General features: G+C 70.2%; 36 protein-coding genes (1 of these 36 running past the window's edge). 21 read left to right on the forward strand and 15 right to left on the reverse strand.

The window, feature by feature from the left end; all coding sequences use genetic code 11:
- The 5 genes in view from GPA03_RS21605 to GPA03_RS21625 are tightly spaced (each overlapping or abutting the next) and all read left to right on the forward strand, a layout consistent with a single transcriptional unit that may run on beyond the window.
- Positions 1–894, forward strand: the 3' portion of a protein-coding gene (locus GPA03_RS21605; RefSeq protein ID WP_156254136.1) for a metal-dependent hydrolase family protein. 351 nt of this gene lie to the left of the window's left edge; only the last 894 of its 1,245 coding nucleotides appear in the window; its start codon lies beyond the left edge, outside the window; its stop codon occupies positions 892–894.
- A complete protein-coding gene (locus tag GPA03_RS21610) occupies positions 891–1,208 on the forward strand; it encodes a TIGR04076 family protein (RefSeq protein ID WP_156254137.1) in 318 nt (105 codons plus the stop codon). Before GPA03_RS21605 ends, GPA03_RS21610 begins: the two co-directional genes overlap by 4 nt.
- Positions 1,205–2,245, forward strand: coding sequence for an LLM class flavin-dependent oxidoreductase (locus GPA03_RS21615; protein ID WP_156254138.1), 1,041 nt, complete (start codon positions 1,205–1,207; stop codon positions 2,243–2,245). Before GPA03_RS21610 ends, GPA03_RS21615 begins: the two co-directional genes overlap by 4 nt.
- Complete coding sequence (locus tag GPA03_RS21620; RefSeq protein WP_156254139.1) at positions 2,242–3,888, forward strand: DUF885 domain-containing protein; 1,647 nt, start codon at positions 2,242–2,244, stop codon at positions 3,886–3,888. The genes GPA03_RS21615 and GPA03_RS21620 overlap by 4 nt, the downstream gene beginning before the upstream one ends.
- Complete coding sequence (locus tag GPA03_RS21625; protein WP_156254140.1) at positions 3,885–4,292, forward strand: DUF4440 domain-containing protein; 408 nt, start codon at positions 3,885–3,887, stop codon at positions 4,290–4,292. Before GPA03_RS21620 ends, GPA03_RS21625 begins: the two co-directional genes overlap by 4 nt.
- A gap of 21 nt (positions 4,293–4,313) precedes the next feature.
- Here GPA03_RS21625 and GPA03_RS21630 read toward each other — a convergent pair whose 3' ends face one another.
- The 5 genes from GPA03_RS21630 to GPA03_RS21650 all read right to left on the reverse strand — a co-directional run bounded on the left by GPA03_RS21630 (position 4,314) and on the right by GPA03_RS21650 (position 9,471).
- Positions 4,314–4,481 carry a hypothetical protein gene (locus GPA03_RS21630; protein WP_156254141.1) on the reverse strand — a complete coding sequence of 56 codons (168 nt, stop codon included), beginning with the start codon at positions 4,479–4,481 and terminating at the stop codon, positions 4,314–4,316.
- A 12-nt stretch (positions 4,482–4,493) separates the two neighbouring features.
- The gene (locus tag GPA03_RS21635) at positions 4,494–4,658 is read right to left on the reverse strand and encodes a hypothetical protein (RefSeq protein WP_156254142.1); all 165 of its coding nucleotides are present in this window, start codon (positions 4,656–4,658) and stop codon (positions 4,494–4,496) included.
- A gap of 47 nt (positions 4,659–4,705) precedes the next feature.
- Positions 4,706–5,053, reverse strand: coding sequence for an ArsR/SmtB family transcription factor (locus GPA03_RS21640; protein WP_156254143.1), 348 nt, complete (start codon positions 5,051–5,053; stop codon positions 4,706–4,708).
- Positions 5,053–5,712 (reverse strand): SRPBCC family protein, encoded by a 660-nt coding sequence (locus tag GPA03_RS21645; RefSeq protein WP_241681440.1) that lies wholly within the window; start codon positions 5,710–5,712, stop codon positions 5,053–5,055. The genes GPA03_RS21640 and GPA03_RS21645 overlap by 1 nt, the downstream gene beginning before the upstream one ends.
- 102 nt (positions 5,713–5,814) lie before the next feature.
- Positions 5,815–9,471, reverse strand: coding sequence for an Ig-like domain repeat protein (locus GPA03_RS21650; protein ID WP_156254145.1), 3,657 nt, complete (start codon positions 9,469–9,471; stop codon positions 5,815–5,817).
- Positions 9,472–9,755: 284 nt separating this feature from the next.
- Here GPA03_RS21650 and GPA03_RS21655 point away from each other — a divergent pair, with 284 nt between their 5' ends.
- Both GPA03_RS21655 and GPA03_RS21660 read left to right on the forward strand, forming a co-directional pair.
- Positions 9,756–10,199 (forward strand): hypothetical protein, encoded by a 444-nt coding sequence (locus GPA03_RS21655; protein ID WP_156254146.1) that lies wholly within the window; start codon positions 9,756–9,758, stop codon positions 10,197–10,199.
- Positions 10,200–10,244: 45 nt separating this feature from the next.
- Entirely contained in the window at positions 10,245–10,754 is a 510-nt protein-coding gene (locus GPA03_RS21660) for a phage tail protein (RefSeq protein WP_156254147.1), read from the forward strand.
- A 19-nt stretch (positions 10,755–10,773) separates the two neighbouring features.
- On the opposite strand, the gene GPA03_RS21665 is transcribed toward GPA03_RS21660, so the two are convergent.
- The 5 genes from GPA03_RS21665 to GPA03_RS21685 all read right to left on the reverse strand — a co-directional run bounded on the left by GPA03_RS21665 (position 10,774) and on the right by GPA03_RS21685 (position 18,082).
- Positions 10,774–11,862: an inositol-3-phosphate synthase gene (locus GPA03_RS21665; protein WP_156254148.1), complete on the reverse strand. Its 1,089-nt coding sequence runs from the start codon at positions 11,860–11,862 to the stop codon at positions 10,774–10,776.
- Between the two features lie 7 nt (positions 11,863–11,869).
- Positions 11,870–12,505 (reverse strand): PadR family transcriptional regulator, encoded by a 636-nt coding sequence (locus tag GPA03_RS21670; RefSeq protein ID WP_156254149.1) that lies wholly within the window; start codon positions 12,503–12,505, stop codon positions 11,870–11,872.
- Between the two features lie 215 nt (positions 12,506–12,720).
- A complete protein-coding gene (locus GPA03_RS21675; protein WP_162458467.1) occupies positions 12,721–13,785 on the reverse strand; it encodes a substrate-binding domain-containing protein in 1,065 nt (354 codons plus the stop codon).
- Positions 13,786–13,845: 60 nt separating this feature from the next.
- Positions 13,846–17,319: an early set domain-containing protein gene (locus GPA03_RS21680; RefSeq protein WP_156254151.1), complete on the reverse strand. Its 3,474-nt coding sequence runs from the start codon at positions 17,317–17,319 to the stop codon at positions 13,846–13,848.
- A 193-nt stretch (positions 17,320–17,512) separates the two neighbouring features.
- Positions 17,513–18,082 carry an NADPH-dependent FMN reductase gene (locus GPA03_RS21685; protein WP_338325743.1) on the reverse strand — a complete coding sequence of 190 codons (570 nt, stop codon included), beginning with the start codon at positions 18,080–18,082 and terminating at the stop codon, positions 17,513–17,515.
- 198 nt (positions 18,083–18,280) lie between these two features.
- On the opposite strand from GPA03_RS21685, the gene GPA03_RS21690 reads away from it, so the two are divergent.
- The 5 genes from GPA03_RS21690 to rplI all read left to right on the forward strand — a co-directional run bounded on the left by GPA03_RS21690 (position 18,281) and on the right by rplI (position 22,567).
- Positions 18,281–20,614, forward strand: coding sequence for a transglycosylase domain-containing protein (locus GPA03_RS21690; RefSeq protein ID WP_156254152.1), 2,334 nt, complete (start codon positions 18,281–18,283; stop codon positions 20,612–20,614).
- 278 nt (positions 20,615–20,892) lie between these two features.
- Positions 20,893–21,222 (forward strand): 30S ribosomal protein S6, encoded by a 330-nt coding sequence (gene rpsF / locus GPA03_RS21695; RefSeq protein ID WP_156254153.1) that lies wholly within the window; start codon positions 20,893–20,895, stop codon positions 21,220–21,222.
- A 36-nt stretch (positions 21,223–21,258) separates the two neighbouring features.
- Positions 21,259–21,810 carry a single-stranded DNA-binding protein gene (locus GPA03_RS21700; protein ID WP_156254154.1) on the forward strand — a complete coding sequence of 184 codons (552 nt, stop codon included), beginning with the start codon at positions 21,259–21,261 and terminating at the stop codon, positions 21,808–21,810.
- Between the two features lie 45 nt (positions 21,811–21,855).
- Positions 21,856–22,095: a 30S ribosomal protein S18 gene (gene rpsR, locus GPA03_RS21705; protein ID WP_156254155.1), complete on the forward strand. Its 240-nt coding sequence runs from the start codon at positions 21,856–21,858 to the stop codon at positions 22,093–22,095.
- A 16-nt stretch (positions 22,096–22,111) separates the two neighbouring features.
- Positions 22,112–22,567 carry a 50S ribosomal protein L9 gene (rplI, locus tag GPA03_RS21710; protein ID WP_156254156.1) on the forward strand — a complete coding sequence of 152 codons (456 nt, stop codon included), beginning with the start codon at positions 22,112–22,114 and terminating at the stop codon, positions 22,565–22,567.
- Positions 22,568–22,666: 99 nt separating this feature from the next.
- Here the strand turns inward: rplI and GPA03_RS21715 are convergent, their stop codons facing one another.
- Together GPA03_RS21715 and GPA03_RS21720 are read right to left on the reverse strand one after the other, a co-directional pair.
- Positions 22,667–23,332, reverse strand: coding sequence for a hypothetical protein (locus GPA03_RS21715; RefSeq protein WP_156254157.1), 666 nt, complete (start codon positions 23,330–23,332; stop codon positions 22,667–22,669).
- 56 nt (positions 23,333–23,388) lie between these two features.
- Positions 23,389–24,780, reverse strand: a complete 1,392-nt coding sequence (locus tag GPA03_RS21720; protein ID WP_241681441.1) for an FAD-binding oxidoreductase — start codon at positions 24,778–24,780, stop codon at positions 23,389–23,391.
- 206 nt (positions 24,781–24,986) lie between these two features.
- On the opposite strand from GPA03_RS21720, the gene GPA03_RS21725 reads away from it, so the two are divergent.
- A complete protein-coding gene (locus GPA03_RS21725) occupies positions 24,987–25,553 on the forward strand; it encodes a dihydrofolate reductase family protein (RefSeq protein WP_156254158.1) in 567 nt (188 codons plus the stop codon).
- Between the two features lie 11 nt (positions 25,554–25,564).
- The gene (locus GPA03_RS21730) at positions 25,565–26,167 is read left to right on the forward strand and encodes a dihydrofolate reductase family protein (RefSeq protein WP_156254159.1); all 603 of its coding nucleotides are present in this window, start codon (positions 25,565–25,567) and stop codon (positions 26,165–26,167) included.
- 19 nt (positions 26,168–26,186) lie between these two features.
- On the opposite strand, the gene GPA03_RS21735 is transcribed toward GPA03_RS21730, so the two are convergent.
- Positions 26,187–26,756, reverse strand: coding sequence for a TetR/AcrR family transcriptional regulator (locus GPA03_RS21735; RefSeq protein WP_156254160.1), 570 nt, complete (start codon positions 26,754–26,756; stop codon positions 26,187–26,189).
- Between the two features lie 70 nt (positions 26,757–26,826).
- Between GPA03_RS21735 and GPA03_RS21740 the strand changes: the two genes are divergently transcribed.
- Positions 26,827–27,591, forward strand: a complete 765-nt coding sequence (locus GPA03_RS21740) for an SDR family NAD(P)-dependent oxidoreductase (RefSeq protein WP_156254161.1) — start codon at positions 26,827–26,829, stop codon at positions 27,589–27,591.
- A 9-nt stretch (positions 27,592–27,600) separates the two neighbouring features.
- On the opposite strand, the gene GPA03_RS21745 is transcribed toward GPA03_RS21740, so the two are convergent.
- Entirely contained in the window at positions 27,601–28,953 is a 1,353-nt protein-coding gene (locus GPA03_RS21745; RefSeq protein WP_156254162.1) for an MATE family efflux transporter, read from the reverse strand.
- A gap of 215 nt (positions 28,954–29,168) precedes the next feature.
- Complete coding sequence (locus GPA03_RS21750) at positions 29,169–30,668, reverse strand: HNH endonuclease signature motif containing protein (protein ID WP_156254163.1); 1,500 nt, start codon at positions 30,666–30,668, stop codon at positions 29,169–29,171.
- A gap of 100 nt (positions 30,669–30,768) precedes the next feature.
- Here GPA03_RS21750 and GPA03_RS21755 point away from each other — a divergent pair, with 100 nt between their 5' ends.
- The 6 genes from GPA03_RS21755 to GPA03_RS21780 all read left to right on the forward strand — a co-directional run bounded on the left by GPA03_RS21755 (position 30,769) and on the right by GPA03_RS21780 (position 40,350).
- Positions 30,769–31,284, forward strand: a complete 516-nt coding sequence (locus GPA03_RS21755) for a P-loop nucleotide/nucleoside kinase family protein (protein WP_156254164.1) — start codon at positions 30,769–30,771, stop codon at positions 31,282–31,284.
- Between the two features lie 385 nt (positions 31,285–31,669).
- The gene (locus GPA03_RS21760; protein WP_156254165.1) at positions 31,670–33,976 is read left to right on the forward strand and encodes a replicative DNA helicase; all 2,307 of its coding nucleotides are present in this window, start codon (positions 31,670–31,672) and stop codon (positions 33,974–33,976) included.
- A gap of 144 nt (positions 33,977–34,120) precedes the next feature.
- Positions 34,121–36,898: a type I restriction endonuclease subunit R gene (locus GPA03_RS21765; RefSeq protein ID WP_156254166.1), complete on the forward strand. Its 2,778-nt coding sequence runs from the start codon at positions 34,121–34,123 to the stop codon at positions 36,896–36,898.
- Positions 36,895–38,166, forward strand: a complete 1,272-nt coding sequence (locus tag GPA03_RS21770) for a restriction endonuclease subunit S (RefSeq protein ID WP_156254167.1) — start codon at positions 36,895–36,897, stop codon at positions 38,164–38,166. Before GPA03_RS21765 ends, GPA03_RS21770 begins: the two co-directional genes overlap by 4 nt.
- Positions 38,159–39,652 (forward strand): class I SAM-dependent DNA methyltransferase, encoded by a 1,494-nt coding sequence (locus tag GPA03_RS21775; RefSeq protein ID WP_156254168.1) that lies wholly within the window; start codon positions 38,159–38,161, stop codon positions 39,650–39,652. Before GPA03_RS21770 ends, GPA03_RS21775 begins: the two co-directional genes overlap by 8 nt.
- Positions 39,649–40,350 (forward strand): DUF4917 family protein, encoded by a 702-nt coding sequence (locus tag GPA03_RS21780; RefSeq protein ID WP_156254169.1) that lies wholly within the window; start codon positions 39,649–39,651, stop codon positions 40,348–40,350. The genes GPA03_RS21775 and GPA03_RS21780 overlap by 4 nt, the downstream gene beginning before the upstream one ends.
- Positions 40,351–40,433 lie beyond the last annotated feature (83 nt).

Genomic DNA, 40,433 nt, shown 5'->3' on the forward strand with positions numbered 1-40,433 from the left:
GAGGCGCGCGGCGCCGACATGGCGCTGCGCAAGGCGATCCGCAACGGCTTCGTGGACGGCCCGCGCATCTACACGGCCGGCCAGGCGCTGTGCTGCACGGGCGGCCACGGCCACGGCGCCGACGCCCAGGAGGCCGACGGCGCCGACGGCTTCCGCCGTGCCACCCGCGAGCAGCTGCGTGCTGGCGCCGACCTCATCAAGGTCTGCATCTCCGGCGGCATCGCGGGCGAGCACGAGGCGATCGACACCCCGCAGCTGACCGACGACGAGATGACCGCCGTCCTGGAGACCGCGCACGACTGGGGCCGCAAGGTCACCGCACACGCCGGCCCGACGCCGGTGATCCAACGCGCGATCGATCTCGGCCTGGACTGCGTGGAGCACGGGTACGAGCTCACCCGCGAGCTGACCGACACGATGGCCGCGCGCGGCGTCAGCTACGTGCCGACCATCACGGTGAGCCGCTGCGAGGACTTCTTCCGCGCCAACGGCATCCCCGAGTGGATGATCGAGCGCGCGCTGGGAGCCGGCCCCCGCCACTGGGAGTCGCTGCAGAACGCGATCGCCTCCGGCGTCGAGATCCTCATGGGCTCCGACATGCCGCCGCACGCGGACTACGACGAGACCACCGCCACGGTCCGCGAGATGGAGTTCATGGCCGAGGCGGGGATGTCGCCGCGCGAGGTCATGGTCTCGGCCACCTCGGCCGCGGCCGGGTGGCTGAAGGCCGGTGACCAGGTCGGCGCGCTCGCGCCCGGCGCGTTCGCGGACCTGCTGGTGCTCGACGGCGACCCGCTCGCCGACATCTCGGCGCTCCGTGGTCTTCATGCGGTCGTGCAGGGCGGCCGCGCCGTCCGTGACGACCGTGGTCTCGTGGCCGGGGCACGAGCATGAGCAGGGAGACCCGGCTGCACGACCTGAGGGTCGTCGTCGACCGCATCGAGGGTCGGTCGGTGTGCGGCATGGCGGTCGGCGACTCGTTCGACGTCACCTGCTCCAGCCGGATCAGCATCCCCGAGGGCAAGCACGTGTGCCTGTACGCGCTGTCGGCGGTGCTGCCGCTGCTGCCTGCGATGCAGCGCAGCCTCGACGACGGCGACTGGCTCGCCCACGAGAACGAGGTCGCCTGCCCCGACCCGCACGAGCGGCTGATCATGCGGATCGAGCGCACCGGGATGTCGACGATGCCGATGGAGGACCTCACATGAGCACCCGCGCGAGCCACCCGCACGTCAGCGTCGCGCTGCAATCGGTGTGGAGCCCCAGCGAGTACGGCGCGCTCGGCGCGCTCGTCGAGGGGCTCGGCTTCGACGGCCTCTCGGTCTATGGCGACCTCGGCTTCCAGCCGCCGATCCCGGCGCTGCTGGCCGCAGCCCGCACCACCGCCCGGATCACGCTCGGGCCGGCGTGCCTCAACCCCTACCTCACGCACCCGGTCGAGATCGCCGGGCAGGTCGCGGCGCTCGACGAGGCCTCCGGCGGCCGCGCCTACCTCGGGCTGGCCCGGGGGTCGTGGCTGCAGCAGGTCGGCGTGGAGCAGCCCCGGCCGCTCGCCCACCTGGAGGACACCATCGAGGTGGTGCGCCGGCTGCTGGCCGGTGACGTCAGCGGCTACCACGGGCGCGCGTTCACGCTCGAGCCGGGCATGAAGCTCCAGTACGAGCCGCTGCGCCCCGAGGTGGACGTGCTGCTCGGGGTGTGGGGGCCGCGCGGCGCCGAGCTGGCGGGCCGGCTCGCCCAGGAGGTCAAGCTGGGCGGCAGCGCGAACCCGGACATGGTGCGCCTGATGCGCCAGCGTCTCGACGACTCCTCGATCGCCGCCGGGCGCGGCGCCGGCACGGTGCGGGTGGCGGCCGGTGCGGTGACCGTGGTCGATCGCGACGGCGACCGCGCACGCCGGCTCGCGCGCCGCGAGGTCGCGATGTACGTGGACGTGGTGGGCCAGCTCGACGAGACCGTCACGGTCGACCCCGAGCTGCAGGCCCGGCTGGGTGAGCTGATCCGCGAGGGCCGGCTCGACGACGCGGGCGCGTTGCTGCCCGCCGACCTGCTGCGCCGGTTCTGCCTCGCCGGCACCCCGGCGGAGGTGGCCGAGCAGACGATCGAGCTGTTCCGCTCGGGCGCCGACCGAGTGGAGTACGGGACCCCGCACGGCGTGGCGTCGGGTGCCGAGGGCATCCGGCTGCTCGGGGAGCAGGTGCTGCCCGAGGTCCGCAGGGCGATGGAACGGGAGCGTGCGTCATGAGGCGGCTCGGCTCCGCCGGCATGCCGGCCACCGAGGTCGCGGACATCTACCTCCAGGCCCGCTCCGGGGTGGATCCCGAGGCCGCGGCCGCGATCGGCCTGGAGGTCGAGAGCCGGCTCCCCACCTTCTCGCCCGAGGCGTACGACCGCCGGCACTCGGCCGACAAGGCAGCGCTGTACGCGCTGCAGGGCTCGCCGGGGTTGCTTGCCGCGGTGATGCGCGAACGCCTCGAGTCCGAGGTCGAGCTCGACCGGGTCGGGTTCACGCGCCGGCTGCTCGCGCCGCTGGCCACTCCCGTGCACCAGATCCGGCAGATCTTCGACGACCTGCCCACCGGCACCGTCGCCGAGCGGATGCAGGTGCGAGCGCATCTGGCCGCCGTGCCGAACGCGCTCGCCGAGCTCCAGCGCACGCTCGCGGCCGAGACCGAGCGCGGCAACGTGGTCGCGCAGCGCCAGGTGCGCGTGGTGGCCGAGCAGGTCGAGCGCTGGCTCGCGGATGGCCTCTTCACCGGGTTGCTCGACGGCGAGGCGAGCCGCGAGACCGATGCCGCCCGCTCCGCCTTCGGGCGGTTCGCGACGTTCCTGCGCGCATGGGTGCTGCCGACCGCGCCGATCGTCGACGGCGTGGGCCGGGAGGTCTACCAGGTCACCGCGGGCGCGTTCCTGGGTGAGCAGGTGGACCTCGACGCGCTGTACTCCTACGGCTGGGACCTCATCGCCGAGCTGCAGCAGCAGGCGCGCGAGGTCGCGACCGAGATCGTCGGCAACCCCGACGTGGCCGCCGCGGTCGCGCACCTCGACGCCGAACCCGCCGGTCGGGTGGCCGTGGGCGAGCCGCTCCTGCGGTGGCTGCAGCAGCGCATCGACGCCGCTACCGAGATCGCGCACGAGCGCGTGGCGGCGATCCCCGACCGGACCCGCGCCGTCGAGGCCAAGCTCGTAACCGCGCTGTCCGGTGTCATGTACTACAACCCGCCCGACCCCGGGCTCACCCGACCCGGGCGGGTGTGGTGGACCGTGCCCGAGGGGACCACCGCCGTGGCCACCTGGCGGGAGGTCAGCACCGTTCACCACGAGGGCGTGCCGGGCCACCACCTGCAGCACGCGATCTCGCACGAGCTCGCGGGCCTGCACCCGTGGCAGCGGTACCTGTGCCACGTGCACGGCTACGCCGAGGGCTGGGCGCACTACTCGGAGGCACTCGCTGACGAGGTGGGGTTGATCCGCACGCCCGGGGAGCGGCTCGGCCTGGTGTTCGCGCGGTTGTGGCGGGCGTGCCGGATCGTCATCGATCTCGGCCTGCACCTCGACCTGCCGATCCCTGCGGGGGCGCCAGGCCCGTGCGGCGACGCCTCCCGCTGGAGCCCCGAGCTCGGGGCCCAGGTGCTGCACGAGATCGCTCAGGTCGACCCGCAGACGGCGCGGTTCGAGGTGGACCGCTACCTCGGCTGGCCCGGGCAGGCGCTCGCGTTCGCGGTCGGCGCCAAGCTGTGGCGCGACGCCCGCCTCGAGGCCGAGCAGCGGGAGGACTCCGCGTTCGACCTGCGCACCTTCCACACCCGCGCGCTCAGCCTCGGCCCCATGGGGCTCGGTCCGCTCCGGGATGCCCTGCGAACCACCCGCGAAGGAGTGCCCGCATGACCGACGACCCCACCGCCGTCCTGCCCGACCCCGCCCTCGACGAGGTGGCGGGCACGCTCCGCGCGCTCTACCGCGAGCTCGGCAACCGCCCGGCGTTCGATGCGTTCCTCCACCCCGACATCACGATCTGGGAGAGCGACGCCCCCGACCTGTTCACCCTCGCGGGGCTCGACGCGCTCCGCGACGAACGTGCCGCTGCGGGCTCGAGCGGGCCCACACCCGCGTGGGTGCGCCCCGAGCAGATCCGCGTGGACCGGTGGGAGGACTCGGCGGTCGCGCGGTTCGTGCTCCGCGCCCACCACGAGGGCGGCACCGACGAGACGTACCGGGTCACCGACGTGCTGCGACGCGACCAGAGCGGCTGGCGCATCGTCCACCACCACGCGGAGCGCTGGCCGAGCTAGGCGGGCGGTCGGGACCGGCTGTCAGGAGATGCCGCCCTGGAAGGTGCGGCCCTGCTGCTCCTGCCGGGGGTGCACCTTGCCCTGCTGGGTGTAGCGGTCGCTCTCGGCCTGGTCGGGCATCGCGAGCAGGTTGACGAGTTCGCGGATCTTGAGCCAGATCCGCTTGGCGAGCTTCGGCCTGTCGCTCATGGTGCCTCCCCTTCAGGTGGTGACGTCGCGGTGCATCCACAACGTCGGGTCCTTGCTCGTGACCCGGTCACGCGTGCCGCCACGCCAAGCGAGGAGGCGCGAGAGCCAGCGGCTCTCGGGTCCGGCCGGCGCGCTCGCCGCAACGGTGCTGCTGGGCTCGTCCTTGACCTTCTCCATACGTCAGTATGACCCGCCAGAGGGGATCTGTCAGCGGATCGATCAGGTCAGCCGGCACCCGAGGCGTCCGCACGCCGCTCCCGACGGCCTCGTGCGAGCTCGGTCCCCAGGGCGTCCAGACGCTGCGACCAGCCGGCGCGGAGCTGATCGAGATAGGTCTGCACCTCGGTGAGCCCGCCGGGGTCGAGGCTGTAGAGCCGCCGGGTGCCCTCGGGGCGCACGGTGGCGAACCCGTTCTCGCGCAGCACCCGCAGGTGCTGGCTCGCAGCCGGCTGGCTGATGCCGAACTCGGCGCCGACGACGTCGGCGACCTCCCCGGACGCCACCTCGCCCGAGGCGAGCAGCTCCAGGATCCGACGGCGAACCGGGTCGCCGAGGACGTCGAACGCGTGCATCAGCCTGACTGCTCGCCGGAACCGGCCTGAGCCGCCTCCTCGGGCACGACCGTGTAGAAGGTGACGCACGCATCCGCACGCAGCCGAGCCTCGCCGTCGTCAGCTCCTCCGGCCGTGTCGGCGACATACCAGGCCTGCCCGCACGAGCTCACGTACTCGATGCCCTCGGGGGACAGGCTCCACGCCTGTGCGGCCTCCGGGTCCACGCTCGCACCGCTGGCGAGGTGCAGGCCGAGGCCGTGGAGGCCGAGGTCCCAGCCGATCCCCACCGCGCCTGGTCCGAACTGGCGCCAGTGGTCGTTGTCGGTGGCGACGGTGTGGGCGAGGCGCACGGCGGTGGCATCGTCGCCGTCGGCATCCAGCGACACGGTGATCCAGCTCGTGAAGCCGCCGAACTCCCACGTGGAGGAGAACGAGCGCGGCGCGTCGCAGTCCGTGATCGTGCCGCCGGCGTTGCCCTCGAGCTGGTAGCGGCCGCCGAGCCTGAGGTCGCCGGAGACCGGCAGGAACCAGCGGGGCAGGCGTTCGGGGTTGGTGAGGGCGTCCCACACGTCGGCGATCTCGCCGGGGTAGGTGCGCAGGAGCTCGACGACGGCGATGTCCTCGCCCTCGCGGGCCCCGTAGGTGACAGCGTGCTCGGGGATCTCAGGTGTGCTCATGACCGCGATCATTGCGCTCCCGCTTATATAAGTCAAGAACGATTCTTGGCGACGGAGGTGCCGGGCGTGCGGGACGGTGACGCACCAGCCCGCGCGCCGAGGTCATCGTTCGAGCGTGCGCCTACGGCGGGCCAGCAGCAGTGCGCCGGCGGCGAGCAGCAGCGCAGCCAGCGCTGCGGCGGTCTGCGCACCGGCCATACCGGTCGCGGGCATCTCGTCCGCTCCACCGCCTGAGGGCGGAGCAGTACCGCTGCCGCCCGTACCCGGCCCGGTGGTCGGGGCCGGATCACCGCTCGGTGGGTCGGTCGGCTCGACCGGCGTCTCGGTCGTGGGCTCGGTCGGCGCAGGCGACACCGCGACTGCGATCACCAGGTCACCACCGCGGCTCCCGTCGCGGTCGACAACCCAGAAGGTGGCCTCGTACGAGCCGGCCGTCGCGTAGGTGTGGCTCACCGGCGGGTCGGCCGGGCCGACCACCTCGAGCACCGGCGAGCCGTCGCCCCAGTCCACCCGGTAGGTGAACAGCTCGGCCATATCGGCGCTCGACGGGTCGTCCGCGCTCACCTTGAGCGTCAGCTCCTCGCCGACGACGGCGGTGCGCGGCCCGTCGACGATCGCCTCGGGTCCGGTGTTGCTCACCTCGATCGCCGCCTCCGCGGTGGCGGTGAGGCCGTCGACCTCCGCGCGGGCGGCGACCGGGTAGGCGACCGGGCCGTCGTCGATGCCGAACGCCTCGAGCTCAGCCCAGGTCAGCATCGGCTCGAGACCCGTCGCGTCGGAGAAGTCGCCGTCGCCGTCGAGATCCCACGAGAGATTAGCGGCAGCGCTCGAGCCCGCCGCCGAGAGCGTGAGGCCATCGCCCTCGCTGATCGCGTAAGGGCCGCCGGCGGTGACCACCGGCAGCACGTCGATGCCGGTCGCGTCGTCGCTGCTGAGGAAGCCGGGGTCCGGGTTGTACGTCGCGGTGATCGTCCGAGCACCCGCGGGCAGCGGCGTGGTGAGCGTGGCCGTGCCGTCGACCAGGGCGACTGTGCCGAGCGAGTCGTCACCGTCGGAGAAGGTCACGGACCCGGTCGGGGTGGCGCCGGTGGCCGTGACCTCGGAGGTGAGCACCACGTCCTCGCCGTCGGTCGCGGTGGCGGGCGCGCTCAGCGTCGACGTCGTGAGGCGATTGACCAGGACGTCGACGGGCTCGGCCGAGCTGTCCGCCCACGGGTCGACGCCGGTGTAGGTGGCCTCGATCGTGTGGTTGCCGCCGGCGAGCCCGGTGACCGTGAACGTCACGGTGCCGTCCACCCCAGGCGTGCCTGCAGGCAATGCGGGACCGCCGTCGACCGAGTAGCTGACCGAGCCGTCGTCGACAGGATCGCCGCCGGCCGTGACCGTCGCGGTCACCTCGAGGTCGTCGCTCTCGGTGATCTCGGTGGGTGCGTCGAGCACGATCCCGGTCGTGGCGAGCACCACGACGGAGAAGGAGGTCCCCGACGGCATCCAGCCATCGCCGCTCCCGCCGTAGGCGATGGCCACCTCGTGCACGCCCGGTGCGAGCCCGGCGATCGAGAACGCCACCTCGCCGTCGGCGTCCACGTCGCCGGCGGAGATCGGGTCGCCGCCGTCGACGGTGTAGCCGACGGAGCCGGCGGCCACCGTCTCGGTGCCGGCGAGCGGGGAGACCGTGACGACCACGTCCACGTCCTCGCGCTCGGCGACCCTGTCCGGTGCCACGGCCTGCGTCTCGGTCTCCTGCTGGACCAGCACGGTCAGCGGTGCGGCCACGGAGTCGGTCCACCCGTCGGCACCGGTGTAGAACACCAGGATCGAGTGGCTGCCGCGCGGCAGGTCGGCGATGCGGATCTCGACCTCGCCATCGCTGTCCGGCGTGCCGGCCGGAACGGTCGATCCGCCGTCGACGGAGTAGCTCAGGGATCCGGCGTCCACAGGGCCGTCGGGGGCTGAGACCGTCGCCGAGACGACCGCGTCCTGGCCGAGCATGATCGTGGGGTCGGCGCTCGCGGTGAGCGAGGTCTCCGACTGCGCGAGCACCGTGACGGGCTCGGCGGTGCTGTCGGCGAAGCTGTCTGCGCCCGTGTAGGTGGCCTCGACGACGTGGCTGCCGCGCGGCAGGTCGGCGAGCGTGAAGGTGACCTCACCGTCGGAGTCCGGGGTGCCGGCGTCGACCGGGGTGGCGCCATCGAGGGAGTAGCTCACGGTGCCAACCCCGACAGGTTCGCTGTCGGAGGTGACGGTGGCCGTGACCGCGACGTCGTCACCGGCTGCGACAGTTGCCGGGGCATCCAGGACGATGTCGCTGGGGCTCGTGGTGGTCAGCTCCAGGCACCAGTCGCCGTTCTGCAGCGCACCGCCATCACCTGTGGCGTTGTCGACCACGAACAACGACCAGGCGCCGTTGGGCTCGGTGCCGCCGAACGCCTCGGCGAAGGTCGTGGCGTCGGACGGCTCCGGCGCGGGTGCGGGGAAGGTGTCGTGGACGTTGTCCAGGTCCGTGGGGAGGTAGGTCCCCGGCCCGGTCAGCTCGACCAGCTCGGCGCCGCTGTCGGCGAACGCCACCGCGGTCGCGGTCGCGAGGTTCCCGGGCACGTCGCTCATCAGCATCAGCGTGTCGCCGCTGGGTGAGCGCAGCATCACGTCCAGGTCGGCGGTGCTCGAGTGACTCAGCCCGGGCAGCCGGACCGCGACCTCAGCGACCGTCCCGGGCGCGCCGTCCACGAACACCTGGAGCGGGTAGGCCGGGGGCGTGCCCACATCCGGCAGCACGGTGGCGCCGGGGTTGCAGTAGAGGTTCCCGGACACCTCGGTCGGGTCGTCGGCCACCAGCTGGAACGACGTCGAGCTCGGTGCGTAACCCGCCGCGGGCTCGTAGGTGGCGACCCACTCGTTCCGGCCCTCGGAGGGCCACGGGTCCAGGACGAGGGTCGCCCGCCCGTCCTCGTCGAGGGGCTGCCCGGGGTAGCCGACGAGCCCGACGTTGTCGAAGCTCACCGTGCCCTCGGTGACGGGGATCCCGTCGGCGGTCACGAGGGCCGTCAGGGTGATCGGGCTCCCGGTGAGCGCGGGGTTCGGGCTGACGGACGCCGTGATCTGGGTGGCGACGGTGTCCTCAGCCGTGGTGACCGTGAGGGACCAGCCACCGGCGATCAGACCGTCGTCGCCGGTGGTGTCGTCGACGACGTACAGGGACCAGGTGCCGTTGGGGTCGATGCCGCCGAAGGCGTCCCCGAGGCTGGTCGAGGAGCTGGGGGTGCCGCCCGCGCCGGGGAAGGTGTCGGCCCCGGGGTCCGTGTCACGCGGTGCGTAGGTGCCGGTCGGCAGCACGCCCTCCGTGGGGAACGCCGCGCCGCCGTCGGCGATCGTGATGTCGCTCCCGCTGGCGCTGAGCGCGAAGGTCTCTTCACCGACGTCGGACATCACGACCATGCTCGTGCCGTTCGGGGCGAGCAGGAGCACGTCCACGTCGTTGACGAAGAGGTGGCTGACGCCGACGAGCTCCACGGAGACGTCGGACACCAAGCCGGACATCCCGGCCACCTCGACCTGCGAGGGGTACGGCGTCGCCGGAGCCACCGTGCCGGGATCGGTGGGGGAGACGATCGTGATCGGCGTCGAGCTGCCGAACGTCGTCGGGCCGTCGGCCTGCGCCGGTGGTGCCAGGGTGGCCGCGCCCACCCCGGTGAGAGCGAGCGCCGCCGCTGCTACCGCAGCAACACGCGCCCGCAACGACAAGCCAGTCTGCTCCCGCATCTACGGCCTTCCCCGACCCGCCCAGGACCGCCATCGACCCCAGGTGCACCACCCTGCGCGCACGCGCAGGCAGCGCACATCCTCGCGGTTCGCGAGCGCGGCGCGCCACGGTTGAGCGCCGGCAGCCAGGTATTGAGACCGCTTTGTGACATTTCAGCACTCGGACTCGCATCTCGACCCACGGACGTGGCGCGAAGGGCGTCGACGGCACTAGTGTGCGCCACGTCGGGGTCGTACGTGGCGATCCCTCGGGATGTCGCGCCGCCGCGACAGGAGCGAGAGTCATGGTCGGGGTCGGACGGCGTGTGGTGCTGCGAGGAGGGCTCGCTGCTGTGCTGCTGCCCCTGACCGCAGGTGCCTTGGTCACCGCGAGCGCGGCCTCGCCCGCTGCGATCGGCATCGGTGCCGTCCGCCGCGGCGTGCTCGAGGCGGCGGTCGGCGCTGCGATCCGCGTCCTCGGTGTCGAGGGGGTGGTCACCGGCACGCTCGACCGAGTCGACGACCTCCTGCAGGCTCCCGCCGGCCATCCGCACGCCTTCGCCGCGCGGTTCCTGCTGGACAGCGACGCCCGGGCGCTGCTCGAGAGCGGCTTGGTCGACGTGCTGCTGCCGGGAGCGCGGGTGACAGGCGTCGGGCTTCACCTCGTCGACGGCGACGACGGCGCCGTGGCCGTGATGCACGTCGACCGCCGTCCCGTCTCCGAGCACCGGGTTGCTCTGACCCCCTGACGCCCTACCCCCATCACACACGACTCAACGACAGGAGCTCAGGCCGTGGAGGTCTACCTCGGAACCATCCAGCTGTTCGGTTTCAGCTTCGCCCCGCGCGGCTGGGCGATCTGCAACGGTCAGCTGCTCTCGATTGCTCAGAACTCGGCGCTGTTCTCGCTGCTCGGCACCTACTACGGCGGTGACGGGCAGACCACGTTCGGCCTCCCGGACCTGCGCGGACGGGCGCCGCTCGGCCAGGGCCAGGGCCCGGGTCTGTCCCCCTACTCGATCGGACAGGTGGGAGGGCAGGAGCAGGTGACCCTGCTGTCCTCGCAGATGCCCCCGCACGGGCACGGCGTCGCAGCCGCCACCGCCGCCACCTCCAAGTCTCCGTCCGGAAACCTGCCGGCGGTCGCGACCGGTGGTGCTGCCTACGGCACGAGCGCGAGCCAGTCGATGTCGCCCGCCATGGTGCAGCCGAACGGCGGCGGCCAGCCGCACGAGAACCGACCGCCGTACCTGGTCGCGAACTGGTGCATCGCCCTTCAGGGGATCTTCCCCTCGCGCGACTGAGCCTGAGCCGGTCCTGGCGCTACTCCTCGCCGCGGATGAAGGCCTCGACCTTGGCGCGGGCGGTCTCGTCGTCGTACTGCTCGGGGGGCGACTTCATGAAGTAGCTCGACGCGCTCAGGATCGGGCCGCCGATGCCGCGGTCCTTCGCGATCTTGGCTGCGCGCAGCGCGTCGATGATGATGCCGGCGGAGTTGGGGGAGTCCCACACCTCGAGCTTGTACTCGAGGTTGAGCGGCACCTCTCCGAACGCACGGCCCTCGAGGCGCACGTACGCCCACTTGCGGTCGTCGAGCCACGCCACGTAGTCGCTCGGCCCGATGTGGACGTTGCGGTCCTCCTTCTTCCCCGCCAGCGGGCCGTCGTGGAGGTTCGAGGTGACGGCCTGGGTCTTGGAGAGCTTCTTGGACTCCAGCCGGTCGCGCTCGAGCATGTTCTTGAAGTCCATGTTGCCGCCGACGTTCAGCTGGTACGTGCGGTCCAGCACCACGCCGCGGTCCTCGAACAGCTTCGCCAGCACGCGGTGCGTGATCGTCGCGCCGACCTGGGACTTGATGTCGTCGCCGACGATCGGCACCCCGGCCGCGCGGAACTTCTCCGCCCACTCGGGCGTGCCCGCGATGAACACCGGGAGCGCGTTGACGAACGCGACGCCCGCGTCGATCGCTGCCTGCGCGTAGTGCTTCGCCGCGTCCTCGGACCCGACCGGCAGGTAGCAGATCAGCACGTCGGCCTTCGCGTCGCGCAGCGCCTGCGCCACGTCGACCGGCTCGGCGTCGGACTCGGTGATGGTCTCGCGGTAGTACTTGCCCAGACCGTCGAGCGTGTGGCCGCGCTGCACCGGCACGTTCAGCGGCGGCACGTCCGCGATCTTGATCGTGTTGTTCTCGCTCGAGGCGATCGCCTCCGACAGGTCGAACCCGACCTTCTTGGCGTCGACGTCGAACGCCGCCACGAACTCGATGTCACGCACGTGGTACTGGCCGAACTCCACGTGCATGAGGCCGGGGACCTTGGCACGCGGGTCGGCGTCGGCGTAGAAGTGCACGCCCTGGACGAGCGAGGCGGCGCAGTTGCCCACGCCCGCGATGGCGACTCGGATGGAACCCATTCTGCGTCTACTCCTTGGTGGTGTCCGACGGCGTAGCCGCCGGGTGGGTGGGTGAGGTCGGGTTGGCAGGTGATGTCGTTTGCTGTGAGTCGGTGGTGTTCCGGCGCTCGTGGGTGATGAGGTCCTCGAGCCAGTGCACCTCGCGATCGATCTGCTCGAGGCCGTGGCGCTGCAGCTCGAGTGTCCACGCGTCGCGGCGCTCGCGGCCCGCCTGCATGTGCTGCCGCATGCCCTCGCGGCGCTCGAGCATCCGCATCCGCCGGCCCTCGAGGATCCGTAGCCGGACCTCGGGCCCGACGGCGTCGAACAGCGAGAACCGCACGTCGAAGTGCTCGTCCTCCCAGGAGTCCGGGCCGGCGCTGCCGAGGGTGCTCGCCAGGCGTTCCTTGCCCTCGGCCGTGAGCTGGTAGACGATCCGCGTCCGCTTCCCGGCGAGCGCGTGCGGGAGATCGGCCGTGTCGATCGCCTCGATGTGGCCGGCCGCGGTCAGGTTCTTCAGAGCCGGGTACAGCGAGCCGTACGACAGTGCACGCACGAGCCCCAGCGTGGCGTTGAGCCGCTTGCGCAGCTCGTACCCGTGCAGGGGTGAGTCCTGCAGTTGGCCGAGGATGGCCAGCTCGAGGACGTCGGATCGTGCGCGCATCGTCACCAGATCGTTGGGCACGCTCGACCAGATGTCGAGCGGATATATCGAATTGATACATCCTCAAGCTGACAAAGTCAACATATGTCACGTCAGACGGGTTGCGCCAGGGCGAGGCGTGAGATCGCACCGGCACGGTGAGATCGACCTTTGCGACGTGCGATCTCACCGTGGATGTGCGATCTCACGGCGGAGGGTGCCGTGCGACCGGCTGATCAGGCGCGGGTGGGCGTGCGGACCCTGAGCTCAGGGGAGAGCTCGAGGCTCGACCAGGCGCGGGTGGCGCCGCCGCGCATCCGGGACAGCACGCGCTGCAGGCACAGCTGCGCGCCTGCCTCGCCGACCTCGTAGCGCGGTGGTGCGACCGCGGTCAGCGGTGTCGCGCACAGCGCGGCGACCTCGTCGTCGTAGGCCACGATCGCCAGGTCCTCCGGGATGCGCACACCGGCGTCCTCGGCGATGTCCACCAGGCCGATGGCCACCTCGTCCGGGAGCACCACGACGCCGTCGACCTCACGTGCGGTGCACCGCCGCACGAGCTCCTGCAGCACCCGCTGCTGCGCGGCCGGCGGGGCGTCGGCGTCGGGAAGTCCCAGCTCCTCGGCCCCGAGTCCCGCTCCGGTGAGCGCCCGGGCGACACCGGCGCGGACCAGCGGTGCGGTCGGGCCCGTGCGGGTGGCCACCACCACGCGCGAGCACCCGCTCGCCAGCAGATGCTCGGCGGCCAGCACGCCGCCGACCTCGTGATCGCACCGCACCGAGTCCAGCGCCCCGTGCCAGGGCGAGCCGTCGAGGCTGCGCTCGAGCACCACGACCGGCGGCGCGGCCGAGGCCAGCAGCTCGTACGTGGCTGCGTCGTCAGCCGCATGGGCCGACGGCGTGACCAGCAGGCCGTCGACGCCCCGCGCGAGCAGCCGCCCGATCTGCTCGCGCTCGCGGTCGGGCGCGTAGTCGGAGACCGCGAGGACCAGTCGCGCCCCGGCCTCGCCGAGAGCGGCGCGCGCGCCCCGGATCACGTCGGGGAAGTAGTACGTCGCCGACGGCACCACCATCCCGATCGTCGCGACCGGTGCGCTCGTGCGCGACAGGGCCACGCGCTCGCCGGCGGCCACGGCGCCGCCGTGCACGCGCCGCAGAAGCCCGGCTGCCTCGAGATCGGCGAGGTCGCGCCGGATGGTCATGCCCGATGCCGCGACACGGACCGCGAACTCCTCGGTGCGGACAGCGCCGTGCACCCGGAGCTCGCGCAGGAGCTGGGCACGCCGCTCGGCAGAGAGCATGCGCACATTGTGCGCAACCCGATCACCCATGCACGCAAGGGACGCGCGCCCCGACCCTTCTCAGCGCACCCGCACGGTGATCGGCGCCGACTCCGTGGTCCCCGCCTCGTTGATCCACTCGACGCGGTACACGTAGCTGCCCGCCGGTAGCGCATCGGCGCGGTAGGTCATGCGCTGGTGCGACGGGGTCGCGGCGACCAGATCGCCCTCGGCCACGAGGTCCTCGCCCTGGAACAGCCGGTAGCTGTCCGCGTTCGTGCCCCACCACAGGTCGGCTGTGACGGTGAACGTGCCGTCGCCGTCCCTGTTGTCGTGGCTGAGCACGGGTACCCCCGGGGCGGCGTCGGTGACCTTGACGGTGAGCGGCGCCGTCGTCGTCCGGCCTGCGCTGTTGATCAGCTCGGCCGCGTACACGTAGCTGCCGTCGATCCGTCCCGTGATCGGGAACCCGACCTGCTGCGCGTCCGGCGTGCCGGCCTGCACGTGCTCGGACGCGATCAGCGTGCCGTCCTCGTACAGGTGGACCCGGCTGGCGTTGCTGCCCCACCACAGGTTCATCGTGATCGTGTAGTCACCGTCGCGGAGCCCGGTGTCCCAGCCGTTGTCACTGCTCAGCACGCCGACGGCGGGGGGCTGCGTCGCGCCGTCGTCGTCGGCCGGGAAACCATCCTCGACCGCGCCGAGGTCCGCCAGGTCGATGACGCGGCCGTCGAGGTAGATGACCCCGTCGACGACCTCGGCGGTGAGCGGTCCGGCCTCGGACGTGGCGAGCACGATCCGGAACTCAGCAGACTGCCCGGTGCGGGTGAGCCGCAGGGTGTGGTCGATGACCTGCACCTGCAGCCCCTCGCGATCGGGGACGAACCCGGAGAGCGTGGCGCCGTCGGGATTCGTGAACGTGAACAGCGGCTCACCGGGCGCGCTGTCCGGGAACGTGGCGATCGCCACCGAGTCCTCAGGGCGCAGCTGCCAGTCCCAGTCGTGGGACTCGTCGTCGGCGAAGGTGTCGTGGATCGCGACGATCGCCTCAGCCGCCCCACCCGGGGCGAGGTCGACGACCTGCTCGCGCTCCGCCGCCCGGACCTCGAAGTTGGCCGAGCCGTCCAGGTGGACGTAGCCACCGCCCTGGTCCTCGAAGGATCGGGACGCGAGCGTGACCCCCTCGCCGCGCACGGTCTCGTACTGGTTCACGTACTGCTCGAGCTCGCCGTCGACGAGCGGCTTGCTCCACAGCAGCGGGTCGTGGACCTTGCCGCCCTGCAGCGCCCAGGACGTGTCGTGGCTCATCCACGACAGCGCGAACGTCTCGGCTGCCGACCAGCCCTTGTGCTGCACGTTGCGGTTCGACGTCGAGATCAGGGTGTCGTCGACGTCGGCGAGCTCAGAACGGAACGCGTAGAAGCCCGCCTCGTCATCGAGCAGCGCGGTGCGAGCAGCCGCCGCGCTGAGATCGGCCGGGTCGCCGCTGACGCCCTCCGGGTAGTAGAGGACCGCGAACATGCTGTGCACGTCGTCGAACGGTGCGGCGGCGGAGTCGACGCCCTGCAGCTGGTCGTACAGGTGCACGAGCCCAGGCAGGGCGTCCGCCGGCGCGGTGGGGAACAGCAGCGGGAAGGTGCCGCTGACCTGCTTGCTCGGCCCGGAGACGCCGAACTGGAGCACGTCGGCATCCGCTCGCGAGCTGACCACGTGCAGGGTCAGGTTCCAGAAGTCGACGGCGGCGAGCGGGGCGTCGAGCGCGAGCACGCCCGCGTCGTGGGCCATGAGCAGGGACGGGAACAGGTACAGCTGCGCGTAGTGGAAGTAGTCCCAGCCCTCCTGGGTCCAGCCGGTCTCCGTGTACCCCTCCTGCAGATGGCGCGTCACCTGGTTGATCAGGTAGGTGATCCGCTCGTCGTGGGTGCCGAAGTCGCCGTCACCGCGTGCGGCCAGCAGCAGCGCGAGCTCGGTGCCGTGCGTGACGGCCACCCAGTTGGAGGCGCGGTCGGCGCCGTCGAGCGTGTCATGGTGATAGGTCGAGAGCAGGTCGGTGGTCCGCGTCATGAGGTCACGCACGTCGGCGCGCTGCTGCTCGGTCCAGCCCGCGTGGGCCAGGTCGTAGGCGGGCGCGAGGTTGAGCGCCCCGCGGCCCAGCTCCAGACCCATGTTGGTCTCGCGGGCGACGATCCAGTCCGCGCCGGCCATGACGGCGTCATAGGCCGTCTGCGCGTACGCGGGATCGTGCGTGACCGCGTACGCGAACGCCGCGTCGCGGGCGCGGTAGAGCTCGGTCGCCGAACCCGGGTAGGCGGCGCCGGTGCCGTCGAGGCGTGCGATCAGCGCGTCCCACGCGCCGCCGACCGTCGGGGCGCCGCTGGCGAGGTCGGCCTGGATGCGGGCGACGACGTCGGCGTCGACGAGCGTGCGCGGGTGCTGCTCCGCGCCGACGACGGCTCGCGCCAGCTCGGTGCCGCCCGAGCGGAGCACGACCACGGAACCCGGCGCGGCCCCGGGTGTCTCGACACTGCCCTGGTAGCCGGTCACCGGCACCGGGGCGAGCTCGCCCACCTGGACGCTCAGCTCGCTGGTGGGGTCGCCGTCGGCCACTGCCCAGCTCACGTGCGTGGCGTCGCCCTGCTGCAGGGCGGTGACGAGGCTGAGGACGGTGCGGTCCGCGAACGTGGCCGCGGTCGTGGTCGTGGCCGGTGGGGTCGTCTCGAGCACCGAGCCGTCGGCATCGAGCGCCTGCACGAGATAGGTGTAGGTGGTGCCCGGCGCGGCGGTGGCATCCGCCGTGGTGGGTGCCAGTGCGTGCTTGAGCAGGTTGCCGGTGCTCGCCGGCGGCGCAGCGGAGCCCTCGGCGCGGTAGATGGCGTACCGGTCGGCGGCGTCGTCCTCGAAGCTCCAGGTGAGCTCGACCGGGCCGCGCGCGCTCGGTGACGCCGTGAGCGTGGCCGACGCCCCGACCGTCTCGGTGATGGTCAGGTCGGCGAACCACACGGTGCCGCCCGCACGGTCGAGCATCGGCTCGATGGAGATCCGTGCGGCGGTCTCGGGCAGCACGAGGCCGGTCGAGTACGTCCGCCAGTCGAAGGTGCCGGTTACATACGGCCCGGCGCGCACCGGGAGCACGACCTTGCCGGCGCTGTCGTAGGCCTGCACGCGCAGCATGCTGAAGCCACCGGTGAGGCCGTCACCGCGCACCCAGCCGGTGAGCGTGAGCTCGCGGGCGATCGAGGCGTCGATGTCGATCCGCTGCGTGAGCGCGAGCCGTGCATCGGGACCGGAGACCGAGGTGATCGCGACCGCAGGCCCGCCGGTCGGGCCGGCGTCCTGGTCGACCGTCACGGTGGCGGTGCCCGCAGGTCTCCAGGTGCCCCACCCCGCGGGGATGCCGTTCGTGCCCACGTCGCCGAAGGAGGGGTTGGTGATGACCGGCACATCGGCGGCCTCGGCGGGAGCGGCGACCGCGGTGGCGGCGCCGCCGATCAGCGCGGCCGCGACCAGGCTCGCCAGCGCGGAGCGCACACGGGTGCGCATCGACCTCGACCTCATCACGAACCTCCTTGGCGGCGACAGGTTCGATCGATGGTGGCACCGCCTCAACGAGACCGCACCTATCTGAACAGAACTGAACATGCCGCCGTCGGCGATCAGGCCCGGCGGGAGTGAGTGCGCACATCGACGGCGAGAGCGCACCGCGCGGAGTGCGCACTCACCCGGGATGTGCGCACTCAGCGGCTGTGGCTCACGCCCGGAGCGGCGCGAGCGCCAGCGTGGTCTCCTCCAGCAGGTCGAGCAGGTTCCTCAGCTCCTCGGGGCGGCGCTCCAGGGGCGCGAACGTGCCGTCGTCGTCCCAGTCGAGGAACTCGTACAGCGCGACCTGGTGTCGCACCACGGTTCCCATCACGTTGGCGATGATGCCGCGCCAGTGCTCGGTGGCGCGGGTGCCGCCGTCGGAGCCGTAGGAGACGATGCCGAAGCCCTTGAAGCCCCACTCCGGGTACAGCACGTCGAGGGCGTTCTTCATCGCCGCCGGCACCCCGTGGTTGTACTCGGGGGTGACCCACACGAAGCCGTCGAACCGGTCGATGGTGGCGCTCCACTCGCGCGTCTGCGGCACCTCGTACTGCCGGTTCGCCGAGCCGGGCACCGTCGGCTCGCACAGCAGCGGCAGGTCGAAGGCCTTGAGGTCGACCAGCTCGTAGTCGGCGCCCTCGCGGCCCTGGGCGAGCTCATGGACCCATCGGCCCACCGCCTCTCCCTTGCGGCCCGGCCGGGTGCTCCCGATGACGACGGCGATGCGCAGCTTGGTCATGTGTCCATAGAACTACACGATCCGGCACGCGTTCGGGCACGGTGGACGCTCCCCGGTCACGGTGTGGCGTGCGCCGCAGCGCGGGCGCGGATCGTGTGAAGGTTGCTGGGATGCTCGGTGCGGCGGCCGCTCGAGGTGCGCATACTGGGATCGGCCGCACCCTGGCCAACCACCATCCTTCGTCGAGAGCGAGACCGCGTGCCGTCTGAGCGCAAGCCGACCGGCCCCACCCGCCGCAGCGTCACGTCGACCCGCCGGGGCACCGGCGCGGCATCGTCGACCCGGTCGACGACGGCATCGAAGCCAGCCACGCGGAAGGCCGCCTCGAAGAAGGGCGGCAGCACGGGTCCGGCTGGGAAGAAGCGCTTCTGGAACTACCCGCGCCGTGGCAAGGGCCCGATCCACCGCTGGCTGCCGAGCTGGCGGTTCATGCTCGTCTCGGCGCTGAGCGTCTTCGTGCTCGGCGCCGGCGTGTTCTTCTACTTCTACGCCACCACCGACGTGCCGGAGGCGCAGGACATCGCTCTCGCAGAGTCGAGCGCGGTCTACTTCGCCGACGGCGAGACCCAGATGGGCTCGTTCGCCGAGGTCAACAGGGACATCATCGACCCGACCACGCTGCCCGAGCACGTGGGCCAGGCGGTGGTGGCGTCCGAGGACCGGCGGTTCTACTCCAACTCCGGCATCGACCCGATCGGCCTGCTGCGCGCGATCTGGAACAACGTGCGCGGCAACCCCACGCAGGGTGGCTCCACGCTGACCCAGCAGTACGTCGAGCGGTACTACACCGGGCAGACCTCCGGCTACGGCGACAAGGTGCGCGAGGTCATCCTCGCGCTCAAGATCGACCGGTCGCAGAGCAAGGAAGAGATCCTCGGCAACTACCTGAACACGATCTACTTCGGCCGCGGCGCCTACGGCATCGAGGCTGCCTCGCAGGCGTACTTCGGCAAGCCTGCCGCCGAGCTGACCGTCAGCGAGTCGGCGATGCTGGCCGGCGTCATCCCCTCGCCCTCTCGATGGGACCCGGCGGTCGATCCCGAGCAGGCCGAGGCGCGCTGGAACCGCACGCTCGACTTCATGGTCAGCGGTGGCTTCCTCACCGAGGAAGAGCGCCAGCAGCAGGAGCTCCCGACGACGGTGGAGACCGACTCGAGCAACACCCTGGGTGGACCCAACGGGTACCTGCTCGACATGGTCCGCACCGAGCTGATCGAGCGGGGGGAGATCAGCGAGGCCGACGTCTACGGCGGCGGGCTCGACATCGTCACGACGATCGACCCGCGCCTGCAGGAGCTCGCCGTCGAGGCGGCCCAGAGCCTGCCCGACGACGCCCCCGAGAACCTCAAGGTCGCGCTCGTCTCGATGGACCCGACCACCGGGGCGATCGTCTCCCTGTACGGCGGGCCGGACTTCGTCAGCGAATCGCGCAACAGGGTGACCCAGGACGTCGCCCAGGGCGGCTCGACCTTCAAACCCTTCACGCTGATCGCCGCGCTCGAGAGCGGGATGCCGCTCGAGGAGCGGTTCGCCAGCTACTCGCCCATGGAGCTGGAGTGCTACGGCGACAAGGAGGTCCGCAACTTCGACCGGATCAACCGGGGCAACATCGACCTCGTCGAGGCGACCGAGAACTCGGTCAACACGGTCTACGTGCAGATGAACTGCGAGGTGGGCCCGGAGAACACGGTCGACGTCGCCACCCGCCTCGGGCTCCCGGAGGACACCTCCGGCCTGGAGGCCGTCGCCTCGAACGTGCTCGGCTCGGCCTCGCCGCACCCCCTCGACATGGTGACCGCCTACTCGACGATCGCTGCGGGCGGCGAGCGGCACCAGAGCTACATCGTGGCGGAGGCGACCGACGCCACGGGCGCGGTCGTCTACAGCGGCGCCCGCCCGGGCGAGCAGGTGGTCGACGAGCAGGTCATCGCCGATGCGACCTATGCGATGACCCAGGTCGTCGAGCACGGCACCGGTGAGACCGCGAGCCAGATCGGCCGTCCCGCGGCCGGCAAGACCGGCTCGTCGCAGGACTACCGCTCCGCATGGTTCGTGGGCTTCGTCCCGCAGCTCACGACGGCGGTCGCGCTCTACCAGCCGGGTGAGGACGGCACCGAGGAGGTGCTGACGCCCTTCGGTGGCGTGGACCCGATCGCCGGTGGCACCTGGCCGACGACGATCTGGACCGACTACATGACCGGAGCCGTCGAAGGCCTGCCCGTGCTCGAGTTCCCGCAGCGGAGCGAGCCCGAGACCCCGAGCCGCCAGCCCACCCAAGAGCCGACGACGGAGGAGCCCACCACCGAGGAGCCGACCACCGAGGAGCCGACGACGGAGGAGCCCACGACGGAGGAACCGACGACGACCCCGCCGCCGGAGCCCACCGACGACCCGACGACGACGGAACCCCCGACCGAGCCGACCGATGAACCTACGGACGAGCCCACGGAGGAGCCGACGACCACGGAACCCACGGACGAGCCGACCGATGGGCAGACCGACGGCCTCGGTCTGCCCATCCCCGACCCGTAGGCTCCAGCTCGCCGAGTTCGTTGCTCCCCGCCCAGTTCGTCGGGTACTCCCAACGAACCCGCCGATGAGCGACGAACTCGTCGCGGTGCGGTCGGGCCAAGGGCGAGGTGACGCCGGCAACGGCGTGGTCAGTGACGCCGTCGGGCATCGGCTAAGATCTGGTGGTTTGTGTCTGCCGAACGCACCTGCGGGAGGCGACCGAACACTCTTCAAGCATGCACAACCCTCCTGTCACGGAAAGACCGTGACCGCCTAGACCGAAGGAGGTGGGTACACACATGCGTCAGTACGAACTGATGATCATCCTCGACCCCGAGGTGGACGAGCGCACCGTCGCACCCTCCCTGGAGAAGTTCCTCTCCGTCATCACCACCGGTGGTGGCACCGTCGACAAGGTCGACATCTGGGGCAAGCGCCGCCTGGCTTTCGAGATCGACAAGCGCACCGAAGGCATCTATGCCGTCGTCGACCTGACGGCCACGCCCGAGCTTGCCCAGGAGCTCGACCGCCAGCTGGGGCTGAACGAGTCGGTGCTGCGCACCAAGCTCATCCGCCCCGACGCCCACCGCCAGCCCAAGCTGCGCGCAGCCAAGGCCAAGGCCAGCTGACGGCCTGAGCCCGACCACACAGCAGGAGGCACCGATATGGCAGGCGACACCGTCATCACCGTCGTCGGAAACCTGACCGCCGACCCGGAGCTGCGTTTCACGCCCTCCGGCGCCGCGGTCGCGAACTTCACCGTCGCGTCCACGCCGCGGCAGTTCGACCGCCAGTCCAACGAGTGGAAGGACGGCGACACGCTGTTCATGCGCTGCTCGGTCTGGCGCGAGGCGGCCGAGAACGTGGCCGAGTCCCTCACCAAGGGCACCCGTGTGATCGTGCAGGGCCGGCTGGTCCAGCGTTCGTACGAGACCCGCGAGGGCGAGAAGCGCACCGTCGTCGAGCTTCAGGTCGACGAGGTGGCTCCTTCGCTGCGGTACGCCACGGCCAAGGTCACGCGCAGTCAGCGTGGTGGCGGCCAGGGTGGCGGCGGTAGCTACGGCGGTGGCGGTGGCTACTCCGGTGGCGGCAACAGCGGTGGCGGCGGCTACGGCGGCGGCCAGGGCGGCGGCCAAGGTGGCGGCAGCAATGCCTCACAGGCCGAAGACCCGTGGGCCAGCAGCGGTTCGTCGTTCTCCGACGAGCCCCCCTTCTAAGAACATTCCGCGCCCACCTGGGCGCGCAGCACGAGGAGATCAACCATGGCGAGGAACACTCGCAAGCCGGTCATCAAGAAGGTGAAGCCGGTCAAGCGCCCCGTTCTCGAGAACGGCATCAACTACAAGGACACCGCCACCCTGCGGAAGTTCATCTCCGACCGCGGCAAGATCCGCGCGCGTCGGGTCACGGGCGTCAACGTGCAGGAGCAGCGACTGATCGCGAAGGCCGTGAAGAACGCCCGCGAGATGGCGCTGCTGCCGTACTCCGGCTCGGGCCGCTGAGGAAGGGGCAGACATCATGACGACGAAGCTCATCCTCACCCACGAGGTGACGGGGCTCGGTGCGCCGGGCGATGTCATCGAGGTCAAGGACGGCTACGCCCGCAACTACCTCCTCCCGCGCGGCCTCGCCACCGGTTGGACCAAGGGCGCGCAGAAGCAGATCGACGCGATCCAGGCGGCTCGCCGCAAGCGCGAGATCGCCACGATCGAGGGCGCGCGCGCCGCGCGTGACTCGCTGCAGAGCAAGCCGGTCATCGTTCAGGTCCGCTCCGGCGAGTCCGGCCGCCTGTTCGGCGCTGTCACCACGAGTGACATCGCCGAGGCTGTCGCCGCTGCCGGTGGCGTGCAGGTCGACCGCCGCAAGATCGAGGTCAAGAACCCGATCAAGTCGCTCGGCTCGCACCAGGTGTCGGTCCGTCTCCACGACGACGTCTCCGCGACCCTCGAGGTCCAGGTAGTCCCGGCCAAGTAGGTCGAGGCGCGACGGCGCAAAGGCCCGGTTCCGCAGGGGACCGGGCCTTTCGCGTGCCGCGGCTGTGCCAGCCCTGCGCGGTGCAGGGGCTGCGGGCCCCTAGCCGTCCCCGCCGTCGAAGATGCCGCCGTCGAGCAGCCAGTGGTATCGCAGCCGGAGCGCCCGTTCGGTGCTGGCGACCAGGGTCGCCACCACCAGCGAGATGTTGAACCATCCCGGAAGCTGGAACGGGGAAGCGAAGGTGCCCAGGTTCTCGGCGACCGGCGGGATCGTGGAGACCTGCTCGACGAGCTGCGGCAAACCGAGAACGAGCGCGACCACGAGCACGGTCACGGACACGAAGCCGATCACCCGGCTCAGCGCGGGCCTCTCCCGTTCCAGGCGCGCACGTCGGCCTTCGGCCGATGCCGCATCCGGAATGAGCTGTCGTTCCTGACCGCTCTCGGGCAGGTAGTGGCAGCGCTTGAGTCCGTAGCCACTGGCAACCACCTGCACGGTGCCGCCCGTCACGGGGAACTCGGCCGGAAGCTTGGAGCTGGCCTGGTGCACGCCGTTGCGATAGAGCTGCGCGATGACCTCGCCGTTCGAGTCGCCCCAGAGTCTCACGTCGACCGACCACGTCTCCGGCACGCCGTCGGCGCCGGTGAGCGAGAGGTGGAACAGCGCGCGGGACAGCGGCTGCCACCAGCGGAAGCGCTGAAGAGGGTGACCGTCTCCCGGCTTGAGGCGCCGAGCTGCGCGGCGGCGCTTCCAGTTCGACAGCATCGTTCTTCACGATAGCGGCCGCCCGCGGGGGTTCCCGCCCGCCGTCGCGGTGGCTCCTAGAACGCGGCTCCGGGGTTGAGGATCCGCTGCGGGTCGAGCGCCGCCTTGACGGCCTCGTTGAGGCGCACGACGTCGTCGCCCACGTTCGCGGCCAGCCACGGCTGCTTGAGGCGGCCGACGCCGTGCTCGCCGGTGATGGTGCCGTCGAGCGCGATCGCGAGGTCCATGACTCGTCCGTAGGCGGCGTCGGCGCGGGCGATGGCCTCGGCGCTGGTGGTGTCTCGCATGACCAGCGGGTGGGTGTTGCCATCGCCCGCGTGCGCGATGAGCGCGATCGGGACGCCGGACTCCCGCGAGATGCTCTCGATCCCGGCCATGAGCGCTCCGAGGCTCGGCAGCGGGACACCCACATCGCCCAGCAGCAGCGAACCCGCCGCCGCCTCGACGGAGGGGATCGCCACCCGCCGCAGCGTCGTCCAGCGCTCGCCCTCCTCGACAGACGCGGCTTGCCTCACGCTCACGCAGCCGCCCGCGGAGCAGATCTCTGCGGCCGCGGCCAGGGCGGCCTGGCCGGCCTCGCCCGGCTCGTCCGACTGCACGATGAGGGTCGCGGCGGCCGTGGTGTCAAGCCCGCCGGCGTGCAGGCGCTCCACGCACTCGACCGTGGTGCGGTCCATGAGCTCCAGCATCGACAGCCGGCCCGTGCGCGCGAGCGCCAGCACGGCCGCACCGGCGGCGTCGATGTCATCGAACGTCACCAGCACGGTGCTCGACGGCGGTGGTGCGGCTCGGAGCCGCAGGGTCACCGACACGATCACGCCGAGCGTGCCCTCGCTGCCGATGAACAGCTGCATGAGCGGCAGTCCCGCGACATCCTTGATCAGGCGGCCGCCCAGCTCCACGACCGAGCCGTCGGCGAGCACCACGGTCATGCCGAGCACGTAGTCGCGGGTGACGCCGTACTTGACGCAGCACAGCCCGCCGGCGTTGGTGGCCACGTTGCCGCCGATGCTGCAGAACTCGAACGAGGCCGGGTCGGGCGGGTACCACAGCCCGTGCTCGGCGGCGGCGGCCTTCAGCTCGGCGTTCATGACGCCCGGACCGGCAGTGACGGTCATGGTGATCGGGTCGACGGCGATGCCGCGCATGTCCTCGGTGCTGAGGATGATCGCACCGTCGACGGCGGACGACCCGCCGGACAGCCCGCTGCCGGCGCCGCGGGGGATGACAGCGATCGTGTGCTCCGACGCGAACCTGAGGACGGTCTGGACGTCGGCCACCGATTGCGCGCGGACCACCGCCAGCGGGGTGCCGGCGTTCGGGTCCGCGGCGCGGTCACGACGATAGGGCTCAAGAGCACTCGGTGCGGTGAGCATCGGGCCGACGATCTCGGCACGAAGCTGCGCGAGCAGAGCATCGATGGGAGCTGGCGTTCTGGCGATGGTCACGTGATCCTCCCGGTCGGCCAAGCTGTCAGCCCCGCAGTCGATGATACCGAGGTTCGGACTCTCTTCCGTGATACGGAGTTAGCAGTTCGGTACGTGGAAGACTGTACCGGTCGGTCAGGGGTGAGGGCGGTCCCGCCAGACGGTCTCTTCCCTGAAGTCGAACGCTCGTATACGGTTTAAGCGACGTCGACCAGGAGGAGCACACCATGCAAACCCTGACCGTGGACTTCATCATGTCGCTCGACGGCTACGGCGCCGCCGAGGGTTGGCCCGGCTTCTGGGGGATGGAGGGCCCCGAGTACCTGGGATGGCTCGAGGACTCTCCCGAGAGGGACTATCCGGTGCTGATGGGAGCCACCACGTACCGGGTGATGCACGACCTGGTGAAGGGTGGCGAGCCCGGCACCGAGGCGATGGACGCGATGCCGAAGGTCGTGTTCTCGTCAACGATCGAGAGCGCGGACTGGGCCAACACCACGCTCGTGAGGACCGACGCGGTTGACGCGGTGCGCGAGCTCAAGCAGTCCTCCGAGCTGCCGCTGCGGACGCTCGGGAGCGTCTCGCTGTGCCGGTCGTTGGTGGCAGCCGGGCTGGTCGACCGCATCCGTACCGTGATCTTCCCGGTGATCACGGGGGCCACCGGCGCGGATGCCGTGTTCGGGGGCTACCCGGACGTCCGGCTCGACCTCGTGGAGCACCGGCTCTTCGACGGTCGGCTCCAGCTGCTCGAGTACGCGCCGACGGTGCTGGACCGCGCCCCACTGGCCGAGTGACGGGGCATCCGATGGCCACCACGACCCTCGACATGTCCATCTCGCTCGACGGCTTCGTCGCCGGGCCCCACGTAAGCAACGACAACGGCCTCGGCGACGGCGGCACGCGTCTGCACGAGTGGCTGCTCGGTCCCGACGGCTCGTTCGACGACCGCCGCCTCGGAGATCTCGAGCCCGCCGACCGCGAGGTCTACGCCGAGATGATGTCCACCGGTGCGGTGATCGCCGGTCGCGGCACGTTCGAGCCCGCGCAGGGCTGGGGCGGCGATCACCACGACGGCGTGCCCATCTTCATCATCAGCCGGCACCCTGCCCCGCCCGAGTACGCCGACATGACCAGGGTGACGTACACGCCCGATGTGCGTGCCGCCGTCGGGCAGGCGCGAGCGGCGGCCGGCGAGCGGGGCGTGCTCGTGCATGGCGCCGGGGTCGCGCCGCGGCTCCTGGCCGTAGGCGAGCTCGACGAGATCCAGCTGCACGTCGTCCCGGTGCTGCTCGGGCAGGGGCGGCGGCTGTTCGACGACCTCCCGGCCGCGCAGGTGGAGCTCGAGCTCGTGCGGGCGCAGCCCGGGCGGGAGGCGCTCCACGTGCGGTACCGGGTGCGGAAGGGCTGAGGCTGCTGGGCCGCGCGCGTTACGCCCCGACAGCCGCCAGGGCGGTGTCGCGAACGAGCAGCGGCGCGTCGTCGGCGGCGATCTCGCCACGGTGCACGGCCGCCGACGCCGCGTGCACGATCGCCTGGATGGTGCTGATCTGCCACTCGAGTGGCTGATCGCTGCGGAACTCGCCGGCGTCGCGGCCCCGGCGCAGGAGGTCGGCGATGCGGGCGGCGGGCTGGGTGTGCGCACGCCGCATCGCCTCGGGCGAGAGCGATTGCCCGGCGGCCACCACCAGCGCACCGAACCGGTGGGTCAGGTGCCAGGTGGCCTCGAGCACCCGGCCGAGCGCGTCCCGCGGGTCGCCAGCGAGGTCGATCTCGCCGAGCGCCGCCTCGGTCTCGCCGATGGCGCGCTCGGTCACCACGTTCAGGAGTGCGGCGCGGTTCTCGAAGTGCCCGTAGAGCGTCACCCGCCCTACTCCGGCTGCGGCGGCGATGTCGTTGATCGAGGCGTCGGGGTCCGTGGCGAGGAGGTTCGTGGCGGCCTCGATGATCGCCTCGATGTTGCGGCGTGCGTCGGCGCGCATCGGCCGGGTCGTCTGCATCTCGCGCCCCCTCTTCCCGAACAGTGACGTCCAGATTAGCGCCCGTGGCCAGAGGGAGGATGATGCTGTCATGACAGCGAGGTTCTCTGGTGCGATCGCGGCGGTCACGGGCGCGGCGCACGGCATCGGTGCAGCAGTGGCGACCCGGCTGGCCTCCGAGGGTGCGTCGGTGGCGGTCCTGGATCTCGACGGCGAGGCGGCCGAGGAGGTGGTCGCCGCCCTCCCGCGCGAGCACGGCAACGAGCACGCAGCCTTCCAGGTCGACCTGACAGAGGCGACCTCGGTGGCCGAGGCGGCTGCCGCCGTCGAGCACAGGTTCGGCCGCCTCGATGTGCTGTGCAACGTGGCGGGGGCAGGCGAGGCGGAGCCGGCGTTCGAGGACGGCGACGATGCCGTGTTCGAGCGCATGTGGAACCTCAACTTCCTCGGCACCGTGCGGATGTGCCGGGCGGCGATCCCGCTGCTGAAGAAGTCGGAGCGGGCAGCGATCGTGATCACGTCCTCGGTCAACGGTCTGATGGCGCTGCGGAGCGAGGCGTACTCCTCGGCCAAGGCCGGGCTGGGGTCGCTCACGATCAACCTCGCGATGCGGTACGCGCCGCAGATCCGGGTCAACGCCGTCGCACCGGGGACCGTGCGCACGCGGGTGTGGGACCACCAGGGCGGGGCCGATCGGCACGCGCACAACTACCCGCTCGGCCGGGTGGGTGAGCCCGAGGAGATCGCCGCCGCCATCGCCTTCCTCGCCTCGCCCGAGGCGGCGTGGATCACCGGCCAGCTGCTCGCCGTCGACGGTGGGTTCACCGTGAGCGCCGGAGCCGACTTCGGCAGGTGAGATCCGCGGTCAGGTCCCGACGACCATCCACCGGGTGCCGCGGGCGCGAAGGCCGGTGGTGACGGCGCGGGCGAGCATGAAGCCGCCCGCGAAGGCGACCCAGAGCCACGCGAGGCCCGCTGCACCTTCGGGCGCCCAGGCTCGCACCGCGAGCGCCAGCGGGACGTACGCGACCAGCGTGATGAGCCCGGCCCAGGCCAGGTAGCGGCCGTCGCCGGCGCCGATGAGGACGCCGTCGAGCACGAACACCCAGCCGGCGATCGGTGTGAGCAGCCCGGTGATGAGCAGCGCGAGGGCGGCGGCTCGGCGCACGGCGGGGTCGGTGCTGAACAGCGGCGTGATCAGCCATCCGGAGGCGGCCACCAGGACACCGATGACCGCCCCGGCGATCGTGCCCCACCAGAGTGTGCGCCGGGTGATGGCGCGGACGCCGTCGGGGTCCTGCGCGCCCAGCCCGTGCCCGATCAGCGCTTGCGCGGCGATGGCGAGCGCATCGAGCACGAAGGCCACCAGGTTCCAGATCGAGATGACGATCTGGTGCGCGGCCAGCGCGGCGTCACCCTTCGAGGTCGCCACGAGCACCGTGACGAGGATGGCGCCGCGCAGCGTCAGGGTGCGCACCAGCAGCGGGATCCCGGCGCGGAAGTTGGCGAGGATGCCGGTGGGGTGCGGCCGTAGCGAGACGCCGCGCGCCCGTGCACCCTTGACGAGGACCACGAGCAGGGCGAGCGCCATGCCGATCTGGGCGATCGCCGTCGACAGGCCCGAGCCGGCGATGCCCATGTCGAACCCGTAGACGAAGGTGACGCACAGCACCGCGTTGGTGATCGCGCCGGTGACGGCCACGACGAACGGGGTGCGGGTGTCCTGCAGGCCGCGCAACGCGCCGGTGGCCGCGAGCACGACGAGCATGCCGGGGATGCCGGGTGCCGACCAGCGCAGGTAGGCGATCGCGTGGGGTGCGACGTCATCGGAGCCGCCGAGGAGGGTGATCACCTCCGGTGCGAGTGTGAGGCCGAGGATCGTGAGCACGACGCCGAGGATCAGGGCGAGCCAGACGCCGTCGACCCCGACGGCGAGCGCTCCCTGGGCGTCGTTCGCGCCCAGGCGGCGGGCGACGGCCGCGGTGGTCGCGTAGGCGAGGAACACGAAGACGGCGACCAGGGTCACCAGGACCGTGCTCGCGAGCGTGAGGCCCGCGAGCTGCGGGGTGCCGAGGCGCCCGACCACGGCGGAGTCCACGAGGACGAACAGCGGTTCCGCGACCAGCGCTCCGAGCGCCGGCCACGCGAGCCCGAAGATCCGCCGGTCGAGTAACCGGCGCGCCTGCTGGGGCTCGCTCACGCTCCCGCCGCTCGTCATGTCGTCATCGTGGCGCACCCGGCAGGGTCCCGGCGACCGGCGACCGGCGGCCGGTGACCGGCGACCGGCGGCTGGCGGTAGGTGACCGGTGTCCGGTCACCGGTGGCTGCGGCCGCCGCGTGCGAGCGCGGGCCTTCACGTGCCGCGCCTGGTCCACGAGGGAGCGGCAGCGACGGCCGGGTGGTCGGCGAGTTCCGGCTCGTGTCCCGAGAGTCCTAGGCGGTGCCCGTGAGACGGCCGCGCAGCCGCACGGACGGAACGACGAGCCAGCGACCCTTGCCGTCGCGGACGCACCGCAGCCGGCCGGCGTGCAGCTCGATGTGGCAGTGCTGGCAGAGCGGGATGCCGTTCTCGACATCGGTCTCCCCGCCCTGCGACCACCAGACCGGATGGTGGATCTCCGTAAAACCGGGCGGCGCATGACAGCCCGGGTTCTGGCACCCACCGGGGTAGGCGGTGAGGATCGCGCGGCGCTGGTGGGGCGTGTGGGAGCGGCGGGCTCGGCCCAGCTTGAGCGGGAGGCCGTCATCGTTGAGGAGACACGCCTGGATGTGCCCGTCGCAGAGGATGCGGCCGGCCACGTGGGCCGGGATCTGCTCTCCGCTCTGGTCGAGCCGGGCGACTCCTGCGCCTGTGCGGGCGTGCTCGGCGAGCTCGGACTCGCTGATGGTGACCACCAGCGTGGCGGCCTCGCCGCCGATGCGCGGGGCATCGGCGAGCTCCATCGCTCGGGTGATCAGCCCGACGAGCGTGTCAGCCTGTCGCTGGGCCGTGCTGCGATCGTCAAGGCGACCGTGGCGGTGGAGGCCGGCGCCTGGTTCGTCAACGGCCGTGGTCGGACTTCCGCCGGCGGGAGTGCTCGGGTCCCCGTCCCCGTCCCCGTCGCCGTACCGGATCGGTGTGCGGGGCGCGTTGTGGGCGTCGAGCGCAAGCCGGAGCGCTTCTCCTTGGTCCGGCGGCAGCAGGAGCTTCCCGACCCACATGCCATCGGTGCGGCGACCGAGGGTGAAGGAGCGTTCGCGACGCTGCTCCTCGTAGGTGGGTTCGGGGCCATCGGGATCGATCGCATCGCGCCAGGCGCGCGCCTGCACACCGAGCAGCTCGGGTGACAGCGGAAGCTGGGGCTCGCGCTCGGGTGCCGTCGCCTCGTCGTCGTGCAGATCCTCATCCATGGGGGATCCGACAGCCGCGGCGACCAGTGCACGTTCGGCTGCATCGAGAGCGTCCGGGTGTGCTCGCGGCGAGGCCTGGAGCAGATGCTGGCGGATCACCAGCGACTGGTCGAGGCTGACCGTTCCTGCGGCGAATGCCGATGCCATGCGCGGGAACAGCGGCGGGAGAAGCCCGGTCGAACCGACGCCTCGTGGGGTGGTTGCTGCCGCGACATGCCGCCATCGAATGAGTGTGCGACGGCTCGCTCCGGTCAGGGACATCAGCAGGGCTGCGGCATCGCGGAAGCCGTACGTGCAGGCGACCGACCGGTCGGGCTCGGCGCGTCTGCACTGCTCCTCCACCGCGTGCACGGTCCGCACGATCACCGCGTCGGCGAGGCGCACGACCGCAGCGGCGTGCTCCGCCGCAGCCATGAGCTGCGTGGCGTCAAGAGCGGACAACGAGCCGGAGCCGTGTGCCGCGGCTGCCAGTGCGTCGTGGGCACGAGCGAGCAGAGCCACAGCATCTGCCGCGTGCTCGCCGACCTCGGCCACCTGGTCCATACGATGACACTACACCATGCACGAACAGATGTGCTAGTCCTTCGTCTACATCGCTTGCAGGGTGTCTCGTCCGGGCGCACCGCCCGGTAACGTGCCGACGATGACGGACACCTCGGACACTCCCGGCAGCAGCCCGCGGCTGGTGCTCATGTGCGGGCCGGCGGGGGCGGGGAAGTCGACTCATGCGCAGGCGCTCGAGGCGGAGGGCTGCACGCGGGTGGCGATCGACGACCTGCTCTGGGAACAGGGCTGCACCGAGCACCCTGTGCCCGAGCGCGCCGCCGCCCGCGCGGCGGTCGAGCTGGCAGCACGGGTGGGTGCGCTGCTCGACCGGGGGCACGACGTCGTGGTGGACAGAGCCTTCCCGACGCGCGCCTCGCGGGAGGAGTATCGGCGGCTCGGTGCCGAGCGCGGCGCCGTCGTCGAGGTGGTGTTCGTGTCGACGCCGCGGGAGGTGGCGCTGGCGCGCGTCGCGTCACGTGCCGGCTCGCACGCGCACGACATCGTGCTGACCCCGGAGCTGGCCGCTGCCTACTACGACGGGTTCGAGATCCCCGGTCCCGAGGAGGGGCCCCTGTCAGTGGTCTCGGGCGACGGTGGCGGCGCGACGAGGTGAGCCGGCCGCCCGGACCGCCTCCGCCGTCGGCCCGGCGTGTCGCAAGGTGTGTCGCGGGAGTTGTCCACGGGCCTTGTTCCAGGCGGCGTCCACAGCCTGTGAAGGGGCGTGATCCGGGCGCTGACGGCGTTGTTCACACCTGTTGAGAGACCCTGTGGACAACTGTCCACACGGACTCCACAGGTTGGGGATGCTTCTCCCCAGGTGCGTGTGGATCGGCTGGGTCGACGGCGGCTGGCGGAGGGCGCTAGCGTCGCGCGGGTGCCGTCGACGGTGAGGGCTCCGAAGGGGTCTTGCCGATGCTGCGGCGCGGGATGTCAGTGGTGGCTGAGAGCCTGAGGGCGATGGGGGAGAGGACGACGATGAGGGCGCGGAGGCAGCTGACGTGAGCGTGGCAGAACTGGCTCCGCAGGGGAACTTCGAGCGCACCCCGCCGCAGGATGTCGCGGCCGAGCAGAGTGTTCTCGGCGGCATGATGCTGAGCAAGGATGCGATCGCGGATGTGGTCGAGACGGTGCGCGGCACCGACTTCTACCGACCGGCGCACGAGTCGATCTACGACGCGATCGTGGACCTGTACGGGCGCGGCGAGCCTGCTGACGCCGTCACGGTCTCGGCTGAGCTGACCAAGCGCGGCGAGCTGGCCCGCATCGGTGGGGCGCCCTACCTGCACACCTTGATCAGCTCGGTCCCCACGGCGGCGAACGCGGGCTTCTACGCGCGGATCGTGCGGGAGCGTGCGGTGCTGCGCAAGCTGGTCGATGCCGGCACGCGCATCGCACAGCTCGGGTACGCCACCGATGGTGGTGACGTCGACGAGCTCGTGAACACCGCGCAGGCCGAGGTCTACGCCGTGACGGAGCGGCGCACGAGCGAGGACTACATCCCGCTCAAGGACATCCTCAACGGCACGATGGAGGAGATCGACGCCGCCTCCCACCGTGGCGAGGGGATGATCGGCGTCCCCACCGGGTTCAAGGATCTCGACACCTTGACCAACGGCCTGCACCCCGGCCAGATGATCGTGGTGGCGGCCAGGCCGGCCGTGGGCAAGTCGACCCTGGGACTCGACATCGCCCGTTCGGCGTCGATCAAGAACGGTCAGACGTCGGTGATCTTCTCGCTGGAGATGAGCCGCAACGAGATCGCGATGCGCATGCTCAGCGCGGAGTCGCAGGTGCCGCTGCAGAACCTGCGCAAGGGCAACATGCGCGACGAGGACTGGACCCGCCTCGCACGCACGATGGGCAAGCTGAGTGACGCACCGCTGTTCGTCGACGACAGCCCCAACATGTCGTTGATGGAGATCCGCGCCAAGTGCCGGCGGCTGAAGCAGCGTCACGACCTCAAGCTCGTGATCATCGACTACCTCCAGCTGATGAGCTCGGGCAAGCGCGTCGAGTCGCGCCAGCAGGAGGTCTCGGAGTTCTCGCGTGCGCTCAAGCTGCTCGCCAAGGAGCTCGAGGTCCCGGTCATCGCGATCTCGCAGCTGAACCGTGGCTCCGAGCAGCGCACCGACAAGAAGCCGCAGATGAGCGACCTTCGCGAATCGGGCTGCTTGACGGCTGATACCCGGATCCTGCGTGCCGACACCGGCGCCGAGACGACGATGGGGGAGCTGTTCGCTTCCGGCGCCAAGGACGTCCCGGTGTGGGCCCTGGATGAGCGCCTCAAGTACGTGCGACGCCACCTGACCCACGTGTTCTCGACCGGTGTGAAGGAGACCTTCCGCCTCCGGCTTGCCTCGGGCAAGGAAGTCACCGCGACGGCGAATCACCCGTTCCTCACATACCCGGGCTGGACGCCACTCGAGGATCTCGAGCCTGGCTCACGTATCGGTGTGCCCCGACACGTCCCTGCACCCGAGGTGTACGAACAGGGGTGGAGTGACGAAAAGGTCGTGGCGTGCGCGCGCGCACTCGTTCTCGACCGGGAGCATGACGCCGCGATTCCCGCGGCCATCCACCACGTCCCGAAGAGTCAACTTGCTCGGTTCTTGCGGGCATGGTGGTCGCGCGCGGGTCGGGTCGGCCAGCACGGTGTGTCGACGGTGGCTGCGAGCGCGGCGGTTCGCGACGGATTGTCGCGGCTGCTGCTGCGGTTCGGGATCTCGACTGTCGTGACCGATGGCGGAGTGCTGAGCGTCGTTGGCAGCGACGACCTGCGACGGTTCCTGCAGGAGATCGGTATCGATGGCCCCGAGGGCGCTCCCGCGGAAGCGCTCCTGGATCGTGTTCGCGCACGCCAGTCGGCTCGGTCGACGGACGCCGCCCGTCTGCCGGTGTGGTCGAGCGTGGAAACCGCGATCGGTGGGCCTGCCACTTCCGCGGAAGCACCGGCGATGGGTGCCGTGGCGACCCTGCTCGCTGATGAAGGCCTCGAGATCGAGGCCGTCAATGACGTGCTCTGGGACGAGGTCGTGGAGATCACGCCGCTCGGTGAGCAGGAGGTCTTCGATGCCACCGTCGTCGGTACCCACAACTTCATCGCCAACGGCATCGCTGTCCACAACTCCATCGAGCAGGATGCCGACGTCGTGATCCTGCTCCACCGCGAGGACATGTACGAGAAGGAGTCGCCGCGCGCCGGCGAGGCAGACATGATCGTCGCGAAGCACAGGAACGGGCCGACCGACACGATCGTCGTCGCGTTCCAGGGACACTACGCACGGTTCTTCGACATGGCGCAGTAGGGCGCCGAGGCTTGTCGTCCACATGGCTCCTCTGCATCACCACGCATGAGTGCCGGTTTCCGCCTTCAGATCGGATTGACAGGAGCAGCGGGCATCGATACCCGCAGGAGCGCGCCACCGATGCTCCAACCGTAGGATCTGAGCATGTCGCTAAAGTCGGGGGATGATCGCCTGGCCGCAGAGCAGCGGGCCAGGGTCCTCATCGATGCACAGCTGACGGCCGCGGGTTGGAGCGTCCAGGACGGCGGGGATCTCAACCTTTTCGCCGGCTCAGGCGTCGCCGTGCGTGAGGCCGTCATGGCTTCTGGCCACGGTCGTACCGATTACTTGCTGTACGTCGACCGGCAGGTCGTGGGTGTGATCGAGGCCAAGCCTGAGGGCACGACGCTCTCGGGTGTGGAGTGGCAGTCCGCGATGTACGCGACCGGCCTGCCCGAGGCGCACCGCAAGCGCGCCGTCCTCGTCGAGGACCGTCTGCCGTTCGTATTCGAGGCGTCTGGCTCTGAGACCCACTTCACGAACGGCTACGACCCTGATCCTCGATCCAGGGAGGTTTTCAGTTTTCCCATGCCGGAGACGCTGGCGCGTGTGATGCGGGACGCCGATGCGGATCCTGAACGCCCGACGTGGCGCGCCAAGGTGGCGACCCTTCCCGAGCTGGATCAGGTGCCGCTGCGACCAGCGCAGGTCCTAGCGATCAAGGGCACCGAGCGGTCACTTGCGGAGCAGCGATTCGACCGCTCGCTCATCCAGATGGCAACCGGTGCTGGAAAGACCTATACCGCGGTGACGCTGGCGTACCGCCTGCTGAAGTACGGCGGGTTCTCGAAGGTCCTGTTCCTGGTCGACCGCAACAATCTCGCCGACCAGACCTTGGCGGAGTTCCAGAACTACACGACCCCGGATGATGGGCGCCGGTTCTCCGAGATCTACAACGTCGACAAGCTCACCGGCGCCGGGATGCTCGCATCGTCGAATGTCGTGATCTCCACGATCCAGCGCGTGTTCAAGGTCCTCAATGGCAACGAGGTTCCTGGAACAGACGACCCGCAGCTCGACGACTGGACACCGGACTCGGCGGTCACGGTCTCGTACAGCCCGAGCATGCCCCCGGAGACATTCGATCTGGTGATCGTCGATGAGGCGCACCGCTCGATCTACGGCGTCTGGCGTGGAGTGCTGGAGTACTTCGACGCGCACATGGTCGGGCTGACCGCGACGCCGGGCAAGCAGACGTTCGCGTTCTTCCGCCAGAACCTGGTCTCCTCCTACACTTACCAGGAGTCGGTCGCGGACCAGGTGAACGTCGACTTCGACATCTACCGCATCAAGACCAAGGTCACCCACGAGGGCGGCACCCTCCCGGCCGGGGTGTTCGTCCCGAAGGTGGACAAACGCACCCGGGTGCAGCGCATCGAGCAGATCGACGAGGACGTCGACTACACCGCCGGCCAGCTCGACCGCGCGGTGACGAACCCGAACCAGATCCGCCTGGTCCTCGAGACGTTCCGCGACCGGCTGTTCACCGAGATCTTCCCCGGCCGGACGGCGGTGCCCAAGACTCTGATCTTCGCCAAGGACGACGCGCACGCCGAGCAGATCGTCACCCTGGTGCGGCAGGTGTTCGGCAAGGGCAACGAGTTCGCCGCGAAGATCACCTACGCCGCCAACGACCCCAAGGGTCAGCTCCAGGCGTTCCGTACCTCCCCGAAGCTGCGGATCGCGGTCACGGTCGACATGATCGCGACCGGTACTGACGTGAAACCGCTGGAGTGCGTGTTCTTCCTGCGGGACGTGAAGACGGCGCAGTACTTCGAGCAGATGAAGGGCCGCGGCGCCCGTACCATCGCCCCGGCCGACTTTCGGGCCGTCACCCCGGACCCGGCCGCCAAGCAAAAGACCCGGTTCGTGATCGTCGACGCCGTTGGGGTCACTGAGCACGACTTCGTCGAGCCTCCGCTGAACCGGGATAAGTCGATCTCGCTGGAGCAACTGCTGAAGAAGACGGCGAACCTGACCATCACCGAGGACGAGGTCGCCACCCTCGCCTCCCGCCTGTCCGCGCTCGAGCTCCAGTTGACCCCGGACGAACGCACCGAGCTCGACAAGGTCGCCGGAGGGTCGCTGAAGCAGATCGTGCGCGGCTTGGTCGACGCCGTCGACCCCGACAAGCAGGCCGCCGCCCTCCACGAGGCCGGCGACGGCGCGAACCCGGCCGACGTGATCGACGCCCTGATCGAGACGGCGATCGAACCGCTGGCCGGGAACCCGGACCTGCGGACCCGGATCATGGAGCTGCGCCGCACCCACGACCAGATCATCGACGAGTACAACGCCGACGAGCTCCTTGACGCGTACGGCGTCGTCGACCCCGAGCGGGCCAGGTCGCTAGTGGAGGACTGGGGTCAGTACCTAGTCACCCACAGGTCGGAGATCACTGCGATCCAGATCATGGACGAGGCGAAGTCCCGCCGTGTCCCGTTCGAGGCGATCAAGGAGCTCGCCGACCGCATCGCCCGCCCGCCGCGCAACTGGACCATGGATCTGATCTGGTCCGCATACGAGCAGGTCGACGGCGGGCGGGTGCGTCACCGCGACAAGTCCCGCCTCACCGATGTCGTCTCCCTGGTCCGTTATACCCTCGGCGCAGACCCGGAGCTGGTCCCGTTCGCCGACACCGTCCAGGAGCGCTACGCGGGCTGGCTCCTCCTCCAGCAGCAGGCCGGAACCCAGTTCACCGACACGCAAAGGTGGTGGCTCGACCGCATGGTCGATGTGATCTCGAACTCCGCCGGTATCACTGCCGACGACCTCGACGAAGCACCCTTCGACGAACGCGGGGGCATCGACGGAGCGCTGCGAGACCTCGGCGACGAGACGGGCGACCTGCTCGAAGAGCTCAACGAGGAGCTCACCGCGTGACGATGCTTCCAGATGGCTGGATGGGCACGACCTTGGGTGACTGCACCACGACGATCCGAAACGGCATCTTCGCGCGGCGGCCGAACGACGAGGGTCTTGGGACCCAGATCTTGCGAATCTCAGCGGTGCGTAATGGGCGCGTCGACGTCTCGGAACCCAGGTTCGTGGAGGACGTGACGGAGGAGCAGGTTCGAGCCTTCGGTGTTGCTTCGGGCGACATCCTCGTCACGCGGTACAACGGCAGTCGCCATCTCGTGGGGATCCCCGGCCTGGTCCCGGAGCACACATCGCCTCTCCTGCATCCGGACAAGCTCATCCGCGTGGTGATCGACACATCGTTCGTCGACGAGCGGTTCGTGAACTACCAGCTCCAGGCTCCTCAGACCCGTAAGTTCCTTGAACCCCGCATTCGAACCACGGCGGGCCAGTCGGGCATCGCTGGCCGCGACGTACGTGACATCCCGCTTGTCCTGCCGAGGCTCGACGAGCAGCGACGGATCGTCGAGATCCTAGAAGACCACCTCTCCCGCCTCGACGCTGCAAGCGGTGCCATCGTGCGCCAAATCGACAGCGTCGGCCTCCTACGGCTGTCTCGCGTTCAGGAAGTTCGATCGCACGCCATCGAGTTGGGTGCCGACCTACGTCGGGTCGGCGACATCGCGACGACAGCCCTCGGCAAGATGCTCGATGCGAAGCGCGTCGCGGGGGTTCCAACCCCATACCTGCGCAACATCAACGTCCGATGGGGCAGCGTGGACACATCGGACGTGTTCGATGTCCCGCTGACGGACCAGGAGCGGTCTCGCTTCGAACTGCGGAGAGGAGACGTGTTGGTGTGCGAGGGCGGTGAACCTGGAAGATGCGCGGTCTGGGAGGGATCCAGCTCACTGATGACCTACCAGAAGGCACTCCATCGCGTCCGTGCCAACCCAGATCTGATCGACCCCCACTTCCTCGCGCTGATGCTCGAACACTTCATCCGAAGTGGGCGAGGAGATCCTCTGTTCACTGGCACGACGATCAAGCACTTGCCTCAGGAGAAGCTTCGGATCATCGAGCTTCCTGTACCGCCGCTCGAGGACCAGCGACGCGTCGTCGCCGAGTCGGCGTCCTTCGACGTGTCAGTCCAGCGCCTCAAAGACGGGCTGATGGCCGCCAACCGTCGCGCAGACGCGTTGCGCTGCTCACTGCTTACGGCGGCGTTCTCAGGGAAGCTATCTGGAACCGTGGCCGACACCGAGCGAGTTGAGGAGATGGCCAGTGTCTGACGCACGACGGCTTGTGGACAAGATCTGGTCTTACGCCCACGTGCTGCGGGATGACGGAGTCGGGGTCATCGAGTACACCGAGCAGCTCACGTACCTGCTGTTCCTGAAGATGGCACACGAGCGGGCGACGCGGAAGCTGCGCCCGGAGCAGATCGTTCCAGCGCAGTACTCCTGGCAGCGGCTCCTGGATGCCGAGGGCGCTGCTCTCGAGACCGAGTACACGCTCATCCTCCAAGGCCTGGGGCGTCAGACTGGGACGCTGGGCACGATCTTCCGGAAGGCCCAGAACCGGATCCAGGACCCGGCGAAGCTCAAGCGGCTCATCCACGACCTGATCGACAAGGAGCAGTGGTCCTCCGCCGGGACGGACGTCAACGGTGATGCGTACGAGTCGCTGTTAGCGAAGGGTGCCTCGGACAAGGGCTCCGGCGCTGGGCAGTACTTCACGCCGCGTCCCGTGATCGCGGCGATGGTCGACTGCGTGCAGCCCACCGTGGCCGACTATGTGGTCGACCCCGCGTGTGGCACGGGCGGCTTCCTGCTTGGTGCGCATGAGTACGCCTCTCGGGGGGCGGAGTCGATGACACCGCCAGAGCGGGACCACCTGCGCAACACGTTCGTCCGCGGCACCGAGCTTGTGGACGGGACCGCCCGCCTGGCGGCGATGAACTTGCTGCTGCATGGGATCGGGGAGGCGAACGGGGAGTCGCTGATCGAGGTCAAGGACTCCCTGGCCGTCGACCCGGGCAAGCGCTGGTCGGTCGTGCTGGCGAACCCGCCATTCGGGACGAAGTCGTCGCTGACGATGGTGGGCGCCGACGGCCGCGAGGCCACCGACGACCGGGCGGTGGAGCGGCAGGACTTCGTTGTGACCACCTCGAACAAGCAGCTCAACTTCCTCCAGCACATCATGACGATCCTGGACATCAACGGCCGCGCCGCCGTCGTCCTGCCGGACAACGTGCTGTTCGAGGGCGGGGCAGGGGAGACGCTGCGGCGCCGGCTGCTGAACGACTTCGACCTGCACACGCTGCTACGGCTGCCCACGGGACTGTTCTACGCGCAGGGCGTCAAGGCGAACGCGCTGTTCTTCGACAAGAAGCCAGCATCCGAGACGCCGTGGACGTCGAGGTTGTGGGTGTATGACCTGCGGACCAACCAGCACTTCACGCTCAAGCAGAATCCGTTGACCCGGGCGCACCTGGAGGACTTCGTCGCGTGCTACCGACCGGGCCGCCCGCGCGACGAGCGGGTTGAGACCGACCTGTTCGCGTCGTTCGGATACGAGGAGCTCGTGGCGCGCGACAAGGTCAATCTCGACATCACATGGCTGCGCGACGAGTCCCTCGAGGACCTCGACAACCTGCCAGCGCCAGAGGTCATCGCCCGCGAGATCGTCGAGGACCTGACCGCCGCACTCGAGGAGTTCGCGGCCGTTGCATCCGCCCTCGAGGGTCGTTTAAATGACGGCCCGCGCGTCCCGTGACCGAACCGACGAGCGAGAGGGCCGAGCTGACCGACTGGGCAACGCTGTCGGAGCGTTCCTGGCCTGTGCTTCTGATCGGCAACGGGATGAGCGTGAACCTATGGAATGGCTTCAGCTACCCGAGCCTTCATGAGCTGGCGATGCTCTCCCCGGCGGCCACCGCTGTCTTTGACGAGATCCAGACGACCAACTTTGAGGCAGCGCTGGAGGTCATCCACCACGCGCACGTTGTCGCCGTGGCGTTGGGTAGGGCTACGCGAGAGATCGATGAGACCTACGAGGCGGTGAAGACGGCGCTCTTCGACGCAGTGGTCGGGGCGCACGTGCCGCGTGATCGGATACCGCAGGCTACGAAGGACTCCTACGCGGCTGAGTTGGGGAGTCACAGTGAGATCTACACGACCAACTACGATCTCGTCACCTACTGGACACGCCTCGGGTCCAGCCAAGGCGCCGGGATCAAGGACTTCTTCTGGCAGCCTGACCAGACGTTCAACCGAGCTGATGTCGATACGAGCGATCCGGCCTTCTTCTACCTCCATGGAGCTGTACACCTGTGGCAGGACGATCACGGGCTCAACGGCAAGTGGACATATGAGGCAGCTGGCAACCTGCTCAGCGCCGCCGACAACTACACGCCGAACTCGTCGAGGCCCCTGACTGCCAGACTGCTTGTGAGTCAGTTGTCCTCGATTTGAGGAGCTGATTGTTGTGTCTGTTCGAAGGTTCCGTACTGCGGAGCAGAAGCGAGAGCTGGTCTATGAGTATGTCGGGCTTGGGT

Origin of the sequence: Pseudactinotalea terrae, assembly GCF_009733845.1 — a bacterium.
GTDB lineage: Bacteria > Actinomycetota > Actinomycetes > Actinomycetales > Beutenbergiaceae > Pseudactinotalea > Pseudactinotalea terrae.

What these genes read in the sequence shown, in the direction of transcription:
- GPA03_RS21725 (WP_156254158.1), top strand. Translation starts at nt 24,987, where the DNA reads ATGCAAACCCTGACCGTGGACTTCATCATGTCGCTCGACGGCTACGGC.
- GPA03_RS21675 (WP_162458467.1), bottom strand. Translation starts at nt 13,785, where the DNA reads ATGCTCTCTGCCGAGCGGCGTGCCCAGCTCCTGCGCGAGCTCCGGGTG.
- GPA03_RS21735 (WP_156254160.1), bottom strand. Translation starts at nt 26,756, where the DNA reads ATGCAGACGACCCGGCCGATGCGCGCCGACGCACGCCGCAACATCGAG.
- GPA03_RS21715 (WP_156254157.1), bottom strand. Translation starts at nt 23,332, where the DNA reads ATGCTGTCGAACTGGAAGCGCCGCCGCGCAGCTCGGCGCCTCAAGCCG.
- GPA03_RS21645 (WP_241681440.1), bottom strand. Translation starts at nt 5,712, where the DNA reads ATGAGCACACCTGAGATCCCCGAGCACGCTGTCACCTACGGGGCCCGC.
- GPA03_RS21685 (WP_338325743.1), bottom strand. Translation starts at nt 18,082, where the DNA reads ATGACCAAGCTGCGCATCGCCGTCGTCATCGGGAGCACCCGGCCGGGC.
- GPA03_RS21650 (WP_156254145.1), bottom strand. Translation starts at nt 9,471, where the DNA reads ATGCGGGAGCAGACTGGCTTGTCGTTGCGGGCGCGTGTTGCTGCGGTA.
- GPA03_RS21640 (WP_156254143.1), bottom strand. Translation starts at nt 5,053, where the DNA reads ATGCACGCGTTCGACGTCCTCGGCGACCCGGTTCGCCGTCGGATCCTG.
- GPA03_RS21630 (WP_156254141.1), bottom strand. Translation starts at nt 4,481, where the DNA reads ATGAGCGACAGGCCGAAGCTCGCCAAGCGGATCTGGCTCAAGATCCGC.
- GPA03_RS21745 (WP_156254162.1), bottom strand. Translation starts at nt 28,953, where the DNA reads ATGACGAGCGGCGGGAGCGTGAGCGAGCCCCAGCAGGCGCGCCGGTTA.
- GPA03_RS21620 (WP_156254139.1), top strand. Translation starts at nt 2,242, where the DNA reads ATGAGGCGGCTCGGCTCCGCCGGCATGCCGGCCACCGAGGTCGCGGAC.
- GPA03_RS21635 (WP_156254142.1), bottom strand. Translation starts at nt 4,658, where the DNA reads ATGGAGAAGGTCAAGGACGAGCCCAGCAGCACCGTTGCGGCGAGCGCG.
- GPA03_RS21750 (WP_156254163.1), bottom strand. Translation starts at nt 30,668, where the DNA reads ATGGACCAGGTGGCCGAGGTCGGCGAGCACGCGGCAGATGCTGTGGCT.
- GPA03_RS21740 (WP_156254161.1), top strand. Translation starts at nt 26,827, where the DNA reads ATGACAGCGAGGTTCTCTGGTGCGATCGCGGCGGTCACGGGCGCGGCG.
- GPA03_RS21700 (WP_156254154.1), top strand. Translation starts at nt 21,259, where the DNA reads ATGGCAGGCGACACCGTCATCACCGTCGTCGGAAACCTGACCGCCGAC.
- GPA03_RS21765 (WP_156254166.1), top strand. Translation starts at nt 34,121, where the DNA reads ATGTCGCTAAAGTCGGGGGATGATCGCCTGGCCGCAGAGCAGCGGGCC.
- rpsR (WP_156254155.1), top strand. Translation starts at nt 21,856, where the DNA reads ATGGCGAGGAACACTCGCAAGCCGGTCATCAAGAAGGTGAAGCCGGTC.
- GPA03_RS21730 (WP_156254159.1), top strand. Translation starts at nt 25,565, where the DNA reads ATGGCCACCACGACCCTCGACATGTCCATCTCGCTCGACGGCTTCGTC.
- GPA03_RS21625 (WP_156254140.1), top strand. Translation starts at nt 3,885, where the DNA reads ATGACCGACGACCCCACCGCCGTCCTGCCCGACCCCGCCCTCGACGAG.
- rpsF (WP_156254153.1), top strand. Translation starts at nt 20,893, where the DNA reads ATGCGTCAGTACGAACTGATGATCATCCTCGACCCCGAGGTGGACGAG.
- GPA03_RS21670 (WP_156254149.1), bottom strand. Translation starts at nt 12,505, where the DNA reads ATGCGCGCACGATCCGACGTCCTCGAGCTGGCCATCCTCGGCCAACTG.
- GPA03_RS21655 (WP_156254146.1), top strand. Translation starts at nt 9,756, where the DNA reads ATGGTCGGGGTCGGACGGCGTGTGGTGCTGCGAGGAGGGCTCGCTGCT.
- rplI (WP_156254156.1), top strand. Translation starts at nt 22,112, where the DNA reads ATGACGACGAAGCTCATCCTCACCCACGAGGTGACGGGGCTCGGTGCG.
- GPA03_RS21665 (WP_156254148.1), bottom strand. Translation starts at nt 11,862, where the DNA reads ATGGGTTCCATCCGAGTCGCCATCGCGGGCGTGGGCAACTGCGCCGCC.
- GPA03_RS21755 (WP_156254164.1), top strand. Translation starts at nt 30,769, where the DNA reads ATGACGGACACCTCGGACACTCCCGGCAGCAGCCCGCGGCTGGTGCTC.
- GPA03_RS21615 (WP_156254138.1), top strand. Translation starts at nt 1,205, where the DNA reads ATGAGCACCCGCGCGAGCCACCCGCACGTCAGCGTCGCGCTGCAATCG.
- GPA03_RS21610 (WP_156254137.1), top strand. Translation starts at nt 891, where the DNA reads ATGAGCAGGGAGACCCGGCTGCACGACCTGAGGGTCGTCGTCGACCGC.
- GPA03_RS21680 (WP_156254151.1), bottom strand. Translation starts at nt 17,319, where the DNA reads ATGAGGTCGAGGTCGATGCGCACCCGTGTGCGCTCCGCGCTGGCGAGC.